Source organism: Haloarchaeobius caseinilyticus (genome assembly GCF_051207395.1).
Lineage (GTDB): Archaea > Halobacteriota > Halobacteria > Halobacteriales > Natrialbaceae > Haloarchaeobius.
Window position 1 is genome coordinate 1270703 of sequence record NZ_JBPJZC010000001.1, and the last position, 55323, is coordinate 1326025.

A 55323-nucleotide genomic window follows, 5' to 3' on the forward strand; every position below is an offset into this window, starting at 1 on the left:
GCCGACCGACGAGGACGGCACCGCGACGTTCAGCTACAAACCGGGCGACATCGACCAGACCATCGCAATCACGTTCTGGTTCGGCGAGGACGAGACTGACCCGGTGAAGTCTACGACGTTCTCGCTGGTGGTGGGCGACACCGCCAGCGCAGCGGCTGGTGACCTACTCGACCAGGGCCGCGATTCGGGCGTGTTCCTCGCGAGCGTCGACGCACCAGTCGACGGTACCGCAACCGTGCGGTTCACTCCTGCCGCGGGCGAGGAGACGAAACGCGTGGTCGCGGCCAGCTTCGACGCGTTCTACACCGACCGCGAGGGCGACGAGCCGACTGGACTGGTCGTCGGCGACGCTGGGAATCCGACGCTCGCACTCGGAGACGCGAGTTCCGACCTCGCGACGCCGGTGACTGTCGACGGCGAAACGGCCGTCTCGTTCCGGTTCGAGGGGACCGTCGAATCCGGGGACTCGGCACTCGTGACGCTCACCTTCGACGACGGGACGACCTCGACGTATCTGGTCCAACTCTCGGACTGGGTCTGAACAGACGAACAGCAACCGACTCCGATGCGCTCGCTGACGAGTCTCGTTTCGAGGCGCGATTCGGCCGACGATTTCCTCGGGAGTTTTAGGCGAGTTCCAGCCGGAGCTACTGATGCTGAACGGTTGTCGACGAGACGCGGTTCGTCGCTGGTGGGGCAGCGACGCGCCGTGTCGACAGCCCCGAAATGCGGCCTGTCATGGACAGCAGGAATGCAGACGCGAGCGGTTTTACGTATTTTTGGGACTGCTGCCCGACGCAACAGCCTGTTCACTGTAACGCGTCAACGAGGCGCGACCCGACTGACCGGCCGTTCTCGAACGCGAGATGTACTCGGCCCTCACCGACCACCCAGTCGCCGGCGACGAACAGGCCAGCATCCTCCGCACAGCGAGCAGCCTCGATGTCGACTGCCTCGTCTGGCAGCGCGTAGCGCCACCCTTGCGAGTCGACCCAGTCCGGTTCGCGAAGTCGGTCGTCGCCGAGGAGCGTGGCTACGAGGTCGGCGGCCTCGGCAGCCGCATCCTCGGTCTCGTCGTCGTAGTGGTCGACCGACCAGTCGGGACTCATCTGGGCGACGAGTAGGCTCTGGCCGTCTGGGACGTGCCCCGGTTTGCACGCTTCCCGCGAGAGCCAGCCGACCGGATGCTCTCGGTCTGGGTTCACCAGTGCGTACCACGGCCGGTCGACTTCGAACGGGTAGTGCAGCACGAGGGTACGAACCGTCCGATACGGCACCGCGTCGACGGCCCGGTGCAGCCGCTCGCGGCGGTCGTCGTCCCAATCTGTGGCGGCGAGCAGGTCGGCAGTCTGCGGGGCTGGCGGCGTCAGCACGAGCGCGTCGAACGGGCCGTACTCGTCGCCGTCGGTGTCGGTCAGGTGCCAGCCGTCGGCCGTCCTCGAAACCTCCTCGATTCTGGTCTCGGTCTCGACGGTGGCGTCCGAGCGGGCGACGATGCGCTTGGCGAACTGCGTGATTCCCTCGGTGTAGGTCCACTTCGGCGAGTCGTCGTCGCGGCCTTCCGCAATGGTTCCATCCGCATCGTGGGTCCAGACCGGTTCCTCGATGTCGACGAGGCCGTCACTGTCGAGGTCGTCGAGGAGGGAAGAGAGCCAGGCGTCGTCGCCCGGTTTCAGGTAGTTCGCGCCGTGGTCGTAGCGACAACCGTGTTTGCGGCGGGTCGCGGCGCGACCGGAGATACCTCTGGCCTTGTCGAACAGCGTGACCGTGGTGTCGTCTTCGGCTCGGAGGGCGTCTGCGACGCCGACGCCTGCGGCACCGGCTCCGACGACTGCGACCGTTCGTGTCATTGACGATGTGTAGGGTCTGCACCAGTATAGGGAGAAACCCGAACGAGAGCGGAAGACTTGTTCCCCATCGGCTGATCGTCGGTTCCGTGTCCGAACAGGAGACCCTCCACGTCCGACCCTTCGGCTACGTCGAGCCGTATCCGGTCGTCTGCGAAGTCGACGACGCCAGTGTCTTCATCGGGAACGTCCACGCGACGACTGCCCGTTCGTTCGATGCAGTGCTGTCGCTGACGGAGAAACGACAGCCGGAGACGACGCACTACCATCCGCTCGTCGACGGTCCAGAGACGGACTGGCCCGAGTTCGCGGCGGCAGTCGACGAGACACGGGCGTTTCTGGCCGAGGCTGGCTCGTTGCTCGTCCACTGCAAAGCGGGCGTGTCACGGAGTGCAGCAGTGCTGGCGACGGCGCTCGCTGTCGAGCAGGAAGAGCCGTTTCTGGCGGGACTCGACCGCGTGCAGGCAGCGCGGCCAGTCGCCGTTCCGCACCCGGCACTGCACGAACTCGGCGTCGTCTATCTGGCTGCGAGAAGCTGAGAAAGTGTTGCGAACAGGCGACACGGGCGGCCGAACCGTCGGTCACGAAAGTCGCATGACGGGGCGTCGCGCACCCGCAAGACCGTCACGCGGCGATGGTCAGAACACACCAGCCGTGGCCGCCTGTTCGTACTTGAACCCTCGTCGGACCTGTTCAGCTCGTCGTGACGAGTTCGACGACTTCGCGGTGGTCGAGTTCGGTGTCACCACCCATCTGGCGCTTCGTCCGGCAGTTGAGGCCGTGGAGCAGGCCGTCGCCGATGTCGGAGTGGAGGTGGTAGGCGAAGTCGGAGGTCGTCGCGCCTTCGGGCAGGAGGAAGCAGTCACGCATGACGCGGCCCTGCTCGTCGCCCATCGCCTCGGCCCCGCCGGGGAAGACGGCGATGACGCCCAGTTCGTCGAACAGTGCGGTCTCGATGGCCTGCTGGACGCCGGTGCCGCCGAACTCGGTGACGAACTCGCGAATCTGTTCGAGGCCCTCTTCCTGTTCGTCAGAGATGTCGCCGGTGATTTCGAAGTCCTCGTCGCCGGCGTCGTAGTCGACGATGTCCTGCTCGGCCGCGTTCTTCAGCGCCTTCTCGGCGTGCGCGCTGGCCGGGACGAACGTGAGGTGGTCGTAGTCGGAGTCCTCGGTAATCTCGTCCCAGTTCTCCTGTGCTGCGGGCGTGTCCATCTTGTTCGCCGCGATGACCATCGGCTTCGTGTACTTGCGAATCTCTTCAGCGAGGGCCTCACGGTCGTCTGCCTCCCACGTGCCGGGGTCGAGTTCGAGGTCCAGTCGCAGGATGAGCTTCTTGATTTCGTCTTTGTTCACACCGAAGGCGGACATCTGCTCGGCGAGTTCGACCTCGATGGCGAGTTCGTCCTGTCCCTGATAGCGGTTCTCGAACTTCTCGATGCCCTTCTCCAGAATCCCGACGTACCACTGGTCGAGTTCGTTCTCGAGGAAGTCGATGTCCTCGCGGGGGTCGTGACCCTCGGTGTTCTCGCCCTCGATGTCGGTCGTGCCGGAGAAGTCGACGACGTGGACCAGCACGTCGGCCTCGTTCAGGTCGGTGAGGAACTGATTGCCGAGGCCGCGGCCCTCGTGTGCCCCGGGAACCAGTCCGGCCACGTCGACGAGTTTCGTCGGGACGTAGCGTGTCCCCTCGGCGCAGTAGCCGGTGTCCGGTGTACACGTCTCTTCGAACTCCGGGGCTGCACAGTCGACGCGGACGTACGCCTCGCCGACGGAGGGGTCGATGGTCGTGAACGGGTACGCGCCCTCCGGCACGTCGTTCATCGTCGCCGCGTTGAAGAACGTGGACTTGCCGACCGATGGCTTGCCCACGAGACCGATTTTGTAACTCATTGGAACGAGAAAGCGCGTCGGGTGGCTTAAGGCTTGAAATCCGTTTCTACAGTGGTGTATGGTGCCATACCGAACGATTCGGTCGGTCCGTTCCGACGTGTGCGCTCAGGCGACTGGCCGCCGTTCTACACCTGCTTCGCGGGCGACGAACCGGATGGGGAACGACTGGACGCCGTAGATGAACGCGCTCGGGACCGGTTCGAGGTCGGCCGAGTCGGTGGCCGCCTCGATGTCGCCGACGCGGGAGAGCAGAACAGAGAGGGCGATGCGCGTCTCCAGTCGGGCCAGCGGCGCACCCAGACAGTAGTGGACGCCCCGCCCGAAGCCGAAGTGCTGGTTCGGTGTCCGGTCGGCCACGAACTGGTCTACCTGCGGGAACGCCTTCGGGTCGCGGTTCGCCGACCCTATCCATGGGATGATGACGTCGCCCTTCTGTATCGTCTGCCCGGCGAGCGCCACGTCGTGCGTCGCCACGCGGGCCAGTGCCTGCACGGGCGACCGATACCGCAGCGTCTCCTCGACGACCCGAGTCAGTGCCCCGGTGCTGCCGTCGAGTTCTCGCAGGGCACCCGGGTTCTCGGTCAGGGTCCAGACGGCGTTCGTCAGCAGGTTGGTCGTCGTGATGTTCCCGGCGACGAGCAAGAGCGTACAGAAGCCGAGCAGTTCGCCTCTGGTCAGCGGCCGGTGGTCGACCTCGGCCTGGACGATGTCCGAAATGAGGTCGTCCTCGGGGTGTGCTCGGCGCTGCTCGATGAGGTCGTCGAAGTAATCACGCAGTTCGTCGAGCGTCTCCTCGCGACGTTCTGCGACCTCCTTGGCGGCTTCCTCGGTCTGCTCCGTCGGCGTCTCGACCAGCGTGTCGGACCAGCGTTTGAACGTGTCGCGGTCCTCGCTCGGGACGCCCAACAACTCGGCGATGACGATGACCGGGAGCGGGTACGCGAGGTCGTCGACGAGGTCCATCTCGCCGCTGTCGACCACGTCGTCCAGACAGTCATTGGCGATTTCCTCGATACGGGGCGCGAGGTCGGCGACCGCCCGTGGACGGAAGAACTCCTCGACCACGCCGCGTAACTGGTCGTGTTTCGGCGGGTCGTTCCCGAGCATCGTGTCGAGTTCGACGTCTTCGCTCGCCTCGCGAAGCGCCGGATTGCTAGCCTTACGCGGGTCCGAGGAGAACGTCTCGTGGTCGGTGAGTATCGCCCGCACGTCGTCGTACCGGAACACGTCCCAGCACTCGCGCTCTGCGTCCCAGTGGACCGGTTCGGTCTCTCGCATCTCGGCGTACCAGTCGAACGGGTCGAGCCACGATTCCGGCGTCGAGAGCGCGTCGGGGACGGCCAAGACGCCTTCCGGTAGCTGTGTGTCCTCGCCAGTGTCACCAGTATCCCCGGTATCGGGTGCCAGTGGCTCCTCTGGCGGCGTGTGCGCGTCCTTGTTGACCATGCGTCCGATACGGCCTGTGGGCGCAAGTTGGCGCGCTTACCCCGGAGTTACGAGTCGGTCTGAGGAATCGCCCGCGGCCTGCCCCGGTACGAACGCTTTTCTCGGTGGCACAGACTCGACCTACTATGTCGAATCCACTCTTGCTGATTCCCCACCGTGTCGGTCCCGACCGGGCGAGCGCCCTCCGTGACGAACTGCTCGAAGTCCTGCCCGAGGCCGACGTTCGCGTGACGACGACACCGGCCGAGACCGACGAGTTGCTCCCGAAAGCCGACGGCTACGTCGGTTACCACCTCGACGCCGAAGCCCGCGAGCGTGCCGCGAACCTGCGCTGGATTCACGTCCTGAGCGCGGGCGTCGACCGATACGACCTCGATGCGGTCGCCGACGAAGGAATCGTCCTGACGAACTCGTCGGGCATCCACGCCGAACCCATCGCCGAACAGGTGCTCTGGTACATGCTCACCTTCGAGCGCAAGATGCACGTCGGCCAGCGCCAGCAAGCCGACTCCCACTGGGAACGCTTCGAAGGCGGCGAACTGCGGGGCAAAACTGTCGGTATCGTCGGCGTCGGCGCAATCGGTGGCCGCATCGCCGAACTCAGCAGTGCGCTCGGGATGACCGTCATCGGAACGAAGCGTGACACCAGCGAAACCCCCGACGGCGTCGACGAACTGTTCGGTCCCGACGACCTCCGCGAAGTCTGCCACCGCGCCGACTACCTCGTGCTCGCCTGCCCGCTCACCGACGAAACCGAGGACCTCATCGGCTGGGACGAACTCCAGTTGCTCGGTGGCGACGGCGTTCTCGTCAACATCGCCCGCGGCGGCGTGGTCGACGAGGATGCCCTCGTGCGCGCCCTGACGTACCACGTCGTCGGCGGGGCCGCCCTCGACGTGTTCGAGACCGAGCCCCTCCCCAAGGAGTCGACCCTCTGGGACCTCTCGAACGTCGTCATCACGCCGCACATGGCCGGGTCGAACCCGAACAAGGTCGAACGCTGGACCGAGATTCTGGCCGAGAACTACGAAGTACTGGCCAGTGGCGACGGCGAGTTCCGGAACCGCATCGTGTGAGGTGAGTCGTGGGAAGAATCGGCGACGACAGTTTTGACAGACACTCTGGCGCGCGCTTGCGAGCGTGGCTGAACGAAGTGAAGCCCGCGAGGTGTAGTCGCGCGAGGGATGACGAACGAGTCGGAGCGAAGCGACGACGAGTGAGGAATCGGATGGGGAGGTTGTGGATGCGGTGCTGTGCGGTTGCGGTCATATACCGTCGGCATTCGTGACCTGCTTCTCGACACTAGCCACCCCGACAACAGCGACGTGACTCGTGGCCCGCTTCTCGAAACCGACAGGAGGAGCGACGACGAACAGAACGACGAAATCTACGACAAGAGCGACGACGACCGAGAACACGACTAGGCGGGAACCGTTCCGGGTTCGTCGCGTTGCCCCGGCCAGTTTCTCGTCTCACTGGTCGCTTCGCTCCCAGTTCGAGTAGAAACATGGCCGGGGCGGGCTCCGAACCCGCGATCTCCGCATAACCCAGGTATCGAGACTTGGCGAAGTCCCGTGGGGGCATGCGTGAGCCTTCCCAGGCGTTACCGCACCGAATCTCAGAAACCCTATGAGTGCGGCGCTATGTCCAGCTAAGCCACCCGGCCTCACTCCCTCATTTTCCGGTCTGAAACTTAAGCCTTCTCAACTGCCCCGGCCCTGTCTGGCAGTCTCATACGGCGACGGCGGCGACGGGTCAACCCAGCCCCACGGTTTTATAGCATGGGATGGTAAACCAGAGGTCATGGACGTTCCGGGTATCGTGGAGGCGACACTTGGCGGCGAGGACGTCGCGGCAGAGGTCTCTCTCGGTGGGGAAAACGTACTGTACGTCACCCCGACTCGTACTCTCATCTACCAGTCAGAAGGCTTCCTGAGCGACGAATCCGTCGACGAGTACCCGCACGACGCAGAACGAATGACGATCAAAGAGGGTCGACGAAAGACCCGTATCACACTGGAGTACTCGCTCGAAGGCGAGAAGGACTTCACCGTGCCCGCGAACGTGACCGAGCGCGTCGTACATCCGGTCCTCGCGGGCGTGTTGAACGCCAGTGGGGTCACGGACGCAGGCGAGACGGTGAGCCGGACGTTCCGGTTCTCGGAACTCACGCTCATCATCACCTCCGAACGCCTCGTCAAACACGTCGGCAGCGCCGTGTGGGACGAGGACTACGAGGAGTACCACTACGCGGACCTGACCAGCCTCGACTTCGAGCCGGGCAGTGTGGCGACGCAGGTCGTCATGCGCGTCGACGGCCGACCGGAGCGCATCAAAATCGCAAACGACCGTGCCGCCGAGGTCGAGGAGTACCTCAAGCAGGCGTTGTTCGCCTACTACGACGTGTCCTCGCTGGCCGCACTGAACGAGGCAGTCAAGCCGGACGAGGAAGAGGCAGACGAACGGCCGAATCCGGTCGACTTCGGCGAGGGCGTCGACCCGCTCGACGCGGGTAACACCGTCCAGCCAGAGTCAGAACTGCCGGAGAATAGTCAGCGTGACTCGCCGGCGCAGGCACGCGAACCGGCCCAGGGCGAACAGGCCGCCAGCGACCAGCCACAAGCACGACAGCGGGACACCGAACCAGCGCAAGCACCGAAGTCGGGGCGCACACCGGAACCGGAGACAGAACAGACGCCCGAATCTGGGCGCGTTGCCGGCACCGAACAGACGACGGACGCGCCACAGCGACCGGACGGACGGGACCCACAATCGCGAGACCAGTCCGACTCACAGGCTCGGGACCGGCTGTCGAACCAGCCCGCTGCCGGCCAGACGCAGCCGCGGCAGTCGACTGGTGACCAGCAGGGCCGACCACGTGACGACCGCAGTCAGGAACGACAGCCTGCACACGAGTCCGCGACTCGTGAGGCTGCACCGCAGACCGACGAGTACGCGGCGTCTGGGGAGGCACACAGCGACCAGCAACCGACTTCGGCTTCGCACGAGACTGCTCCCGAACCTGCGTCCGCGGCGGCCGAGTCGACGGAAACCGAACCACGGCGCGAGACAGCGCGAGAACAGCAGCCGGAACCGGAAGCCGAGCAAGCGTCGGCCCCATCGTCCGAGCGGCCGACTGCGACCGAGGCGGGACATGCGAGCGGTGCGGCGGCCGAACTGGACGCCGACGACGAGGGGTTCGAGACGGTCGACGAGGCAGTCACAGAAGCCCCCGAGGGAGACGACGAGACCGTCTCTGTCGCGGACGAACGCTTCGCCAAGGCTGGCTTCGAGCCGGCGATGGACACCGACGACGAGATTCTCGAACGACTCGACGACCTAGAGTCGACGGTCGAACGGCAGAACGACCTGCTGAAACGCCAGCAGCGGCTCATTCAGCAACTCGTCGACGGTCTCAAGAATCAGTAACCGGTCTTCCCGGCCGAGTCAGTTTTTCCAGCCGAGTCAGTCTTCCCGGCCGGTCACTTTTCGCACACACGACGACCCGAACGGGCCGAGTTCTCCTGCATCCAACTTGATGAAGTGTCCCGTCGAGATTCCCGTTCCGCAGCGACGGCACTCGAAGTCGCCATCCCGCGTGACGACGCCGCTCGTCTGGCTGACGTAGCCACTGCCGGTCGTGTGGACGACACCGTCTTCGCGTTCGATGACGCCGCGCATGACCGCCGTGTCGAGAATCTCGCGGACCGCAGCGGGGTCGGTCGTCACTACCTCGATGCGGTCCATCGCCTCCGCGAGCGATAGCTCCGGGTCTTCGAGCTTCGAGAGCAGTTCGACACCGAGTTCGACCCGGTCGTCGTCTCCTCGGTCGGTCGTATCCCCGTCCATCGGTGCTGACTCCCGCTGCCAGGCGATTAAGCCTTGCGCGCGACGTCCGGCGACCGGTCGACCGCGACTGCCACCGGCCGACCGTGACCGCCACCGAACGACCGAAAGGGCGTTAGGGCCACGAGGCGGAAGTCGTCACGATGCGCTGGGACGCCCACCACCGCGCCGCCGTCGGCGGCCTCGCCGTGCTCACCGTCGTGGTCGTGAGCCTGCTCGTCTCGCCCGAGACGGTGTTCGGGTGGGTCGAATCGGTCGCGGACGACCCGTGGCTGTTCGCCGGTGCCCTGCTGGTCTGTTACGTCCTCCGCCCGTTCGTCGCGTGGCCGACGACGTTGCTCTCCATCGCCGTCGGCTACGGCTATGGCGTCGCACTCGGGTTCCCGATAGCCCTCGTCGGAACCGCGTTCACCTCGCTGCCGGTGTTCTTCGGGGCGCGCTGGGTCGACGGTGACGGCGTCCTCGACAGCTTCGCGCCCGTCGGCCGTATCCGCACGAAGGCGAAGCGATACTTCGAGACGACCGGCGACTTCCGCGGCGTGACGGCCGGACGGCTCGCCCCGATTCCGGCCGACGCCGTGACCGCGACGGCCGCTGTCAGCGGTGTCTCGCTGCCCGCGTTCGTCGCGGCGACCATGGTCGGAGAACTCCCGTGGACCGTCGCGGCCGTCGTCGTGGGCAGTTCGGCGGACACCATCTCGACGGACGGCCTCGGTGCGGTCGGGCTGCCACTCGCCGTCGCTATGGTCGTCTCTGCGGGCGTGTTACTGGCTGGCCCGGCGTACGAAACGCTCGTCCAGTCGGCGGAGAATCAGTCCTCGGAATAGCGCTCGGAGAATCAGTCCTCGGAGTAGAGTTCGGAGAGCTTCTGTTCGGCTTCTGCCGTCTCCTGCGCCAGGTCGTCGCTCAGGTGTTTGAGACGGGTTTCCAGTTCGCGATACTCGTCGGTGTTCGTCAGGTCGTCGAGGTCCAAGTCGTCTTCGAGGGTCTCCATCTTGTTCGACACTTCGTCGTGTTCGCGGCGGTCAGTGTCGAAGCGATTTTTCACCCGAAGCGACTCGATGAGCCGTGTGAGTTGCGAGCGCGACACCGGCTTCGTGAGGTAGTCGTGGATGTCCATCTCGATGATGTCCAGTCCTGGGTCGACTGCGGTCACCATCACGACCCAGCAATCGTACTCCTGCTCGTGAATCCTGGCGAGGACCTCGTCGCCGGACATGTCCGGCATGTGGCGGTCGAGGAGGACGATGTCCACCGAGTCGTCCATCTCGTTCAGGGCTGCTTCGCCACCGTATGCGGCCCGTGTCTCGTACTCCTCGCCCACCCACGTCGCATAGAGGTCGGCGAGGCTGCGTTCGTCGTCGACTACGAGTATCGTCGGATTCTCCATGTGTCTCCGGTCGCTCGGAGAACAGGCGACGAGCCATCCTATGGTTTTCGGCCATCCGGCCACAGCCTTTTTACAACTCAGTTGAACGGGTCGCTGCAGTCGTAGACGACACCGTGTCGCTCGCAGACGTACTTGCAGTGACGCTTGTACAGCGGGTCGCCGCACATCGGACAGGGTCGTCCCCCGTGTGCGGGCGTCTCGTCACCAGCCACCGTCGACTCGTCACCAGTGTCGGCCATACCGCGGCTTCCGTGGCGAGCGAGTTGAAGCTGTCGAGAGAGCAATTATTACCGCGCCGACCTAACAGCCGGACATGAAGGACACCGACCTCGACGACCGGATGCTCGCCGTCCTCCGACAGAGCAACCAGAAGGCGTACCACGCCCTTCGACTGTTCTGTATCGCGTTGCTCGTCCGCCGGCTCGTCCGTGACCGCGAACTCGACCGCGGCATCCTCGGCGTGTTGCTCGCCGCCACGGCCGTCGACGCCGCCTTCCAGCTGTACTACCAGCTCGGCGCACTGGACAACGATACGTACGTCTGGGAACGCGAGGCCGTCGAAGTCGAGGTCGAGTAATTACGCGTCCGCACAGCGCAGCGGCACGATGTCGATGGACCAGTCACGGTCACACGGACCGGCCCAGACCAGTTGCCCTTCGACGTACTGTCGCGAGGGAACCTCGAACGACTCCCCGGACTCCAGTTCCTCACCGACACCTTCGACTTCGAACTTCTCGGCTCCTGCCCACAGCTTGACGTGCGTCAGTGGCACTGGCTCGCCTCGTTCGTGCGTGATGGTCACCGTCTCACCTGCGTCGTCACACGACGCCGACAGCGTCGCGTCCGCGGGTGGGTCTATCGGTGGGTCACAGGTACGCTCGTCGCCATCGTCGCCGCCGAGACAGCCAGCCAGTGCGGCGAGTGGCGTCGAGAGAGAACTACGGAGAATCGTTCGTCGGTCGACCATCTCGATGTGTCTGCAAGGAGTGTAAAGCGACGAAAGAAGATTGCGGTCCCGACGACCGTCGTTTCAGCCTGTTAGTCTCTCAACGACGACTCAGCACTCAGACCAGCCACAGGACTCGCAGGTCTTGCAGCCTTCGGAGTAGTACAGCGAGAGCGCGCCACAGTCGGGACACTCGGGACTCTCACCGGCCGCGATGAGGTCGTCGATAGCGTCACTGGTCGACGTGGCGTCCTCGTCCGGCGTCTGGGCCGCCGCGGTACCACCGTCGGGCTCGTGGGCGGCTGCCTCACGCTCTGCGGCCTCCTCGGCCGTCTCGTCGAGCGTCTTCTGCTGCGGGTAGGTCCGGTCGATTTCGTCGTCGAGGTAGCGCCGCAGCGCCGTCCCGAACGCGTCCGGGATGGAGTTGATCTGTTCGCCCTTGTCCCAGGCGACCTTCGGCGAGCGGATGCCCTGCAGTTTGTCCACGACTTCGTTCGGGTCGACGCCCGAGCGGAGTGCGATGGAGATGGTCTTCGCCAGCGCGTCGGTGAACGAGTTCGTGAAGCCACCCGAGTGCCCGGTGTTGGCGAACAGCTCGAACGGTTCGGCCGTCTGCGGGTCCTCGTTGATGGTGACGTAGAGCTTGCCGTAGCCCGTGTCGATGCGCTGGGTGACGCCGTGAAGCTGGTCCGGGCGCTCCTTCTTTTCGGCGTAGGTGCGGGCCGTGCCGCCGACGATGTCGGCCACGTCGGCTTCCAGCTTCGCGCGGACCTCCTCGTTGTCGAGGAAGCCCTCGATGCCGCCGAATGCGGCCTCGATCTGGTCGACGATGACTTCTGCGGCCTCGCCCTCGTCGGCGAAGTCCGCGTTGTCGGCGCGCGTCGTGAGGACCTGCTTCGAGCGAGTGCCGTCGCGGTAGACGGTGACGCCCTTTCCGCCGTGGTCGTAGATGTAGCGGTACACCTCGTCCATGTCCTCCATCGAGGCGTCGTTCGGGAAGTTACACGTCTTCGAGATGGCGGAGTCGACGCCCTGCTGGCAGGCACACTGGACCGCCGCGTGCTGCTTGCCAGCGAGGTCCTGCGTGACGACGAACAGTTCGCCGATGGCGTCCGGGACCGTATCGAGGCCCTCGACGCCGTCGAACTCGTTCGTGGCCATCTGCTCCTGTGCCTCCTGCTTGACGTGCTCGACGTCGATGTCGTTCGCCTCCAGCACGCGCAGGAAGTAGTCGTCGAACTCGACGAGCATCTCGTCGCCCTGCACGTCGTCGGAGACGTTCTTGTAGTAGGCGACGTTGTAGATGGGTTCACAGCCACCCGTCGTGTTGCCGACCATCGAAGTCGTCCCGGTCGGGGCGATGGTCGTCGTGTTGTGGTTGCGGATGTGGAAGCCGTCTTCCCACTCGGTGGGGTCGAGACCGGTGTGGTGCTCGAACCAGTCGGGGTACTGCGTCGGGTTCGCGAACTTGGAGTCGTCCCAGTCCGAGAACGAACCGCGTTCCTCGGCGAGTTCGTGGGAGGCCCACTTCGACTCGTGGTTGATGTGGCGCATCAGCTGACGGGCGACTTCGTTGCCCTCCTCAGAGCCGTACTTGATGCCCAGTTGGATGTAGAGTTGGGCGAGGCCCATGACACCGAGACCGATTTTTCGCATCTCGCGGACCTTCTGTTCGATCTTCTTCACCGGGAAGTCCGACATCGTGACGACGTTTTCGAGGAAGCGCGTCCCGTACGCGATGCGGTGGTCGAACTCTTCGTAGTCGATGGCTTCGTCGAGGAACACCGCGATGGCGTCTTCGTGCGAGTCGTACTCGTCGGCGTGCTCCGCGGACCAGACGCGCCAGTCGGGCGCGTCGAAGTCAGCGAGCGTCGAGAGGTTGATGTGGCCGAGGTTACAGGCCTCGTACTCTTCGAGCGGCTGCTCGCCACAGGGGTTCGTGGCCAGAATCCGGTGGTCCGGGTGCTCCTCCACGTCGAAGGAGTGCTGCTTGTTGACGCGCTCGAGGTAGATGACGCCGGGTTCGCCGTTCTCGTGGGCACCAGAGACGATGTGCTCCCAGATGGCGGCGGCCGGAATCGACAGCACTTCGCCGACTTCGACGTGGTCACCGAGGCCGTACATCTCGTACAGTTCCTTCGTCTCGGGCGTGGCGACGTGGGGTTCCTCGGTGCGCGGGTTCGTGAAGACGAACTCCTCCTCGGCCTTCAGCGCCGCCATGAAGTCGTCCGTGACGCCCACGGAGATGTTGAAGTTCGAGAGGTGACCCTCGACGGCGTTACGGAGGTGTTTCGGTACTTTGCCGTCGCCGTCGATGAGTTCGCGGGCCTCCTCCAGCGCGTCCGCGAACGAGGTATGTGTGTAGTCGTCCGGGTCGTTCAGGCGCAGCGTCTGCGCCAGCGAGACGTCCTTGTTCTTCGCGTGAATGAACTGGATGACGTCGGGGTGCGAGATGCGCATGACACCCATCTGCGCGCCGCGCCGGGCACCACCCTGCGCGATGGTCTCACACATCTGGTCGAACGTCCGCATGAAGGTGATGGGGCCGGAGGCGATACCGCCGGTACTCCCGACTGCGTCACCGTAGGGGCGGAGCTTCCAGAAGGCGTAGCCCATCCCACCGCCGGACTGGAACACCTGTGCCGCCTCCTTGGCGGTCTGGTGGATGTCGTCGATGTCGTCACCGGGCGAGTCGACGAAACACGCCGAGAGCTGCTGGAGTTCGTCGCCCGCGTTCATCAGCGTGGGCGAGTTCGGCATGAAGTCGAGGTGGTCCATCATCGACTGGAACTCTTCGGCGGTGTCCTCGACGTGTGCACGGATGTCTTCCGGCAGTTCCGGGACGACGGTGTCGTAGGCGAACTTGTTGACGTTGTACACCGAAAGCTCGGTCTCGGTGTCGTCCTCGACGCTCGTACCCATCCCGAACACTTCTTCGGCGAGTTCGTCGCGGCGCGGGTGGTCCGGCTTCAACTGGTCCGGCGTGACCGTGATCGTCACGTCGTGCTTGCGCGCCTCGTAGACGGCCTCGGCGAGCGCGATGTTCTTCCCGACGCGGACGAACAGGTCCTCCTGCGACTCGACGAGTTCCCCATCGGCGTCCTTGCGCAGGTAGCGCGCGGGGAGGATGTTGTCGTAGGCGTTCGCGGTGAGCCTGTCCGCGAGCGTCTCTCCCGTGGTGCGCTTGATCGGTAGTTCGAGGTCGTCGGCGGTAAGCCCCTGTTCGCTCATGCGGTCCCCTCCCCGGCCGCGTCGAGCCCTGTGCGGCCGTATCCGTCGTCAGCGTGGTGGTTCGCTGTCATCGTTCGTAGCTGGAAATTGGTTACTCGATACCCCGCCATAAATGGACGGGTTACGGTTTGATTGTCCTAGTGCAACCGCACTTGTCCCCTACAGCGTCGCCACTGTGCTAACGTATCACAGTTCTGTAGGGTCGCGTAACTGCGGCCGTTTCCTAGGGAATGGACGGGTCGCCTTAACTCCGGCCAAAGCGGAGTGAAAGTGTTGGTCGAGCGAAGTCACTGCCGGGTACGGGTTCTCTACAGATTCAGTTTCACCGTCGTTTTCAGTCACACAGCTGTCGCCTGTCCCACAGGCTTATACTGTCACCGCTCCCCAATTTCTGTATGTCGGTACTTCCGTCGCTACTCCCGTTACAGGTCGAGGCCGTTGGTGGAGTCCTCCTGCTCGTCCTCGCGCTCGTGCTGGTGTACAAGGCCATCCAGCTCGCGTTCGGTATCGCCATCAAGATCGTCGTCATCGCTGTCGCGTTCCTCATCGTGATGTACGGCCTGGCACTCGTCGGGTTCAACCCGCTGGACCTGCCCGCGTCGACGCTCGGGTCGTCGCTGGCGCTGCTCGGGTAACGACTCGGAAAATGGACCGCGCAGACGGCGACTGAACGGATTCAGACGCCGTCGAGGAAATTTTCGATTATCTCGTGGCCACAGGCCGTGAGCACGCTCTCCGGGTGGAACTGCACGCACTCGATGGGGTACTCACGATGGCGAACGCCCATCACGAGCGTCTCTGACTGACCGTCTCCAGCCAGCAACTGCGCAGCTTCGTCACCCTCGCGTTCGCCGCCGTCGGTCACGACGCTCGCCGCACTGGCCGCACCGGCCGCGTGGTCCGCGGTTGCCGAGACCTCGAAGCACTCGGGCACCGCAGTTGCCACGAGCGAGTGGTACCGGCCCGCGGAGAAGCCCTGTTCTATCCCGGCGAAGACGCCGCGGCCGTCGTGCTGGACGGGCCACGCCTTCCCGTGGACTGGGTCGGGCGCACGCCCGATTTCACCGCCGTAGGCGTACACCGCGGCTTCGAGGCCGAGACAGACGCCGAGGGTCGGAATCTCGGGCGATAGCTCGCGGAACACGTCGAGCGTGACGCCCACGTCGCGCTCGTTCTCGGGGTGGCCGGGACCGGGCGAGACGACTATGGCGTCCGGGTCGAACGCACGAATCTCGTCGAGGGTCGCGGTGTTCCGGACGACTTCGACGGTCGGGTCGTCGCCGCGAGCCAAGAGCGACGATTCGACGTACTCGACGAGGTTGTACGTGAACGAGTCGAAGTTGTCGACGAACAGGACCCGCATCAGCGCACCTCCGGTTCGACCGTGGCTCCCTCGTCCGCCGGCTCACGCTCGATGCGCCGGAGCGCGTCGATGACGCCACCCATCTTCTTCTCGGTCTCTTCGTACTCGCTGGTCGGGTCGCTGTCGGCGACGATTCCTGCGCCAGCGCGGACAGTCACTCTGTCCAGTGCGCCCGTCGTCGCGTCGTCGGCCGGGACCGCGCCGCGTTCGACCGTCGCCGTGCGAATGACGATTGCCACGTCGGCGTCGCCGGTCCACGAGTAGTAGCCGACGCCGCCGCCGTAGAGGCCACGCGGTTCGGTCTCCAGTTTGTCGATAATCTCCATCGCGCGAATCTTCGGCGCACCAGTCAGCGTCCCTGCGGGGAACGACGCGCGGGTTGCATCGAACGCGTCGAACTCGTCGGCGAGTTCGCCCGTCACCGTGGACTCGATGTGCTGGACGTGGCTGTACTTGAGGACGTTCATGAACTCCTCGACCTGCACGGTTCCGGGCTTCGACACCCGGCGCACGTCGTTGCGGGCCAAATCGACCAACATCGTGTGCTCGGCGCGTTCCTTCTCGTCGGCGAGCATCTCGCCGGCGAGGCGGCGGTCCTCCACGGGGCTGTCCCCGCGTGGACAGGTGCCCGCGATGGGGTTCGAGACGACGCGGCCGCCACCGACCGAAACCAGCGTCTCGGGACTCGCACCCACGACGTGTAGGTCGTCGTGCGCGAGCAGATACATGTACGGTGACGGGTTGACGGCGCGCAGCGAGGCGTATAGGCCGAGCGGGTCGCACTCGCCGACGAGTTCACGAGTCCGCGAGACGACGCCCTGGTAGATGTCGCCGTCTAAGACGTGTTCTTTCGTCCGTGCGACCGCGTCCTCGTAATCGGCTTTCGAGCCGGCGGTCTCCGAGTGTCGGACGAAGCCGCCCGGCGTCGGTTCGTCGGCCGCGTCGAGCAGGTCGGCTACGCGGGCCGCTTCGGCCACCAGTTCGTCGTACACCGCGCCAGCGTCCTCGTCGTGGCGGACGACGGGCGTGCACACGAGCGAGAGTTCGTCTGCGGCGTGGTCGAAGACGAGCGTGTTCGTCGTCAGGACGAACTCGGCGTCGGGGAAGCGCGAGTCAGGTCGCGTGAGCCCCACTTCGTCGAGGAACAGGTCGTACACCGCATCGTAGCCGAGGAAGCCGACGAGACCGCCGTCGAGTTGCTGGCGGTCGTGCGGCGGGAAGTTTACTGGTTCTGCGTCGGGCAGCGCCGACCGAAGCGTGTCGAGCGTGTCGCCCTCACCGGGGTCGACCAGTCCGTCGTAGCGCGGGTCACACACGTCGACGGCCGGGCCGTCGGGACCGACCGTCACGACGGCCGCGGGGTCGTAGCCGACGAAGGAGTACCGTGCGTGGCGATCGCCAGCGGTCGCGCCAGCAGCACTGAGGCCGCCGCGTGGGCTGGCACTGAAGGCTCCGGCAGGGTCGCTGGAGGCGGTCTTCTCGGCACTTTCGAGCAGGAACGAGTGCGACGAGTCCGACGCCTCGGCGAGCGCGGCATACGCGCCCAGTGGCGACACCTCGCAGTCGAGGGTCGCTTCGACGCGCACGACAGCAGGCGTTCCTGGTGTCGCAGCCTCGTCGACGAGTTCGACGAATTTCTCGCGGTCGATGTCGAGCGTGTTCGCGCCGGTCATGCGTGGAGCGGCCTCCGTTCGCGGGTCGCGGCGTCGACGAAGCGCCGAATCGCGTCGTGGTCTTTTACACCCGGCGAGGCCTCGACACCCGAGGCAACGTCGACGGCGAACGGGTCGACCGTCGCCACCGCGTCCGCGACGTTGTCGGGCGTGAGCCCACCGGCGAGGACGACGGGAACGTCGAGGTCGGTGGTGGCGCGACGAGTCCGGTCCCAGTCGTGGGTTTCGCCGGTCCCGCCCGCACCGTCCTCGCCGACCGAGTCGACGAGCAGCGCGTCGGCCACGTCGGCGTATCGCCGGGCGACTTCGGGCGTCGCCGCGTCAACGTGTTTCATCACGGCCGCGTCGACTGCCCCACCGAGGAAGGCCACGTCACCGGGCGAGAGGTCGCTGTGAATCTGGACCACGTCGGGGTCGACCTGTTCGACGAGGGAGACGGTGTCGCGCGGGTCGGTCGGCATCGTCACGAGGACCGTCGTCACGAACGGTGGGACGCGCGCAATCAGGTCGGCGGCGCGGGCCGCGGAGATTTCGCGTGGGGTGTCCACCGGCACGTCCACGACGAAGCCGACGGCGTCGGCCCCGGCGTCGACAGCCGCAGCCACGTCGTCTTCGCGGGTGAGGCCGCAGATTTTCACGCGCGTCATCGTGCCGGTACCGAAGTGAGGTCGGTCAGTTTCTGGGCCGCCGCACCGGACTCGATGGCTTCGCGGGCCTGGTCGACGCCGTCCTGCAGTGTGTCGGCCAGTCCGGCCACGTAGATTGCTGCGCCGGCGTTGACGAGGATGATGTCGCGCTTCGGGCCGGTCACCTCGCCCGTGAGGATGCCGCGCATGTCCTGTGCGTTCTCTTCGGGGGTGCCCCCGCCGACGGCCTCGACCGGTGCGCGCTCGATGCCGAGGTCTTCCGGTGTGAGGGTGTACTCCTCGATTTCGTCGCCCGTGACCTCCGCGACGACCGTCTCGCCGTGGATGCAGATTTCGTCCATCCCGTCGCCGTGGACGACCAGCGCACGTTCCACGTCCATGCGTGCGAGGGCACGTGCGAGCACTGGAACGAGCTCAGAGTCGTACACGCCGACGACCTGTGCGTCCGCACCTGCTGGGTTCGTCAGCGGACCGAGGACGTTGAACAGTGTCCGCATGCCGAGTTCCTTGCGCGGGCCGATGACGGCCTTCATCGCGGGGTGGAACACCGGCGCGAGCATGAAGCCGATGCCGTCGTCTTCGATTCGTGCCTCGACGGCGGCCGGTTCCGCCTCGACGTCGACGCCCGCGACTTCGAGCACGTCGGCGCTTCCGGAGGAGGAAGAGACCGAGTAGTTGCCGTGCTTAGCGACGGCGACTCCTGCGCCAGCCGCGACGATGGCGCTCGTCGTCGAGACGTTGATCGTGTCGTAGTCGTCGCCACCGGTCCCGCAGGTGTCGACGAGCGGACTGCGGTTCGGTCGAATGGTTCGCGCCGCGTCGCGCATGCCCTGTGCGAAGCCGGCGATTTCGGCCTCCGTCTCGCCTTTGGCCCGGAGTGCGGTGAGCAGTGCGCCCATCTGTGCCTCCGTCGCCTCCTCGAATACCAGTCGTGCTGCCTCTCTCGCTTCCGTCTGTGAGAGATCGCCCCCGTCCGTGACCCGTTCGATGAATTCCTGCATAGTGGACACCAATGTAGTATTCCGTCTTACAATGTACAAATTCGTACATCGACTTAAGATTGACGCCGATTCGACGGTTCGTGCTAGCACGGGGCATCCAGCTTTTTCCGCTCCGCCGTCGTAGCCCGGAGCGATGAGCCACTGGACCGAGGACGCGTTCGTCGACCGCCCAGAGACCTTCGCGGTGAGCCTGCACCAGCGCGTCGGGGAGGCCGACGACGAAGTCGAGGATTTACTGTCGCTCGTCGCCGAGCACGGCGTCGTCCCGGAGACAGCCCTCGACGTGGCGTGCGGCATCGGCCGCCACGCGGTCGAATTCGCAGACAGAGGTATCGCGGTTCGTGGCCTGGACATCTCTCCCGCGTACGTGGAGACGGCACGCGACCGCGCTGCGGACGCGGGCGTCCCCAGCCAAACCGACTTCGTGGTCGGCGATATGCGCGAACTCGACGCCGTCGGCGGCGAGTACGACCTCGTCACCAACCTATGGACCGCCTTCGGCTACTTCGACGACGCGACCAACGAAGCGGTCGCTCGCGGCTTCCGACGGTGCGTCGCCGACGACGGCATCCTCGTGATGGAACTGGCGAACAAGGAAGCCACGATGGCGAACTACCAGAACTCCGCCGCCCTGCTCGCCGACGGGGTTCTACACACCGAGCGCCGCGAGTACACGCCAGAGACCGGGCGCATGGAGAGCGAGGTCGTCCTCTTCCGCGAGACCGAGGACGACTACGAGACCATCGGGGAACTCTCGTGGGACCTTCGCCTGTACGCGCCCGCGGAACTGCGCCGACTGCTCGAACGCGCCGGGTTCTCGTCTGTGTCGTGTTACGGGGGACTCGACGGGTCGGTGCTAGAGCGCGAGTCCAGTCGCCTCGTCGTCGTCGCCGAGCCGTAATCGGGGCAAAAACCGTGTCCCGGCGGCGTGTGGGCGCACACGTCACACGGCAGTCGATTCGAAACCCTTTTTTATACCAGCGGCAAACGAGGGAATGCAGGCAAGCAGCAGACCAGTACACCACTGGGTTGGTGGTCTAGTCTGGTTATGACACCTCCTTGACATGGAGGAGGCCGGCAGTTCAAATCTGCCCCAACCCATTTTCTGATTCCTCACACGACGAGCAGTTGCGAGGTCGCTCTGCGACCTCGGGCGCGAACGGCGAAGCCGTGAGCAAAGCGAGGAGTCTGAGGAATCGAAAATTGTAACGGGAAGATTTGAACCAGCGAGCAGCGCATCGCGCTGCGAGTGAGGTTCAAATCTGCCCCAACCCGCTTCTACCGAAGTCACGACGACGAGCGGAGCGCCTCACCATCTCGCCGTCCTTTTACGAGTCACTCCCCAATCACCGGCCAACAATGCCCAAGAGAGTCGAGTGCGTCATCACCGGTTGCGACGCGGTCTTCGAAGCGCCGACGGAGCCAGCGGTGCTGGCACAGGTCGAAACGCACGTCTCACGCGACCACCCCGAACTGAGTGCCGACTCGCAACTGCTGGACTCGATTCGGGCGCGGGTCGAGGACAGCTAACCGGAGTGGTTCAGGGTCGGTACGAGTGTTACTCGTCGAAGACAGCGACGCTGAGCCTGCGCGACGGCCCGTCGCGACAGACACCTGGTCGTGCTACTCGTATCCCCTGCGGAGAACATATCATCACTCGAACCCTCTTTCTGGCATGGCACTCAGTGCACGAAACCGTATCCACGGCACCGTGAAATCCGTCGAAACGTCCGGTCTGATGGCCGAAGTCGTCGTCGAAACACCAGACGGACAACAGGTCACCGCCATCATCACCAGTGGTTCGGTCACCCGACTCGGCATCGAGGTGGGCGACGAGGTCGACGCCGTCGTGAAGGCGACCGAAATCATGGTCGAGAAGGACTGAGACGGTTACAGGGCCCACAGTGTCGGTAATTCGTAGAATACCGTTAATATGTTCGCCGTCCTGTGAGATATGTGTATGACTAGCGTGACGACGGCTGGACGGACAGCGAAGGGTATCTGGAAGGGGTATAAAGACCTCGTCGAAGCGGCACAAGCGAGTGTGACGGTGTGTTCGGTCGAGGAAGCCCGTTCCCGGTACGGGACGCCGGAACTCATCTTCGTCGACGTTCGAGACGAGGCGGAGCTGTGGCGAGACGGCCGAATCCCGGGGTCGATACACGCCTCACGAGGGATGCTGGAGTTCCACATCGACCCAGAGAGCCCCTACTTCCTCCCAGGCTTCGGGGCCGAGGCGGAGTTCGTCTTCGTCTCTGCGGTCGGGGACCGCGCGACGCTCGCAGCACAGCGGGCGGCAGAGATGGGCGTCGGTCCGGTTTCGACACTCGAAGGCGGGTTCCGGGCGTGGGAAGCTGCCGGTGGGCCCGTGAAAGACGCGGTCCCGACGACGGTCTGACTGCTGGACAGACAGCGATGAACGTCGTCTGAGACGCGTCACCGCGATTTCGACTCCCCCTCGTACTGCTGCTCTAGCGTGTCGCCACCGCCGACGAGTCCACTCAGTCGTCGCGTCGACACGTCGAACACGACCACGACCGGAAGGAGTGCGAGTTCGACGAAGTACAACGGTCTGGCGACCCGGCGTGCCCACCGGCGCGCGTTGCCCAGTCCGTACGACTTCGGGACGATTTCACCGAAGACGAGGACTGCTGAACTGGCGACGAGCGTCGCCGCAGTGACGGCGACCCCGGCCGAGACGGTCTCGACCAGTACGACCGTGATGACGCTGGAGATAGCCATGTTCACGAGGTTGTTCCCGACGAGCAGCGTGACGAGCAGTCGATGCGGGTCGCCGCGGAGTTCTGCGAGGCGGGCCGAACGCGAGTCGCCCGAAGCGGCGTCTGCTTCGACGGTCGACAGCGGGAGCGAGAAGATGGCAGTCTCGCTGCTGGAGAAGAAGGCGCTGCACGCGAGTAGGAGGGTGACGGCGGCGACACTGGCCCAGAGGAGCGTAGTCGTGACCATACCGTGTGGTTGCGTTCTGGGCGGATGAAGGTCTGTGTCGAGGCGAGTGTTCGTGTGATTCGGGTGGGTTTCCTGGTTCGATTCTGGCTGTTGAAGCGGCGATATAGTTCATGAGCAGTTCACGAATCACGACGGTACACGACCGCACCGCCGCCTCCCACGCACCCCGCGCCACATCCACCCCATCCGACTGCGTCCCCAGAAATCAGAGATTTCTGGTGGGCACACGAGACGCGGGCGTCTCGTGAACGCTTCTCGGCCTCCGGCCTGCGATGCTCAAACCTCGCGCGGCTACGCCTCGCGACCTTCGCTTGCTCGCGGCTCCTTCTCGCGGGCCGCAGGCCCGCTCGAATGGTTCGCGGAACGAAGTTCCGCGCTATCGCCGTTCGCGTCGAGGCGACTTCGTCGCCTCGCTACCGCTCAGGTACGCTCGCCAGCGTGAGAGCAAGCTCTCACTGGCCATCAGGATCGCAAAGCGATTCTGAGACAGCGCGCGCCAGACCGGTTGTGGAGACGACAGTCGCCACTTCCTGTCCGGGTAGCAACGTCGGCGAAAAGACGGGCCTGTGACGAATTGACTCAGTCGACGATTTCGACGCCGTCGTCGGTCACGCGCACGTCGACGAGGCTCTTCACGTCGTAGTCCATTTCGACCTGTTCGGCTTCGACGCGGCGGATGACGGTGACCACGTCGGCCACGTTCGCACCCACGTCCTCCAACGCCTCGGTGATGGCGGCGACGGAGACGCCCGTGTTGAGCAGGTCGTCGAGGACGAGCACGTTGTCGCCCGACTCCACGTCGTTCAGGTAGTAGTCCTCACCATCGAGGTCGAACGGAACCTCGGTCTCGAAGCCGTACTCGCGGTTGCGAATGACGACGAGCGGGATGTCGGCGACGAGCGAGACGGCGGTGGAGACGTGGACACCCATCGTCACGGGCGTCACGATGAGGTCGACGTCGGCGAGGTCGGCGACGCGGCAGATGCCGTTGACGACCTCACGCATGAGTTTCGGGTCGAGTGTCGGGATGCCGTTACTGATGGGGTGGACGAGGTAGCGGTAGCCGTCCTCGTCGATGATGGGAGCCTCGTGAATCGAGCGTCGAAGCGCGTCCATACAGGTGCCTGCGTGAGCGAGGCGAAAAGCGGCCCGGTTTCTACGCGATGTCCCGACTGGTGTCGATGCGCACACCGTCCGTGAGCTGGAGTTTGATGGGCTCTCTGAGGGCGGTGCCGCCACGGAACTTCGTGACGGCGAGACGGTTCTCGATGGCGTAGGTCGTGACACGCAGGTCGAGCTGCCAGACGAGGTCGGCCGAGGCGAGGGTCGTCCCGCGCCGGGGCGTCGTGTCGCCGTCGCCGGTGCAGTGCAGCAACGCGATAGACCCGGCTTCGCGCAGTCGGGTACGGAAGGCGTTGAGGAGGCCGACGTACTCCTTCCGACTCGACGCTTCGAGCGGGTTCGGCTGGTCGAGGACGACCAGTCCGCCCTTGGGCACGTGCGGGAGTGCCTTCGAGAGGTCTTCTGGGCTCGGGTCGGGGCCGAGGAAGACGGTCTCAGTGTTCGAGGCCGCGGCTCCGAGACCCGCTGAGACGGCTGACGGCGTCCGGTTCGTCGAGAGGTAGAGCGTCTCGTGGTTCTCCACGAGCATGTTCACGAGCAGTTCGCTCTGGCTCTCCGGCGGCGCGAGGAGTGCGACGAGATTCCCCGGCGGGATACCCCCGCTCAGCAGTCGGTCGAGCGTCTCCAACCCCGTCGTGAACCGCGTGGTCATGCTGTGGGATTGTCGACATGGTGGATTACGTCTTTGGGTCCGTCGCGTCGTCGTCGCCCCGGCCAGAACTCGTCGGTTCCGCGGCTTCGCGAGCGTGCAACGTCTCGTGGACACCGAGGACGAACGAGGGAACGACGAGGATGAACAGGTGCTCTTCGATGGGGATGCCCAGCAGGTCGACGCCGGTCCGTAACTCGATGGCGAACACGCCGACGGAGAGCGTGTACCAGTCCCAGACGAACCCGAGCGGGTAGCACGTGATGACGGTGCGGCCCGCTCGCCGGAGCGCGTCGGCGCGCACGAGCAGCGCGAGCGCGATTGTACCGAAGACCGCCTCCGTGACGAGGTAGGTCCACGGCCCGAAAATCGTGATATCTGGCAGCATACCCCATGAAGAACCCCGAATCGGAAAAATTCCACGGACGGCGACGGGATTGGGAAGCTGTCTTGGCGGTATCTTGAAGAGCGATGCCAGTCAACTCATACGGTGTACTATGGATATTTCTGATATCGCGACCCGGGAGTTCATCGATGTCGACGTGCAGGAACGATTGGGGAAGGTTCGTTCGCTGTTCGAGAACGAGAACCCCAAGGGTATCATCGTCACCCGGGACGGCGAGTACGAGGGGGTGGTTTCAGAGCGTGAGATTCTCCAGTCGCACGTGGAGGACGACGCGAAGGTCGCGGCGCTGATCAAACCGAGCCGGAACGCACCGGCGCCGAAGGTCGACCGGCACGAGGACGTGCGCGAGACGGCGCGCGTCCTCGTCGAGGGTGGCGTGAAGGTCGCACCCGTCTTCGAAGACGACGAACTGTGGGGCATCGTCACCGCCGACGACATCCTCGACGCCGTCCTCGACAACCTTGACGCACTCATCGTCGAGCAGATCTATTCCGACGAGCCGGTGACTGTCCACGAGGAGGACAGTCTAGGGAAGGTCATCAACCTCCTCCGTGAACACGGTATCTCGCGCATCCCGGTCGTCAACGACGAGGGGTACCTGACCGGCGTCGTGACGCGCCACGACATCGCCGACGTAGTCATCCGGAACATGTCGAAGATGACGACGGGCGAGCGAGCAGGTGACTCCGACCGCGTCCTCGACATGTCCGTCTACGACATGATGTCGAGTCCCGTCGAAACCACGACGACCGGCGAATCGGTCGAAGACGCCGTCTCACGGATGCTCGAACGCGACCTCGGTGGGCTCGTCGTCGTCCATAGCGACGACGACCGACTCGTCCGGGGCGTCGTAACCAAGACCGACGTCCTCCGCGCGCTCACCTTCACCGAGGAAGAGCGCATGGACGTCCAGATTACGAACATCAGCCTGCTCGACACCATCACCCGCGACAACATCCACGACTCGCTGGAGGAAGTCCTGAGCAAGTACCAGAAGATGGACGTGCTGCACGTCCACGTCCGCTTCCAAGAGCACAAGGAGAAGCTCCGCGGCACGCCGCTCATCTACTGCCAGATTCGAGTCCGCACGACGAACGGACAGGTCGCCGGCTCCGGTGAGGGCTACGGTGCCGAATCCGCGTTCCGCGTCGCACTCGACAAGCTCGAACGGAACGTCCTGGAGATGAAGAACTACCGGTCTGACGAACAGTACCGCGGCCAGCTCCTGCGGAAGCTGGACGAACTGTAGACGGTCGTTCGCGGCGTCACGATTTTTTCGTCCCGAAACTACCGATTTAGGGTGCCTCGCCAGCGACGATGCCCCCGTCGGTGATGCGGAACTGGACCGTCTCACCGGCGGGCTTTGCACGGTGTTTTTCGAGCGTCGCGCGTCGGTTCCCACCCCGGAACCGGTCGATGCGGACGACGCTGCCCATCCAGTGTTCGAGGGTGTTCCCACCGAGCGCCCGCGTGCGGTCGCTGTCGATGTCGGCGAACACCTGATTCGTGAGGAGGACGGCGAAGTCGTGACGGCGGGCGAGCGACAGCAGGTGGGTCACCTGTCGACCGACCTTTCGCAGGGCTTGGCCACCTTCGGAGCCTTCGCCACGTTCGAGCCGGTAGAACCCCGTCGCGGAGTCGAGGACCACGAAGTCGGCGCGTTCTGCGAATCCGTCGACGTCGCGGACTGCTTCCTCCTGCTCCTGGAAGTCGAGTGCTTCCTCGACGACGATGCGGCCCGTGATGTCCTCGACCGTCTCGTCCTCGGACTGGTTCGCCCGGGCGTCGGCGACCTGCTGGAAGCGGTCGAGCGACAACCCTTCGGTGTCGACGTAGACGACAGTGCCGCCGCGGGCCGCGGTCTCGACGGCGGTCGACAGCGCGACGTTCGTCTTCCCGGCGGCAGGTGCGCCGTACACCTGTGTGACCGTCCCACGCTCGAACCCGTCCCCGAGGAGGTCGTCCAGCGGTTGACAGCCCGTAGAGATACTCCCTTGCACAGTGGGCCTTCTGTCGTCTCTGGGTAAAAGGTCTCTGACCGTCGTCTGGGTAGGCTGTGTCAGCCGTGTTTGCTGTGTCGTTCGTGGTCTTCGTCGTTGCTGTTCGTCGTCGTGTATGTCGCAGTTGCGGCGTTCAGGAAGCAGTTCACGAATCACGACGGTACATGACCGCGACCGCACAGCCCTGCGTCCACACCCTCCCCATCCGACTGCGCGCTTCCCTCCGTTCCGCTTCGCTCCACTCCGGTCCAGTGCTCATCCCTCGCGCGATGCTGACTCGCGGCTTTCAGCACGCTCGCCAGCGCGCGCCATGCCGGTCGTGACGGCTCGAATCGCACACCGGCCCGATGGTGGGCACGGGGGTGGATATTTATCACGGCCCCCGACGAATGCTGGAGAGTGATAGTCGTCGCCACCGAGGACTTCGAAGTCTACCACGGCGTCGTCAACGAGTTGCGAGACCGTGGCGTGACGTTCACCACCATCGAACCGGACGACGAGTTGCCCGAGCGGACGAACGTCGTCATCACCGGCCCGGACGAGGAGGTCGAGGGTCCGCACGTCGTCAACGCGGACCCGGACGACCCCCGGCGGGCGGTCGACGCCGCACTTGTCCACCTCCGCGGTGAGGGCGGCCAGACCATCGTCGGCGTCGACCCCGGTCGCAGACCGGGCATCGCCGTCCTCTCCGGTGAGATGGTCGTCGCCGCGTTTCAGGTGCCACTAGACGACACGGTCGCCGTGGTCAAGCGCGAGGTCGAGGACGCGGTCGACCCCATCGTCAGAGTTGGCGACGGCGCACGGCTGGAGGGGTCGAACATCGTGAACGCACTGGAAGACGTGCGCGTCGAACTCGTCGACGAGACGGGGACGACGCCGTATTTGGGGACCGGCGCGCGCGGCATGGGCGATGTGCTCGCGGCGGTGAACATCGCCCGTATCGAGGGCGAGGTCATCGACAACCGGGACATCGAGCCGACTTCGGGCGAGTTACAGGTGATTCAGAATCGCTCACGCGAGCAGTCCGAGGAGAACCGGGCCATCGACGCCGACCTCGCTCGGCTGGTCGCCTCGGGTGAGTTGACCATCGAAGAGGCACTGGAGAGACACCGCGCGACGAAGCGGGCCGGGAAGGGCGAAGACGAGGAGTAGCGAACGACCGAGCAGTGACGAGACGACACAGTTGACGCTAGCGACGGTGAAAAAGAGAGCAAGTAGTGTCGTGGCCGACGGGCGCACCGAGAGGCGACCCCAGCGCCTCGCCTCGTTTCGTCCGGTGTTACTGCGCTGTCCAGTCGCAGTCGGAGCAGGCCGGAACGCCCTGCACGTTGACCAGCGAGCCGTCACAGGACGGGCACGCCATCGCGACGGCGACGCCCCCGTCTGCGACGAGCGGCTTCTTCTCGGGTTCTGCCTCTTCGGTCTCGGCTTCGTCTGCCTCGTTCGCCTCGTTCGCGTCGACGACGGGTTCGGCGTTGCGCCAGATGCCGAACGTGAACGGGTGGTCGTCGTAGAACGATTCGCGCGTGTCTTCCACTGTCTCGCTCTCGTCTCCGGTGGTGGTGTCGGATGCCGTCATTGCCTTACCCCAATCAACGGAGGCATACCATATAAGGCTAGGTCCAGATGCATATAGCCGACTAAGGCCAATATAAAGTATACAAGGAGAACTAACTTTGTGGGGTACTCCATTGGTTTGAGAATAGTGCAATGCAGTTCTTCATGTGTATGTGGCACACGTTCACCCGGCTACAATCGCAGCGCTGGGGCCTCACCGCCGACAACAGTGGGGAAGCCGGTAGGATTAGTAGCCTTCAGCACCAACTTGAACTGTTAGCACGAAACACGAACTGACGGTGTGTCGACTGACACCCCCCGGTACCAAAAACCATATCGGGGCACGAAGCGCATTTCAACCATCCCCGCAGCTTTAAAATCATGAACGAAGTTCAACTGGAGGTCGCCAAGGCGTACCCGAACGACTCGGGTCGTGGAATCGCCAGGCTCGACCCGGACACGCTCTTACATCTCAAGCTCAGTCCGGGCGACATTATCGAAATCGAAGGTGGAGACACTACCGCCGCGAAGGTGTGGCGTGCGGACCGGCAGGACTGGAACACCGATACGGTCCGCATCGACGGGTTCACGCGCCAGAACGCCGACGTGGGTATCGGCGAACGCGTCACAATCCGGAAAGCGGAGGCCACGAAGGCCAACAAGCTCGTCCTCGCTCCCCCCGAGGAAGCGTCGGTCCAGTTCGGCTCCGACGCCGCCGGCATGGTCAAGCGCCAGATTCTGAAGCGCCCCGTCGTCGAGCGTGACATCGTGCCGGTGATGTCCAGCACGAACCACCCGTTCATGCGTTCGCCCGGCCAGGCCATCCCCCTCATCGCGGTCGAGACCCAGCCCGAAGGCGTCGTCCTCATCACGGAGGATACAGAGGTGGAACTCCGTGAAGAGCCGATTTCGGGCTTCGAGAAGACCGGCGGCGGCATAACGTACGAAGACATCGGTGGCCTCCAGGGCGAGATTCAGCGCGTCCGTGAGATGGTCGAGTTGCCGATGAAGCACCCGCAGATCTTCAAGAAACTCGGCATCGAGCCACCACAGGGTGTCTTGCTTCACGGCCCGCCCGGGACCGGGAAGACCCTCCTCGCCAAAGCGGTCGCCAACGAGACCTCTGCGAGTTTCTTCTCTATCGCCGGCCCGGAGATCATCTCCAAGTACTACGGTGAGTCCGAACAGCAGTTACGCGAAATCTTCGAGGACGCGAGCGAAGAGTCGCCCTCCATCATCTTCATCGACGAACTCGACTCCATCGCGCCCAAGCGAGAGGACGTGACCGGCGAGGTGGAGCGCCGCGTCGTCGCCCAGTTGCTGACCATGATGGACGGCCTCGAAGCCCGCGGTCAGGTCATCGTCATCGCGGCGACCAACCGCGTCGACTCCGTCGACCCCGCCCTCCGCCGTCCCGGCCGCTTCGACCGCGAAATCGAGATCGGCGTTCCGGACGAGGAAGGCCGCGAGGAGATACTCCAGATTCACACGCGCGGGATGCCGCTTTCCGACGACGTGAGCCTGGACCACCTCGCACACGAGACCCACGGCTTCGTCGGTGCCGACATCGAGAGCCTCACCAAAGAGGCCGCGATGAAAGCACTGCGCCGGTACCTGCCCGAAATCGACCTCGACGAGGAGGACATCCCGCCGAGCCTCATCGACCGGATGATCGTCAAGCGCGACGACTTCAGCGGCGCGCTCAACGAGGTCGAACCGAGCGCGATGCGCGAAGTCCTCGTCGAACTCCCGAAGATATCGTGGGACGACGTCGGTGGCCTCGACATGGCCAAGCAGAACATCCAGGAGTCCATCGAGTGGCCCCTGAACAACCCCGAGAAGTTCACCCGGATGGGCATCGACCCGCCGTCGGGCGTCCTGCTCTACGGCCCGCCCGGGACCGGGAAGACGCTGATGGCGAAAGCCGTCGCCAACGAGACGAACGCGAACTTCATCTCGGTGCGTGGCCCGCAGCTGCTGTCGAAGTGGGTCGGTGAGTCCGAGAAGGCCATCCGGCAGACGTTCCGGAAGGCGCGACAGGTGGCCCCGACGGTCATCTTCTTCGACGAACTCGACTCGCTCGCGCCCGGCCGCGGTGGCGAGATGGGGTCGAACGTCTCCGAGCGCGTCGTCAACCAACTCCTCACGGAACTCGACGGGCTCGAAGAGATGGGCGACGTGATGGTCATCGGCGCGACCAACCGCCCGGACATGATCGACCCGGCGCTCATCCGCTCGGGTCGCTTCGACCGCCTCGTGATGATCGGCCAGCCCGACACCGAGGGCCGCGAACAGATTCTCCGTATCCACACGGAGAACATCCCGATGGCCGCCGACGTGAGCCTGCGCGAACTCGCAGAGCTGACCGACGGTTACGTCGGCTCCGACCTCGAGTCCATCGCGCGCGAGGCCGCCATCGAGGCCCTGCGCGAGGACGAGGACGCAGACGTCGTCGAGATGCGCCACTTCCGCGCCGCGATGGAGTCGGTCCGGCCGACCATCACGGAAGACATCCTCGACTACTACGAGCAGATGAAAGAGGAGTTCAAGGGCGGCACGGCCGACGTCGGCCACGACCGGCAGTCGAGCCGTATCGGCTTCCAGTAACTCGGTCTGGGTTTCTGGTTTTTCGTTCTGGCTGTGATTTTCTCGCGTGTGTCGCTGTTTCTGTGACTGGAATGTTCGTCGAGTGTGTCGGAAGCGTCGACGAGCACGTCACGAATGCTGGTGCACACGACCGCCGCCACAGCCTCCCCAACCGACTCGACGGCCGCCTTCGGCGGACCGTCTCGTCCCTCGCGCGATGTTGGCTCGCGGGCTTCGGCTCACGGGTCGCTTCGCTCCCCGTTCGCTTCGAGGCGGCAAAGCCGCCTCGCACGCCACGCTCACCAGCGCGCGCCAGAGCGGTTGTTCGGTAGCATCGACCACGCTATCGTATCGCCCGACGGCGAACGCATTTAAGTCGGTCCCAGATACAGTTGAACCGAACAGCAGATGCAGGTGGCGTCTCACGGCTCGTCGTCGGCCCCAAGCCCTGCGGCTACTCGCAAGGATGGGCCGTACAAGCCACATCGCGACCCGCAAATCCTTCTCCTCGTCGTCATCGTCCTCGGGACGTTCGCCGTCATGGCGGGCGGACTCAACACCGGCCCGCCGTTCGGCGACGACAACGAGACTAACGGCCCGGTGTTCCCGGTCTGGGACTACGACGGCGAGAAGCGACCGGACGCGGAGGCACTCGAGTTGTCGGCGAATCGGACGACGGTCGACCCGGGTGGTGCAGTGCAGTTCACCGTGACGGCGAAGGACAAACCGGTGGCGAACGCAACGGTCGCCGTCGCTGGCGAGCAGGTCACGACGGACCGAAACGGAACCGTCGTCAGGACGTTCGCAGACCCCGGCTCGTACGAGGTGACGGTCGCACAGACCGAGCAGACCGCGGCATCGGTCGAGCGTGTCACCGTCAGGGTTCGGAAGTATCGCGTCGAACTCGCCGTGTCGGCCGACACGTCGACGCCAGTGACCGGGCAGGCCGTTCCCGTCACGGTGACTCGGGCAGACACCGGTGAACCGGTAGCTGGGACGGTCGCAGTCGGGCCGAAAACCTACGAGGCGAACGAGACCGGTGTGGCCACGGTGCGCTTCGAGACGGCCGGGTCGCACACAGTCGGCGCGACGAAGGAGGCGACCGAGACGGAGCGGTTCGAGCGAGCAACCACGGCCGTCTCGGTCGACCGACGGACGGTCCCGCTGTCGGTCGAACTCGACAGTAACCGCACCAGAGTCGGTGAATCGGTCACTGTCACGGTCGTCAGAAGCGACACGGGCGACGCGGTGAACGCCACGGTCACCGCCGGAAACGAGACGCTCGTGACCGGCCCGGACGGAACTGCGAACCTCAGCCTCCCGCTGTCGGGGACCTACGACGTTCGTGCGACTGCGGCCCAGACACCCGCAGTCGAGTTCACCGCAGCGACCGCGACTCTCGACGTGCGCCCACGGCTGGTCGGTCTCGAACTGTCGGTGACGCCAGACCCAGCCCCAGAGGGCGAGCGCGTCACGTTCGTCCTGCGCCGGGCGGACACCGGTGACCCGGTCAGTGGCACGGTCGTCCTCTACGGAACGCCGTACGTGACCGATGCAGAGGGACGACTCCGCGTCGCGTTCCAGACGCCGGCGACGGTCTCGGCAGTCGGCCAGAAGGCAGAGAACCGGACGACTCGCTACCGCTCGACGACGCGGGAGTTCACCGTCGAGGGCGCGGAGTACACCGTCTCAGCGCTCGACGCCCCGGAATTCGCGCAGGCTGGCGAGAACGTCACTATGAACGCGACCGTCACCAACGACGGAAACGTTCGCGAGTCGACGACCGTGCGGTACTCGGTCGGAAATCACTCCCTCGCGACCACGTCGGTCTCGCTCGCGCCCGGCGAGTCGGCCCGGGTCACGCTCACCGGCGAACTGCCGTCGCTCGCACCCGGCACCTACGACCAGCGCGTCACTGCCGAGGAAGGCGAGGCGAGTTCGACCATCGAGGTGGGAGAAAACGAGTCGTTGGCGAACGGAAAGCGTCGCTTAATCGACGGATTGCACGGTCTGTCGGTTGTGTCGACGGCTTCCGATTTCGCCGTGTTGTTCGGGGGCGGCACTCCACCGGTGACTGTCTCTTCCCGAACCGAACGTTCGTTCTGACCGGTCGAACGCGACGTGACGTGAATCGAGACGAACTATCTGTCGGATATATACTCGCACACCGCGTATGTGCGTGTAGGTTATGGGGAGTGCATCGTTCGATGGGGGAGCGAGTGGAACCGGCGGGGGAAATCTGCGGTCGGTCCTGCGACCGATTCAGCGAGCGGGGTTCTGGACAGCCATCTCGCTGCCGCTCGCACACGTCGGCCTGCTCACGTACGGCATCGAGACACCGGGACATTGGGGGCTGTTTCTCGCACTGCTCGCGGTCAACTTGGTCGCGCTATTGGTCGGCCACGCCTACGAACCTTAGTCGCCCGAGACACCCGAGAGGACGCCGTCGAGTTCGGTCGAGATGGAGCGGTGTTTCACTACGACGAAGCCGGCGAAGATGACGAGGAACCCGGCGACGGTGTAGAGCGTGATGGGTTCGTCGAGGACGAGGAGACCCGCGAGCGCGGCGAACACCGGCGCGACGTACGAGACCATGTTTATCTCGACGGGACCGAGTCGCTCCAGCAGGTCGAAGTAGATGAGGAAGCCGACCGCGCTGGCCGCGAGCGCGAGGTAGGCGAGTGAGGCGATGGCAGTGCCAGTCCACTCGATGGCGGCGAAGGACTCCGATGGCATCGCAAAGCTCACCGCGTGCATGAGGAGCGCGCCGAGGAGCATCGACCACGCTTCCATCGTCTCGATGGGGAGGCCGGATTGGATGCGGCGGGTGAAGACGCTCCCGAACGCGAACGCTGCCGCGGCGGCGAACACGAGGAGTTTCGAGACGACCGCGTCGGTCAGCAGGTTCGAGGGGTCGGGGTTGACGAGGATGCCGACGCCGACCAGCGCGAGGACCATGCCGAGCCACGTCGCGGGCGTGACCGGTTCGTCGGGCAGCAACAGTCGGGCGAACGCAGTCGTCAGGACCGGTGAAAGCGCGATGAGGACGGCCGCGGCCGCGCTACTGACTGGACCGGCTTCGCCGACGAACAGGAAGGCGTGGTAGGCGGCGATCATGAACACGCCACCGATACCGACTTCGAGCCAACCTTCTCGCGTCGTCGGGACCCAGTCGTCGACGACGAAAATCGCGTACAGCAGCATGAGGATGCCCGCGATGTCGTACCGGAGCGCGGCGAACAGGACGGGTGGGATGTGTTCGACACCCGCCTTGATGGCCATGAACGCGCTGCCCCAGACCGCGGCGAGGACGAGAAAGAGCACGGTGTTCCGGTATCTGGTCACGAAGAATGTGTGACCGCGCCGCTCCCTGAACGTTTCGAATCGAGACACCACCACCAGTGTGTCAAATATAGACAATGTGTCAACCACTTCCAGTGTGGGCGTATACTTTAAGAAGAACTGTGGCCAAATCGAAAACATGGCCTCTCATGGCCGGTCCGCACTGCGGGACCTGTTCGACGAGTCGCCGACGCCGCACATCGCCCACCCACCAACTACCCATCATAGGGACTTCTACGTCGCCACAGACGGTTCGTTCAGAGCCGCCGGTGTCGGCGGACTAGGTGCGGTCATCGAAGCGCGAGACGGCACCCGCGTCGCTCGCGTCTCCGTCAGTGACTCGTCCCCCGACAACAACGTCGCCGAGTACCGAGCCCTGCACCTGGGGCTCGACGTACTCGCCGCCCGCGCGCCGCCCGACGCTCGCGTCGGTATCCTCGTCGACCACGACGACCTCGCGGCGAACGTGAACAACGCGGTCCTCGCGGCACGCCACCCGGACTGGAAGCCGACGAAGGCGTTCACAATCCCGCAAAACAGCGCGAACCACTGGCGGGGCATCCGTGCCCGACTAAGCCGGTTCGGCGAAGTCCGCGCTGCGCGAATCTACTCGGACCAGAATCCAGCGCATCCGCTGGCGAACGCGCCCGAGCAGTACGCGCACGTCAACGACGAGCCCGCTCGCTGTGTGCTGCCCGAACCGCTCGCCCCAGCAGAGCCGAGCGGGCCACAGTACCCGCCGCCGTCGCGCGCTGACCGGCACGCCTCGGACTGACCCGAGGCACTGGCCGCTCGCCTCGCGGAAGCAGGGGTAACTCTCACGTTCTCGAAACAGAATTCGCGTCTCGTCGGCCAGTCTCCTACCCGTCGGCCGATCTCTACTCGTCGTCTAACTGCTCCCACTCGACCAGCATGACGTTCTGCGGACTCCGCACGTCGAAGACGAGTCGTTCACCGGCGCGGATAGTGCGGTGGTACTCGTGTGTGCCCTCGATGGTGAGGTCGAGTCGGTAGTCGGTGTCGGGCAGGAGCTGGCCGCTGAGAAACGCGCGCTCACCGTAACTGAGCGTCCGCTTTCGGTTGTAGACGGTCTGCAGGTCTTCGAGTCTCGTGAGTCGGAGCTGGACGTGTGTCTCGCCTGACGTCGTCGACAGGACTTCGAGTTGGGCTGGTTGCTGGCTGTCGGCCGCCGGCTCACTGGTGGTGGCGGTCGAGTCGAACCGGTCCTCGTTCGGACTCGACGTGGAACCGGCGTCGAGCGACTCGCGGGGGGCCGCGTCGCCAGAGGAACCGTGGAGGGAGACACCGAGGCAGCCAGCGCCAGCGACCGAACTGGCGAGTGCGAGGAACCGTCGGCGGTGCATACCTGTTCATCCGTTCGAACCAGTAAAAGGATACAGAAAGCACAAAGAATCGTTTGAGATACGCTGTGACGGACTGGCCTCGGTGTGTCGTCAGTCGGGTAGGCCAGCCGCCGCGTACGATACGGCAATAATCGACGATTCGTCACGGGCACCGACGACGTGCCCGCCAGCGGGTAAGTCGGCTGAACAGCCGCGACAGGCTGCTTACTCGTTCTGCTGGGCGTCGACGACCGCGACACCAGCGAGGTTCACGATGTCCTTGACCTCGTCGCCGCGCTGGAGCACGTGGACCGGCTTGTCCATGCCGACGAGCATCGGCCCGATGGCCTCCGCACCACCGAGGCGCTGGAGCAGTTTGTAGCCGATGTTACCTGCTTCGAGGTTCGGGAACACGAGGACGTTCGCCGGTTCGTCGAACTCGGCGAAGTCGTAGGTGCCTTCCAGAATCTCCTCGACGACGGCCGTGTCGGCCTGCATCTCGCCGTCGACCGCGAAGTCGACCGCGGGGTTCTCGCGGAGCATCTGTGCGGCCCGGCGAGGTTTCCGGGTGCCGGGGTTGTCGACCGAGCCGAAGTTCGAGTACGACAGCATGGCGACGCGCGGTTCGACGTTGAACCGGCGTGCCAGCGCGGCGGTGTGCTCTGCGACCTCTGCCAGCACCTTCGAGTCGGGGTCCTGATTGACCGTGGTGTCGGCACAGAAGATGACGCGGTTCTTGAACGTCAGCATGTACACACCGGCCGCGTAGTTGGCGTCTTCACGGGTCCCGATGACCTGCAGTGGCGGGCGTAGCGCAGACGGGTAGTGGTGGGTCAGGCCGGTCAGCATCGCGTCGGCGTCGCCGCACTCGACCATCACGCTGCCGAAGTAGTTCGTGTCGCGGCGAATCATGTCGACCGCCTCGTTCTTCGTCAGGCCCTTGCGCTGGCGAATCTCGTACAGGCGGTCGGCGTAGTCCTCGTACTCGCCGTCGGCCTCGCGCGGGTTGGCGATTTCGGGCGTGAACTCCAGTCCGAGACGCTTTCGTGTCTTCTCGATGCGCTCGGGATTCCCGATGAGGATGGGGTCTGCAATGCCCTGTTCCTGCAACTGGTAGGCCGCACGAATCATCTTCTCGTCGGTGCCTTCCGCGAGTGCGATGCGCTTCGGGTCCGTCTTCGCCTTGTTGAGGACGACGCGCATCATCTCGCGGGACTTGCCGAGGCGGGCTTCGAGCCGTTCCTCGTACTCGTTCACGTCGAGCGTCTTGCGGGCGCAACCGGAGTCCATCGCGGCCTGGGCGACCGAGGGTGCGACCTCGAACAGCACGCGCGGGTCGAGCGGCTTCGGGATGATGTAGTCCGCGCCGAACTGGAGCGGCTGGTCGCCGTAGGCCTTGACGACGGCGTCCGGTACGTCCTGCTTGGCGAGGTCGGCCAGCGCCTCGGCGGCGGCGACCTTCATCGCCTCGTTGATTTCGGTGGCGCGGACGTCGAGCGCGCCACGGAAGATGAACGGGAAGCCGAGCACGTTGTTCACCTGATTCGGGTAGTCCGAGCGTCCGGTCGCCATGATGACGGTGTCGTCGCGGGCTTCCTTCGCTGCCTCGTAGCCGATTTCCGGGTCCGGGTTTGCCATGGCGAAGACGATGGGGTTCTCGGCCATCGACGCGACCATCTCCTGGCTCACGAGGCCACCGATGGAGAGGCCGACGAACACGTCGGCGTCTGCCATGGCGTCGTCGAGGCCGCCACCCTCGATGTCGCGGGCGAACTCGCGTTTGTACTTGTTCACGTCGCCGGAGTCGGCGCGCTCCTGTGTGATGATGCCCGAGGAGTCACACATCGTGATGTTCTCTCTGGTGGCACCGAGCGAGACGTAGAAGCGAGCGGTCGCCAGCGCGGACGCGCCAGCACCCGAGAAGACGATGTCGAGGTCGGCGATGTCCTTCCCAGCGATTTCACACGCGTTGAGCAGGGCCGCACCGGAGATGATGGCGGTGCCGTGCTGGTCGTCGTGGAAGACGGGGATATCCATCTCCTCTCGGAGCGTCTCCTCGATGGTGAAACACTCCGGCGCGGAGATATCTTCGAGATTGATGCCCCCGAAGGTCGGTTCCATCGCGCGTACTGCCTCGATGATCTTCTCGGGGTCCTTCTGGTCGAGTTCGACGTCGAACACGTCGATGTCGGCGAAGCGCTTGAACAGGACGCCTTTGCCCTCCATGACCGGTTTCGAGGCCTGCGCACCGATGTCACCGAGCCCGAGGACGGCCGACCCGTTCGAGATGACGCCGACGAGGTTCCCCTTCGCCGTGTACTTGTACGCGTCGTCGGGATTGTCCGCGATTCGTCGGCACGGTTCTGCGACGCCGGGCGAGTACGCGAGCGAGAGGTCTCGCTGTGTGTTCGTCGGTTTGGTCGTGGAGATTTCGAGTTTCCCCGGCGGTTCCTGTTCGTGATAGTCGAGTGAGTCCTCGTCGAGTCCCATACTCGGACCCACCACCGGGGGCGACAAAAAGCTAATCGAAAGAACAGTTCGACGTTCGTCGAACACATCGGTTCGAATATGTGTTTCGGCACGACTGTCAGTCCGATTCCCATCGATTGAGAACCGCGGCGAGTTCCGTACAGTTGATATGGCGCGATTCCCGAACTGCGTGTATGCAAGCGCTCAGCAGGCGCGGCGTGCGCGTCCTCGCCGCCATCACGACCGGCCTGACGTTCCTGCTCATCCTGCTCGGGGTGTACACCGCCGCGACCGGGACGGGACTCACCTGTCAGGGTCGCTGGCCACTGTGTGGCGGCCCGCTGTTCGGGCTGCTTCCGCCGAACGTGGCCTCGATTCCGGAGTGGACGCACCGCCTCGTCGCCTCGATAACCGGCTTCTTCATCCTCGGCACTGCCTACGGTGCCTGGACCGCCTTCGACCAGCGTCGTATCCACGCCGCGGTCGCACTGTCCATCGTGACGCTGCCGGTCCAGATTTTCCTCGGCCGGGAGACCGTCGTCACCTACACCGCACTGGTCCAGACCATCCACCACGGCGCAGCACTGGTCATCTTCGGTGGCCTGCTCGTGGCGACGGCCTGGATGTTCGAGAGCGGCCCGAGTAACTCGGGCGTGTCTCGCGCTCGAGGGTTCGAAGCCGACGACTGACCGCACTGCGACATCGAACTGAACTGCGACGACCGGGCCCACTACCGATTTCCGAACTGTTCGGGACGCGAACACCGATTTGACTGGGTTTTCTTATCGCTCGCGTACGCACTGGGCGCATGGCTCTCGAACAGATAAGTGCCGGTGCGTGGTCCGTCGTCCCAGCCCTCGTCGCCATCGCCGTCGCGTGGTACACACGAGAGGCCCTCATCGGCCTCTTTCTGGGCGTCCTCGTCACCGGGTCCATCTACGGCGCGTTCCAGCCTGCCGCAGTCGGCGTGCCGGCGAATCTGACAGGCGGAGCGACTGGACACGTATATGGAGCCGTCTTCGGCTTGAAGACGGTGCCAGTCCTCATCGCCACCGCACCGCTGTTCGCCGACTCGTGGTACGTCGAAAACGTCCTGCTCGCACTGTTCGCCATCGGCGGCGTCATCGGACTCATGATTCGGGCCGGGGCGATTCAGGGCGTCCTCGAAGTGTTCACGAAACGCGTCGAGAACGCCGCAGACGCCGAAAAGGCCGCGTTCCTCTCCGGTATCGCCGTCCACATCGACGACTACTTCAACTGTCTCGTGGTCGGCTCGATGATGCGCCCGCTGACGGACAAGTACGACGTGTCCCGGGCGAAGTTAGCGTACTACGTCGACAGCGCCGGGTCGCCCGCGGCCCGCCTCGCGTTCTACTCGACGTGGGGCGTCGCGCTCATCGGCTTCCTCGGGAAAGGACTGGTGCAAGCGAAGAGCGACGGCAACCTCCCGAACCACTTGAGCAGCACCGTCTCCGGTTCGGGCCAGGAGACGTCCGCCGTCGTCAACGAAGTGTGGCCGCTGTTTCTGAACACCATCTTCTTCGGCTTCTACTCGTGGGTCGCGCTCGCCATCGCCGCGGGCGTCGCCTGGCAGGTCGTCCCGAACTTCGGCCCGATGAAGCGCGAGGAGAAACGGGCTCGTGAGGAAGGGAAAGTGCTCGGCGAGGACCACGACCCGATGATTTCCGAGGAGATGGACCAGTACAGCATGGCCGAGACGGCCACGCCGCGCTGGCAGAACTTCGCCATCCCCATCGGCGTGATGGTCGTCGTCGCCCTCGGCTCGATGTTCTGGACCGCCGCGCCAGTCATCACGGCAGACTCGTACTCGACGCTGTTCTTGGTCGGTGGCTACGAACTCCTCGTGCCGGCGGGCGGGACGTGGGGCTTCGCGCCGGGGTCGTTCCGCCTCGGACTCGCGGCGATGACCGCCCTCGTCGTCGCCTTCGCCCTGTTCCGTCTGCGCGGTGACATCCCCTCGAACGACGACGCGACCGACGCGATGCTCCACGGGTTCAAGGGCATCTTCCTCGCCGCAGTCATCCTCATGATGGCGTCCAGCATCCAGAACTCGGTGTCGACGCTCGGCATCTCGAACTTCGTCACGCAGTGGTTCCAGAACGTGCCCGCGTTCATCATCCCGCTGGCGGTGTTCCTCGTCACCGCGTTCGTCAGCTTCTCCGATGGCTCCTCGTGGTCGACCTACGGCATCATGTTCCCCATCGCCATCCCCGTCGCGTTCACCACGGGTGCGAACCTCCCGCTCGTCATCGGTGCGGTGTTCTCGGGCGGTATCTTCGGGGACCACACCTCGCCCATCTCCGATACGACGGTGCTGGCGTCGTCGACCAGTGGCTCGGACCACATGGTCCACGTCAAGAGTCAGATACCGTATGCGCTGTTGACGGCCGGCATCACGGCACTCCTGTTACTCGTCGCCGGCATGGTTCTGCCCCAGGGGTTCGAGATAATTCCGTACTGACGCAGTACTGCGCTTTTCGGCCCCTGTTCTCCCTCACTCGACGCACACGGATTCACCCACAGCGAAGGAAACGGTCGAGCAGTGGTTCGCAGATTCGGTGTAAACGGAGTTTCAGAATTTCTGGACTTCTGTTCGGTGACTGGTCAGAATTGAAGACAAATACGCCGTAAACTGGCCCGCTCCGTCGATTTCCGTTGGTAAATTCCTCCGCTATCGAGGAACCGTTTTATATCGCGGCTACAAGGTGGCTGGTATGGACAGACGTGACTATCTGAAAGGCAGTGGTGCAGCACTCGCAGGATTGACACTGGCTGGCTGTCTCGACTCGTCGGGCGGTGGCGGCGGTGAGGGTGACGGCGACACCGAAGGCGAGGACGGCGACAACGAAGAGAACGAGACCGGAACCGACGGTGGCAGCGAACAGCAGTCGATCATCGCCGGGACGGCCTCTGGCTTCCCCCCGTTCGAACTGAAGAAAGACGGCGAGCTGCAGGGCTTCGACATCGACCTGCTCGAAGCCGTCGTCGAGGCCTCTGAGGGCTACACGCTGGAGAAGTGGAGCGACCTCGACTCGTTCGACTCGCTCATCCCGTCACTGACGACGAACAAGATCGACGTCATCGCCGCGGCGATGACCATTACGGACAAGCGCGACAACACCATCGACTTCTCTGACCCGTACTACAGCGCGAACCAGTCCGTCCTCGTCAAAGCTGGCAGTGACTTCCAGCCGGGGTCGCTCGAAGACCTGCCGGGCAACGTCGTCGGCTCCCAGAAGGGGACGACCGGTGAGGGCGTCATCAAGGGCCTCATCGAGGACGGGACGATGAAGGAGTCGAACTACAAGGCGTACGACACCTACGTCCTCGCGGTCACCGACCTCGAAAACGGCAACGTCGACGCGGTCATCCTCGACGAACCGGTCGCCGCTTCGTTCGCCGGCGAGCGCGACGTGGAAGTCTCGTTCACCCACGAGACGGGCGAGCAGTACGGCTTCGGCGTCCGGACCGACGACGACGACCTGCAGGAGGCCCTCAACGGCGGACTCCAGACGGTCAAGGACGACGGCACGTACGAAGAACTGACCAAGAAGTGGTTCCAGTAGTCGAGCGATGAGCCTCGAACTCGTCCCGTCGACCGCCCCGCTGCAGAGTAGCGACTGGGCCTACGTCTTCGACAACTGGGACGTGTTGCTCGACGGGGCGGTACTGACGGTGAAACTGACGGCCTTCTCCATCCTCCTCGGCTTCGCCGTGGGCCTGCCCGCGGGCATCGTCGAGGTGTACGGGAACCCGTGGCTGAAGCGACCGGTGGCAGCCGCCGGCGTCGTCCTCCGGGCGGTGCCGATACTGGTCATCCTCATCTTCATGTACTACGTGTTCTCGGTGTCGAACGACGCCGTCCTCGCAGCCATCATCGCACTCGGCCTGCGAAGCGGCGCGTATCAGGCCCAGATTTTCCGCGGGGCGCTCAGAAACGTGAGCGAGGGCCAGATGGAGGCCGCCCGCGCGGTCGGCATGTCGAAGTTCCAGGCGATTCGCCACGTCATCGTGCCACAGGCACTCAGGCGGTCGATTCCGGGCTTCCAGAACGAGTTCACCATCGTCTTGAAGGACACGAGTATCGCCATCATCCTCGGCGTCACCGAACTGCTCGGCGTCACCGAGGACCTGTTCTTACAGAGCGGGCGAACCGACGCGGCGCTGGAACTCATCATCGCGGCCAGTGCCATCTACTTCGTGTTGACCTTCGTGACGAACCGCGGACTGGACTACGCTGGCGACCACTTCGGCATCCCCACGGGTGAGAACGCATGAGTGACCCACTACTGCGCGTCGAAGACGTGCACAAGAGCTACGGCGAGGAGGAGGTACTGAACGGCATCAGCTTCGAACTGGACAAAGGCGACGTGGAGGTGCTGGCCGGGCCGAGTGGCTCTGGCAAGTCCACCCTGCTTCGCTGCGTGAACCGGCTGACCGAAATCGACTCCGGCACCATCTATCTCGACGGCGAGCAGGTGTCGGGACCGGGCACCGACGTGAACGAGTTACGGAAACAGGTCGGGATGGTGTTTCAGGACTTCAACCTGTTCGCCCACCTGACCGCGGCCCAGAACATCACACTCGGCCTGCGCCGGGTCAAGGGCGTCGAGAAGGCCACCGCCCGTGAACAGGCGATGGAACACCTCGAACGGGTCGGCCTCGCCGACCAGGCTGGGTCGTACCCGGCAGAACTCTCCGGAGGACAGAAGCAGCGCGTCGGCATCGCCCGCGCGCTGGCGATGGACCCGAAACTCCTACTGTTCGACGAGCCGACCAGTGCGCTCGACCCCGAACTCGTCGGGGAGGTCACCGCGGTCATGCGTGACCTCGCCGAGGAAGGCATGACGATGCTCGTCGTCACCCACGAGATGGGCTTCGCCCGCGAGGCAGCCTCGCGGATGATGTTCCTCGCGGACGGGAAACTGGTCGAGCGCGGCCCGCCGAAGCAACTGTTCGAGTCGCCGGAGCAGCCGAGAACCCGGCAGTTCCTCGAACGCATCACGAGCATGCACGGTGGTGGCGTCCCGTGAGCACCACGGAAGCGACCCGAAACCGCTTCGACGACGTGTCCGTCGGCTCGGGCATACTGGTCGCCGCCGGGGTCGTGTTCTGGGGCTACCTCGTGCTTCGCTGGCTCATCCAGTGGGGTTGGCTCCCCATCGGCGAACCGGGCGAACCGCTCGTCGACCCGGCGAGTCTCGGCCTCACCGAGGGCTGGGCCGTCGCGGCCGGCGCGCTCCCGAGTCTGGCCGAGGGTGCGTACATCACCATCGTCATCACGGTGGTCAGCATGGCACTCGGCCTCGTCATCGCAGTGCCACTGGCGGTGACGCGGGTGTACGGTCGCGGGAGCAAGTACGTCTCGCTCGGGTTCACCGAGTTGATCCGCGGGACGCCGCTCATCGCCCAGCTGTACGTGCTGTACTACGGGCTGAACATGTCGCAGTACTTCCGCGGCGTCGCCTCGCTCGGTCCTATCCAATTGGACCCCGCGCTCTGGGTCGCCATCGTCGGCTTCACGATTTCGAGTGCGGCGTATCAGGCGGAGTACATTCGGGCCGCCATCGAGAGCGTCGACCCCAACCAGTTGACCGCGGCTCGGTCGGTGGGGCTGACCCAGCGACAGGGTATCCGCCACGTCGTCCTGCCACAGACGCTTCGCTACGGGATTCCCGGCTGGACGAACGAACTCGTCTACCTCATCAAGTACTCGTCGCTGGCGACATTCATCACCGTCACCGAACTGTTTCAGGAGGCGGACGCCATCGCCTCGGACACGTTCCGCTACACGGCGATGTTCACCGTCGTCGCCATCATGTACATCGGCCTCGTGCTGACGGCGACGAAACTGATGAGCTACTACGAAAGAAGCGTCGCGATTCCGGGTCTGGGGCAGGTCGAAGGCCGATAACCGGCCGCCACCGATTCCTGTTCCAGATTACTTCACGTCTTCGACCGCCGCAACGGGGTCGAGGAAGCCCGCGCCGTGATACTCCTTTTCACCCACGTCGACCGCAGTGCGACGGAGCGTGTTCCGGACCTTGTTCGCGTGCTGACTGTCCATCAGGCTGGCGACGAGTGCGGCTGCACCGGCGACCTGCGGTGCGGCCATCGAGGTGCCAGCGACCCAGCTGTAGGTGTACTGGGCACCCAAGTACTCGCCACTCGGGGGCTCCTCCTCGGGCATGTTCTCGAACACCGGGAGTGCGACGGTGTTGAGGACGAGGTCGTAGTACCAGAGGGGGTCTTCACCCGGTTCGAGTACTTCGTCGTCGTCGGGGATGATGGTGGGGTCGTAGTTGCCGCCGGGCGCACTCACGTCGATGGCGTTGGTGCCGTAGTTCGTGTAGATGGCGGGCGTCGTCGTGGGCTCTTCCATCCCGTCCCCGCCTCGGCCGAAGCCAACGGGCCCGGTCGCGGAGATGCTCATCACGTTCGACGCCTCGTTCGGCACGCTGATAGCCGGGAAGCACTCGACTTCGCCGGTCTCCTCGTCCTCGACGCAGATGCGGCCGTCGTGCTGGAGGTCGGCGGCGTCGTTGCCGGCGGAGACGACGACGAGCGTTCCCTGTCGGCGGGCGTAGCTCATGATGGAGTTCATAACCTTGCCGTAGAACGAGCCGAAGCCCTTGCGCGAGACGGGGTACGCCCCGATACTCATGTTGGCGACGTCGCAGTTGATCTCGGCTGCGTAGACGACCGCGGCGAAGATGTCGGCGAAACTCGCACCGGGACCCTGCGAGAAGACGCGGCAGTCGACGAGTTCGGAACCAGGCGCCGTGCCGGCGACCCCAACCTCGTTCTGGTCGTTCGCGGCGACGATGCCCGCGACGTGGGTACCGTGGTAGCCGCCCGCGGGAACACCCGCACCGTAGCCGTCACCGGTGAAGTTCTGCGAAAGGTCGGTGTTCACCGCGTGCTGGAGGTCTGGGTGGCCCGCCGCGACACCGCTGTCGATGATTGCGACACGTGCACCCTCACCACGTGTCGTCTCGTGGCACGTGCTCACGTCCTGTACCTGTTTGTCCCACTGGAGTCCGTACAGTGGCTCGTCGGCCATCGACGGCTCCACGTCCTGGCGCTCGCCGGGGAGTTCGAGCTGCATCGACATGTCCGGCGCGTAGTCGACGCCGAGGTCCTGTACCGCGGACTCCGTTCCTTCGACGACGACGAAGTCGACGGGGTCCATCTCGTGCACGATGGAGAGGCCGTCGAGGTCCCCTCGTTTGAGCTTCTTCTCGCTGACGATGAAGCGTTCTGTCGACGCCGCAACCGTCACCGTAGCGCCAACTGCAATGCCGCCGAGTAGTCCACCACTGAGCTTGAGAACGTCACGTCTGCTGTGTCGCACCATGGCACCATCCGAGGGTCGGGATGACTTAATATTTTCTTTTTTCACGCTGAATTTCTTCGGAACGTCGAAAACGTAGGCGGAATCGGTACAGTAGTGAAACCGTAATCGTCGATTAGTGGCGCTGTAACAGCGAAGTAAGCAGCAGTTATAACCGTTTCTTGCCGCTACTGGACAACATGACGTTTTCTTTATGTTATTTTGGGCGCGGCGTCCCGAGCGACTGCGACGAGACAGTCGTCGTCGCGGTCAGGCGCGCGCCCACTCACCGACTCGAAAACCTGCGCTGACGGACTGACACGGAGACCCAAATTTGCCGGGTCGGTTCTGACCGGTGCAGTGGTATCGTCAGGCCGCCCGGACGAAGAGAGACATCGCTCGTCTACGTGTGGAAATCTTCGCAGCAGACGCGTCGGCCGCCGTCGTCACCCACCGCTGACCGGCGGGAACAGCGCCAGTTCGTCGCCTTCTGTGACGGGTTCGTCGAGACCGGCCCCGTCGACCAGCACGGTCTCGCCGTTGACGAGCAGGTTGAACTGCGGTTCGAGGTCGCCGTCGTCGTCCAGCACGCGGTCTCTGAGCGCGGGGTGGGCGTCGAACAGGGCGAAGAGCGCGTCGCCGACGGTCGGGTCGGCGGCGTCGACCGTGACCGAGACCTCTTTCGAACCGGCGAGTTCGGCGAGGTCGGCGAACAGCTTCCAGTACATACCGAAAGCGCGGGTCTCGGGGAGCAAAGGAGTTGTGCTGTTGTGCTGGTCGTCGGGAGATTTGTGCCCTCTCGCAATTGGGTTCAGTGGTCGCTTCGAGAACAGGTTCACGAATACCGACGGAACACGACCGCAGCCACTACCTCCCCATCCGATTCGTCACTCGTGAGAGCGCACTCTCACTTGCAGTCGTTCGCACGCTTACGACGACCTCGCGCGACAACGCCTCGTGGCCTGCGCCGAGGGCGCAGGCACACTCGAAAGCGCGCGCCAGAGTGTTCGTGTCGTCTTTAGACGTTCTCCGAGGCGATGGCTTCCGTACCGGCCTCGTCTTTGGCGGCCGCTTCGAACGCCCGGAGTTCGTCGGGGCGGGCGATGACGTAGATCGTCGCCCCAGCCTCGACAGTCGTCTGGCGTGGTGGAAGAGCAGTGACGGTCCCATCGGGCGACCGAACTGCAGCCACGGTCACGTCGAGCGCACCGACGGTGAGACCGACGAGCGGCGACCCATCGTCGACGGCGACCGCGCCCATCGTTTCGTCGGCGGCCCGGAGCAGCGAGGCGAACTCGCGGTCGGTGCTGGCTTCGGCCGGGAGCGTGACCAGACGGTACTCGGTCGTGTCCGAGAGCAGTTCCGCGTCGGTCTCGTCGAGCGCGAGCGTCACCACGTCGTCCTTGGTCGCACGGAGTTCGGCCGTCGCGTGACGGGTGAGGCCGTCCTCGGTTCGTTCGACGACTTGCACCGCGTCGCCAGGACTGGCCGCGTCGGCCGGGTCGGCCTGGACCGCGGTGGCGACCGTTCCGGGCGCGAGCGTCGGTCCAAGCCCGGCCGCCCGCGAGCCGACCGCGAGGTACTCCACCGTGCCGTCTTCGGCGATGTCCACGTCGACGTGGCCGACGCCGTAGTCGTCCTTGAGGCGGGTGACGACGCGGTCTCGCAACTCCGCGACGGTGATGCGCCGCGGGAAGACGAACGTTGTCTCGGCGAGGTCGGCCTTCGTTTCGGGGTCGACCGGGTCGTAGCCGTCGATTTCTTCGATGTCCTCGGGGAGCGTGACGGTGACCACGCGGCCCACCGCCTGCACGAGTTGGGACACCTCTCGGTCGAGTTTGGCCGCACCGGTGACGGCGAAGGCGTTCGCCGCGATACTGTCACCGAACCGCCGTCCGAGTCCGGCCCCGATGGCACTGGCGATGATAGAGGCGACCGTCGTGACCGCCGAGGTGAGAGAGACAGTGGCTTCCTCGTTCGCACCGGTGATGCCGTTCTGTAACGCCTGGTCGGCGTTCAACACGAGGGCAACGGCCGCGAGGCCGACGAGGATCGCCACGCCCTCGGGCACCTGCTCGCGGCTGTACCAGCGGTAGACGACGGCGACCGTGGCGGCGGCAGCGGCCGCGAGCAGGGCGTAGCCGAGTACGGTGACGACGGCGGCGACGACCTCGGCGGTCGTGACACCGACGGCGGGCCAGACGACCTGTGCGACGAAGCCAGCCTGTGCGGCGAGTTCAGCCGCGTTCATGCGACAGCCCCCGCGAAGTCGTCGAGTGCCTGTCTGCGGCCGACCGCGAACAGTTCGTCACTAGCACTGAGTTCGGTCGTCCCACTCGGTGCGAACACCCAGCGCCGAGGCGCATCGGCCGAGGCCTCGGTCGGCGGATGTCTGACTGCCAACACCGCTACGTCGTAGGTGTCGCGGACACTCGCCGCGCCCAGTGTCGTGCCGTCGAGTGGTCCTTCGGCCCGAACCGACACCTTCCGGAAGCGTTTCCCAGACCGCCGGAGCAGCGAGACGAGTTCGAACTCACGGCGGGTTCCGCGCGACCGAACCGTGACTCGTGCCCGGTCGGCCCCGAGCAACGTGTCGGCGGCTGTCCGCGGAACGGCGACGGTGACGCGGCCGTCGCCACCGGTCGTCGTCGGTGCAGTCGGCACCGCTGGCGGGGGGCTTTCGTCGGTTCCACCGTCAGTTTCTGCCGCTTTCGCCTCGGCCACCTCGGTGGCTTTGGCTGGCGTATCCCCGCTGGAATCGGCGCTGAGGAGTGTCCCCTCGATGGTCCGGTCGGACGTCCGGAGCGTGAGGTCGTCGCCCCGAGCGCAGCCGGTCGGGACGAGCGCCTGCACCGAGACGGCGCGCTGGCCGGTCGGGATCCGCCGTGAGAGACCACTGGCAGGTGGTGCGGCAGTGATGCTCGCACGCCCCTGTGAGTCCAGCGAGACGGCCGCGTCGGCGAGGTCGTACTCCGTCTTGAGTCGCTCGACGAGGCGCGTCTCCAGTTCGGAGAGCGGGAGGTCGGCCGGGAGTTGCCACGACCCGGTGGCGATTGTCGTCCGGAGGTCGGCCGGAAGCGGCGGGTAGCCCTCCATGTCCCGGACCGGACCGGTCGGCCGCAGTGTGACCTTGCCGACGCCACCGACGAAGTCGACTACGTCGGCTGAGAGCGTCCGTTTCCTGATGCCCGAAAGCGAGAACCGCCGCGGCATGTTCGCGCCCAATTTGTCGCCCTGATTGTGCGCCCACAGCGCGAGCATCATCACGACGATGGTCGCCATCAGGAGCCGTGGTGAGTGTTTGATGTTCTCTTCGAGCAGCCCCATCAGCCCGCCGTTGACCCCCGCGACTGCCGTCGCCAACACGACGACACCGAGCCCGGGGAGTGTGACCCCGGTGAAGTACTTGAACACGAAGCCCAGTGTCCCAGAGACGAGTGCCGGGATGATACCGGCGAGCAGCCCGAGATAGAGGCCGAGGAGAACTTCGGCCGGTAGTGACGCCATAGTGGTTCATTGGCGACGACCTACAAACCAGTATCCCCACACGTCGCGGACACTCGAGGGTCACGACGGCTTCCTGCGACCCACGACGTCTTCCCCCGGCCCACGACCGCGCTCGATGACACCCGCCACGAGGTAGTGATGCACCGCAGACGTGACGCATAGTTTATCCACGATGGCGCCCGAGTACCGCGATATGGAGTCGCCGCGACGACTCGTCGGTGCGCGTGCCCCGTTCGTCCTGACGACAGCGGTGGCTTTACTCTCCATCGTGACCGGTATCACGGCCATCGGCTCTGCGGAGACGACGACCGGGGTGTTGAGTGCGTACGTCCCGGTTTCGGTCCAACAGACAGCCGGCTTCACCGGTGCGCTGACCGGCTTCGTCATGCTCGTCAGCGCGTACGGTCTCAAACGCGGTCTGCGATTCGCGTGGTATTCGGCACTGGTGTTGTTGCCGGTGACGGCCGCACAGGGACTCGTTCAGGCGAGTCCGTACTCGTACCCACTCGTCGCACTCTCGCTGCTGTCGATGCCGGCGCTCCTGTGGAACCGTCGTCGGTTCGACCGAGAGGTGGCACTTTCGTCGACTCAGAAGGCAGCGGGCCTCTCGCTCATCGGCGTCCAACTGTACGGTACCGTCGGCGGGTATACGCTCCGCGAGGAGTTCCCCAGCATCGCGTCCGACGGTAGCTCGGAGGCACTGCTCGACGCCTTTTACTTCACTATCGTGACGGCGAGTACGGTCGGCTATGGCGACGTGACACCGAGTCCGGACACGGTTTCGGGCCAACTCTTCGCCATTTCGGTCGTCGTCCTCGGCACCGCGAGTTTCGCGGTCGCACTCGCCTCGCTGTTCACCCCACTCATCGAAGCACGCTTCGCCAAAGCACTCGGTAGAATGACAGAATCACAGCTCGAACTCTTAGAAAACCACGTCATCGTCCTCGGCTACGGGGACCTGACCGAACCGATACTGACCGAACTCACCGACAGCGAAGTCCCGTTCGTCGTCATCACGCCCGACCCGAACCGGGCGAGCGAACTCTCCGAACGCGGGATGAGCGTCATCACCGCGGACCCGAGCGACGAAGAACCCTTGAATCGAGCGCAACTCGCCGACGCGACCGCAGTCGTCGTCGCCACGAACAACGACGCCGAAGACGCACTCTCCGTGCTGACGGCGCGACAACTCCGACCGGACATCCGCATCGTCGCTGCTGCGACCGACGCAGAGAACGTCCCCAAACTCAAGCGAGCGGGCGCGGACACCGTCATCTCGCCGGCCAGTATCGGCGGGCACCTGCTCGTCGAGTCCGCACTCAGCGGCGAAGACACGGAGCGGATCGCACAGGAGATTTTAGACGAGAAACAGGACGAATGAGCCGATGGCGGCTCAGGAACCGAGAATCGACCGCAGGGTCTTCGCCACGTCCTCGAAGGCGTCGATGTTCATCTCGTCGGTCGTGACGAACACCCCCGTGTCGCCGACGATGACGCGGCCGAGGTAGCCGTGTTCGAACGCGCGGATGGTCAGGTAGTAGGTGCCGAACGCTGCGGCGATGTCGTCTCGCTTCGCCAGCGACCGGTACGTCCCCTGTGAATCGAAGCCGAGGCGTTCGTTCTCGACCATCCGTGCCTTCCGGGCTTCCAAGGACGCTGGGTCCTCTTCGAGGTCCGCTCTCGTGTACAGGACTTCCCAGTCTGTCGGGGTGAACGAGACGACCGACCGGAGTACGTCACCGAACCCGGTTCGGCAGGCAGCGACAATCTGTTCCTCTCTGGGTGGTGCGATGGAAACCATGTGCTCAGTAGGGGTCGAGACGAGATTAGTTCGTCTCTGGACCTGTCGACCGGCCGACGAGACGACGAGGACGAGGACGACGACAGGCTGGCTCAGGACCCGCGATGGACGATGGCCACATCAGCCTCGACGTCTCGAATCTTTTCGAACGTCGGCGGCGCGATGAAGCGCGAGGCGGCGGTCCGATCCGTACTCGCGCCCACGACGACGAGGTCGTACTGTGGCGCGTTCGCGGTCAGAAAGCGCCGAATCGAGGTGCGCGAGACCCGCGTCTCGAAGGTGGCGTCGAACGGGTCGACCAGCGTGTGCAACATCTGTTCGGCTTGCCAGCGACGACTTTCGGTATCGATGCAGGTGCAGACGCTCAACTCACCCGCGCGGCCGGTGACGCGCTGGGCGAAGTCGAGCATCGCGTGTGCGTTCTCACCTGCCCGCGCCACTGCGACGAGCGCGCGCCGCCAGCGAGTGTTGCCCGAACACGACCGGAACGCGATGACGTCGAGTGGGTCGTCGAACAGTTGTTTGACGAACGGCGAGAGACTGCCGCGAGACTCCTCGTACGGCGTAACGATGAGGTCGCAGTTCGCCTCCTGTGCGGTCTGTAACACGTCGTTCGCCGGGTTCGCCGACTCGGTGGCGACGACGACTTCACAGGGCACACCCAGCTTCGTCCGAATGCGCCCGGCGAGTCGCTCAAGTCGCATCGCAGCCTGTCCCGCGACCTGTTCTTCGGCTTCGGTGGCGGTGTCGGTTTCTTCGCCCGCTGCATCCGTTTCGGCCACGGACTCGCCGGTGCCTGCGGTGACAGTCGCCGCGGCGTCCGCAGCTGCGGCTTCCGAATCCGCCGCTTCGGCGTCGGCGATGGCGCTCTCGGCGGCCTGAATCTCGTCGTCGCTCACCACGTCGAGCAGGACGACTTTTCCGGCGTCGTGGGCGGCCGCGATGCGCCCGGCGAACATCGCCGTCTCCTCGACGTGGTCGCCACGGACCGGCACGAGCACGTGGTCGTCGCCCTTCGTGGTCTGATAGAGGTACCGAGCACGCCGTCGGTAGAAGTTGCGCTTCCAGACGTGAAACACAGCCGCGACGATAGCGCTCGCAGCGAACACCGACCCGGTGTACTGGAACAGGAACGTCACGAAGTCGGTCGTCTCGCTCAGGGCAGGCGCGATGAGCGCCAGCAGTGCCGTCGAGAACGCCGACGGCTGTTCGAGGTGAAACGCCCACGTCACTCCGGCGGTCAGGAAGACGGCGATTGCGGCAGTCGCGGGCGAAATGATGAACTCGGACGACCCGAGTGGACTGTGGAACGGGGTGTGGAGCGCGACCCAGATAGCTGCCGTCCCACAGAACGCACCCGCGGTCAGGCCACCGACGAACGTCGGTGCCGACGCGTACTTCCCCTCCGGGTCGGCGAACAGCGAGTACGTCCCCGACGCTAAGGGTGGAAACAGCACGAAGGGCAGCAGGTCCTCCCTGTTGGCGATGGCAGTGACCACCGCGATGAGGAACGGGACGAGGAGGAGCGCAGACAGGTGGACGAGGTTGTTCGTGTCCTCGACCCAGCGCCGGAAGTCTCTGACTTCACGACGCTCGGCCCGGCGCAACCGGTCGACGGCGGCGTAGTACCAGGTGCGCAACTCGTCGAGCATACCCCCGGCTACCCAGGCCACCCAGTAAAGCAGTTCGTTCGGGACACGTCGACGGGAGTGGGTTTGTGACTCCGGTCTGGGTTACCAACCGGTTGCCTGCGGTTTATCGCACTGTGGTCGTAACTGCCAGCAATGGCGACGCAGCACGCCGACGACCTCGTCGAGACTTCGGTCGAGTTCCTCCGCGCAGTCAAAACCGACGACGACGCCACTGCCGAGGACCTGCGCCGTGCCCTCGCCGCGCTCGACCCCGACCGTCTCGGGCGCGACCTCGCTGACGACCGGGCGAAGACGGCGTTCTGGACCAATCTGTACAACGGCTTCGCCCAGCTGTTGCTCCGCGACGACCCGGACCTCTGGGAGCATCGAACGCTGATTCCGGTGCCGAAGCTGTTCTCGAAACGCCTCGTGACGGTTGCTGGCCACACGATGAGCCTCGACGACATCGAACACGGGCTGTTGCGCCGCTCGAAGAGTGCTGCTGGCCTCGGCTACCTGCCACGGCTGCGTACGGGCGCGTTCGAGCAGGAAAATCGCGTGGCGGTGCCGGACCCGCGGATCCACTTCGCGCTCAACTGCGGCGCGGGTTCGTGTCCGCCTATCGCGGCGTACACTGCTGCGGGGCTGGACGACGGACTCGATACGGCGACGCGGTCGTATCTGGAGACCGAGTGCGAGTACGACTCGACTGCTCGTGGTGTGGTTCGGGTGCCGAAGCTGTTCTCGTGGTACCGCGGCGACTTCCGCGGAAAAGCGGGTACCGTGGACTTTCTGGAGCGGTACGACGTGGTCCCGGTCGGAAAGCGGCCGAAACTCGTCTTCAAGCCGTACGACTGGTCGATGAAGCTCGGCATGTACGCCGACGAACGCTCGTAAGTCTCGTCTGTTTCTGTCGTCTCAGTCGTTTCAGTCGTTTCTGTCGTTTCTGTCGTTTCTGTCGTTTTAGCCGTTTTCAGTCGTCTCTGTCGATGTTTCTGCTACTGGGTTGGTGAAGCAACTACGACTGCTGGTGCAGATGACGGCCGCCACACCCTCCCCAACCGATTCCGGTCCGCACCTCACTCGCTTCGCTTCGTTCGGTTGCGGTCCTCATCCCTCGCGCGATGCCAGTTCGCGACCTTCGCTATCGCTCAGGCACACTCACCAGCGCGCGCCACAGCGGTTGTGAAAACGCAGGAGCAGCGAAAAGAGCCCGAAAATCGCCCGAGGCGACTTACTGCTTCAGTTCGCGGACGGCTTCGAGCGAGATGTCGATGGCGCGGCCGACGTTGTTCTTCGCCTTCTCCGGCAGTTCGTCGTCCTCGGTGTCGGTGCCCTTCTGGGTCCCGAGCACGAGGTTCCCGTCGACGGTACAGATGGCACCGGCGGCGAGGCCCTTCCGGCGCGCGAGGGTGAACACGGTCGCGGCTTCCATCTCGACGCTCAGGATGCCCGCCTTCTCCCAGTTGTTCACGTACTCGTCGGTCTCGGCGTAGTAAGCGTCGTCGGACGCGATGGGGCCGACGTGGATGTCCTCGTCGTTGGCTTCGGCACCGGCGACGAGCGCGTTCATCACGTCGAAGTCCGGGACTGCGGGGTACTCGACGGCCTCGTATCGCTTCGAGGTGCCTTCGTTCTTGGCCGCGCCCGTGGCGACGACCATGTCACCGATTTCGACGTACTCCTGCAGTGCGCCCGTGGTCCCGACGCGGATGAACGTCTCGACGCCGACGCGCGAGAGTTCTTCGACGGCGATGGCCGCCGAGGGGCAGCCGATACCGGTCGAGCAGATGGTCAGGTCGACGCCCTCGTAGGTGGCGTTGACGACCTTGTACTCGCGGTTCTCCGCGACGACTTCGGACTCGTCACAGTGGCCGGCGATGCGGTCGACGCGACCCGGGTCGCCCGGAATCAGCGCGATATCGTGTACGTCGCCCTCGTCGACAAGCAGGTGCGGTTGTGTCATGGTGCGCGCTTCGCGTAAGCGGGAGAAAAAAGGACCGTTCTGGCGCTGCGACCGCGGACGACCCGGTCCCCCGGGGCGACGAGTGACTCGTTCGATACCACCATACCCCAGCGACAATTACGGCGTCGTGGTCCGTGTGACACCGACGACGAACTCAACTTCGCGCGAGCGTGAAAGCGGAGAGAACATCGGCAGCGAGGAACTAACGACGCGTTTCCAGAACGAGTCTCTGGGCAGTATCGTTCCCACGGAAGATTTCTTTTTCAACCACCTAGCATTGGTTTCGGCACAACCACGCGTGCGAAGCGAGGTGAGTTATCGATGAGTTCCAAAGAGAGCACAGGCGTATACGTAGAACCGCTGAAGAAGACGCTCGGTGACGACTGGGAAGGGCTCATGATCGTGGGTGTCTCGACTATCCTCCTGGGGGTGATTGCGGTCTTCGTTCCGGCCCTGACCAGCCTCTTCCTCTCGCTGCTGTTCGGGGCGGCACTGATACTCGGTGGAGTACTTCAAATCGGTCACGCGACCGGACACCGGGACTGGAAAGGCGCTCTCTCACAACTGCTCTTGGGGACGTTCTTCGTCCTCGCCGGGGTGTTTCTCATGGCGAATCCTCAGGTCGGCATCGTCTCGGTCACGTTCGCAGTGGCAGGGGTCCTCTTTTTCAGCGGTGTCTTCGAGCTACTCCTGGCGCTCAGTATTCTCGGCGACGACAACTGGCTGCTGTTCGCGGTGAGTGGTATCGTCTCCGTCGTCCTCTCCGTGTTCGCGTTCCTCCAATTCCCGAGCAGCGCGGCTTGGGCGCTCGGTCTCCTGTTCGGGCTGGGGCTCATCTCGTCGGGCGTCGCCGCCGTCCTCGTCGCCAACGGCGCACGAAAGACCGCGAAGTCGAAGGTCGAACCGCCGGTCGCTGGTCCTCGCGGCGCCTGAGCGACGGGCGAAGCAGCGACGGGCGAGACGAGAATCGTTCGCCGAGGTTCTGTTTCAGCGCGGTTCGAGCGCGACGAAGTCGCCCACGCCGACGAAGAGGCGACCGTCGACGACTGCTGGCGGGAACACCGGGCGATTGCTCCCGGCTTCAGCCGTGAACAGCGTGCTCCCGCCATCGACTTCGACGGCAGTGACGTTCCCGTTCGCGTCGGCGAGGTAGACCACGCCGTCGACGACGACCGGGGCGACGGTCACGGCCGCGTCCGTCTCGGCGGTCCACTGCACCTCGCCAGTCGCGGCATCCAGTGCATGGACACCGTCGAGTCGGTGTGTGAGATAGAGCGTTTCATCGGCGACGGCGAGCGAGGACGTGCCTTCGCGCTGCGAGCCGTCGCTGTAGGTGAATCGGT

56 protein-coding genes and 2 tRNA genes (2 of these 58 only partly in view) are annotated in these 55323 nt (G+C 64.7%); 28 read left to right on the forward strand and 30 right to left on the reverse strand.

What is annotated here, in order from left to right; genetic code table 11:
- On the forward strand, positions 1-541 hold the 3' portion of the coding sequence (locus ACSC1P_RS06740) for a hypothetical protein (RefSeq protein ID WP_435359370.1). Its footprint begins 1034 nt before the window's first position; only the last 541 of its 1575 coding nucleotides appear in the window; the start codon falls outside the window, past its left edge; the stop codon is at positions 539-541.
- Positions 542-809: 268 nt separating this feature from the next.
- Here ACSC1P_RS06740 and ACSC1P_RS06745 read toward each other — a convergent pair whose 3' ends face one another.
- Positions 810-1850 (reverse strand): NAD(P)/FAD-dependent oxidoreductase, encoded by a 1041-nt coding sequence (locus ACSC1P_RS06745; RefSeq protein ID WP_435359371.1) that lies wholly within the window; start codon positions 1848-1850, stop codon positions 810-812.
- Positions 1851-1936: 86 nt separating this feature from the next.
- On the opposite strand from ACSC1P_RS06745, the gene ACSC1P_RS06750 reads away from it, so the two are divergent.
- Positions 1937-2386, forward strand: coding sequence for a phosphatase (locus ACSC1P_RS06750; protein WP_435359372.1), 450 nt, complete (start codon positions 1937-1939; stop codon positions 2384-2386).
- 154 nt (positions 2387-2540) lie between these two features.
- Here ACSC1P_RS06750 and ACSC1P_RS06755 read toward each other — a convergent pair whose 3' ends face one another.
- A complete protein-coding gene (locus ACSC1P_RS06755) occupies positions 2541-3737 on the reverse strand; it encodes a redox-regulated ATPase YchF (protein ID WP_435359373.1) in 1197 nt (398 codons plus the stop codon).
- 105 nt (positions 3738-3842) lie between these two features.
- Positions 3843-5183 carry a cytochrome P450 gene (locus ACSC1P_RS06760; protein ID WP_435359374.1) on the reverse strand — a complete coding sequence of 447 codons (1341 nt, stop codon included), beginning with the start codon at positions 5181-5183 and terminating at the stop codon, positions 3843-3845.
- A 125-nt stretch (positions 5184-5308) separates the two neighbouring features.
- Between ACSC1P_RS06760 and ACSC1P_RS06765 the strand changes: the two genes are divergently transcribed.
- Positions 5309-6259 carry a D-2-hydroxyacid dehydrogenase gene (locus ACSC1P_RS06765; protein WP_435359375.1) on the forward strand — a complete coding sequence of 317 codons (951 nt, stop codon included), beginning with the start codon at positions 5309-5311 and terminating at the stop codon, positions 6257-6259.
- Between the two features lie 177 nt (positions 6260-6436).
- Positions 6437-6607 carry a hypothetical protein gene (locus ACSC1P_RS06770; RefSeq protein WP_435359376.1) on the forward strand — a complete coding sequence of 57 codons (171 nt, stop codon included), beginning with the start codon at positions 6437-6439 and terminating at the stop codon, positions 6605-6607.
- 84 nt (positions 6608-6691) lie between these two features.
- Here ACSC1P_RS06770 and ACSC1P_RS06775 read toward each other — a convergent pair.
- Positions 6692-6849: transfer RNA gene (locus ACSC1P_RS06775), tRNA-Met, on the reverse strand.
- A 137-nt stretch (positions 6850-6986) separates the two neighbouring features.
- Between ACSC1P_RS06775 and ACSC1P_RS06780 the strand changes: the two genes are divergently transcribed.
- Entirely contained in the window at positions 6987-8612 is a 1626-nt protein-coding gene (locus ACSC1P_RS06780; protein ID WP_435359377.1) for a DUF7115 domain-containing protein, read from the forward strand.
- 36 nt (positions 8613-8648) lie between these two features.
- On the opposite strand, the gene ACSC1P_RS06785 is transcribed toward ACSC1P_RS06780, so the two are convergent.
- Positions 8649-9032 carry a DUF5830 family protein gene (locus ACSC1P_RS06785; protein ID WP_435359378.1) on the reverse strand — a complete coding sequence of 128 codons (384 nt, stop codon included), beginning with the start codon at positions 9030-9032 and terminating at the stop codon, positions 8649-8651.
- Between the two features lie 140 nt (positions 9033-9172).
- Here ACSC1P_RS06785 and ACSC1P_RS06790 point away from each other — a divergent pair, with 140 nt between their 5' ends.
- The gene (locus ACSC1P_RS06790; protein WP_435359379.1) at positions 9173-9856 is read left to right on the forward strand and encodes a TVP38/TMEM64 family protein; all 684 of its coding nucleotides are present in this window, start codon (positions 9173-9175) and stop codon (positions 9854-9856) included.
- Between the two features lie 11 nt (positions 9857-9867).
- Here ACSC1P_RS06790 and ACSC1P_RS06795 read toward each other — a convergent pair whose 3' ends face one another.
- Both ACSC1P_RS06795 and ACSC1P_RS06800 read right to left on the reverse strand, forming a co-directional pair.
- Positions 9868-10419 (reverse strand): response regulator transcription factor, encoded by a 552-nt coding sequence (locus ACSC1P_RS06795; protein ID WP_435359380.1) that lies wholly within the window; start codon positions 10417-10419, stop codon positions 9868-9870.
- A gap of 77 nt (positions 10420-10496) precedes the next feature.
- Entirely contained in the window at positions 10497-10658 is a 162-nt protein-coding gene (locus tag ACSC1P_RS06800; protein WP_435359381.1) for an HVO_2523 family zinc finger protein, read from the reverse strand.
- A 74-nt stretch (positions 10659-10732) separates the two neighbouring features.
- Between ACSC1P_RS06800 and ACSC1P_RS06805 the strand changes: the two genes are divergently transcribed.
- On the forward strand, positions 10733-10996 hold the full coding sequence (locus ACSC1P_RS06805) for a hypothetical protein (protein ID WP_435359382.1): 264 nt from the start codon (positions 10733-10735) through the stop codon (positions 10994-10996).
- On the opposite strand, the gene ACSC1P_RS06810 is transcribed toward ACSC1P_RS06805, so the two are convergent.
- The gene (locus ACSC1P_RS06810) at positions 10997-11386 is read right to left on the reverse strand and encodes a hypothetical protein (protein WP_435359383.1); all 390 of its coding nucleotides are present in this window, start codon (positions 11384-11386) and stop codon (positions 10997-10999) included.
- Between the two features lie 90 nt (positions 11387-11476).
- Positions 11477-14596 (reverse strand): adenosylcobalamin-dependent ribonucleoside-diphosphate reductase, encoded by a 3120-nt coding sequence (locus ACSC1P_RS06815; protein WP_435359384.1) that lies wholly within the window; start codon positions 14594-14596, stop codon positions 11477-11479.
- 395 nt (positions 14597-14991) lie between these two features.
- Here ACSC1P_RS06815 and ACSC1P_RS06820 point away from each other — a divergent pair, with 395 nt between their 5' ends.
- Positions 14992-15231, forward strand: a complete 240-nt coding sequence (locus tag ACSC1P_RS06820) for a hypothetical protein (RefSeq protein WP_435359385.1) — start codon at positions 14992-14994, stop codon at positions 15229-15231.
- Positions 15232-15272: 41 nt separating this feature from the next.
- On the opposite strand, the gene ACSC1P_RS06825 is transcribed toward ACSC1P_RS06820, so the two are convergent.
- From ACSC1P_RS06825 to trpD, 4 genes are read right to left on the reverse strand one after another with little or no spacing between them, the layout of a single operon-like run.
- Positions 15273-15962, reverse strand: a complete 690-nt coding sequence (locus ACSC1P_RS06825; protein WP_435360262.1) for a glutamine amidotransferase-related protein — start codon at positions 15960-15962, stop codon at positions 15273-15275.
- On the reverse strand, positions 15959-17632 hold the full coding sequence (gene trpE / locus ACSC1P_RS06830) for an anthranilate synthase component I (protein ID WP_435359386.1): 1674 nt from the start codon (positions 17630-17632) through the stop codon (positions 15959-15961). Before trpE ends, ACSC1P_RS06825 begins: the two co-directional genes overlap by 4 nt.
- A complete protein-coding gene (locus ACSC1P_RS06835; RefSeq protein WP_435359387.1) occupies positions 17629-18279 on the reverse strand; it encodes a phosphoribosylanthranilate isomerase in 651 nt (216 codons plus the stop codon). The genes trpE and ACSC1P_RS06835 overlap by 4 nt, the downstream gene beginning before the upstream one ends.
- Positions 18276-19280 (reverse strand): anthranilate phosphoribosyltransferase, encoded by a 1005-nt coding sequence (gene trpD / locus ACSC1P_RS06840; protein ID WP_435359388.1) that lies wholly within the window; start codon positions 19278-19280, stop codon positions 18276-18278. The genes ACSC1P_RS06835 and trpD overlap by 4 nt, the downstream gene beginning before the upstream one ends.
- Positions 19281-19413: 133 nt before the next feature.
- On the opposite strand from trpD, the gene ACSC1P_RS06845 reads away from it, so the two are divergent.
- From ACSC1P_RS06845 to ACSC1P_RS06865, 5 genes are all read left to right on the forward strand, one after another.
- Positions 19414-20181: a class I SAM-dependent methyltransferase gene (locus tag ACSC1P_RS06845; protein WP_435359389.1), complete on the forward strand. Its 768-nt coding sequence runs from the start codon at positions 19414-19416 to the stop codon at positions 20179-20181.
- Between the two features lie 125 nt (positions 20182-20306).
- Positions 20307-20381: transfer RNA gene (locus tag ACSC1P_RS06850), tRNA-Val, on the forward strand.
- Between the two features lie 258 nt (positions 20382-20639).
- A complete protein-coding gene (locus ACSC1P_RS06855) occupies positions 20640-20810 on the forward strand; it encodes a DUF1059 domain-containing protein (RefSeq protein ID WP_435359390.1) in 171 nt (56 codons plus the stop codon).
- Positions 20811-20955: 145 nt separating this feature from the next.
- Complete coding sequence (locus tag ACSC1P_RS06860) at positions 20956-21165, forward strand: TOBE domain-containing protein (RefSeq protein ID WP_435359391.1); 210 nt, start codon at positions 20956-20958, stop codon at positions 21163-21165.
- 75 nt (positions 21166-21240) lie between these two features.
- Positions 21241-21678, forward strand: coding sequence for a rhodanese-like domain-containing protein (locus ACSC1P_RS06865; RefSeq protein ID WP_435359392.1), 438 nt, complete (start codon positions 21241-21243; stop codon positions 21676-21678).
- Positions 21679-21716: 38 nt separating this feature from the next.
- Here ACSC1P_RS06865 and ACSC1P_RS06870 read toward each other — a convergent pair whose 3' ends face one another.
- From ACSC1P_RS06870 to ACSC1P_RS06885, 4 genes are all read right to left on the reverse strand, one after another.
- Positions 21717-22247, reverse strand: a complete 531-nt coding sequence (locus ACSC1P_RS06870) for a CNNM domain-containing protein (protein ID WP_435359393.1) — start codon at positions 22245-22247, stop codon at positions 21717-21719.
- A gap of 579 nt (positions 22248-22826) precedes the next feature.
- Positions 22827-23363: an adenine phosphoribosyltransferase gene (locus tag ACSC1P_RS06875; RefSeq protein WP_435359394.1), complete on the reverse strand. Its 537-nt coding sequence runs from the start codon at positions 23361-23363 to the stop codon at positions 22827-22829.
- 40 nt (positions 23364-23403) lie between these two features.
- Positions 23404-24021 carry an RAD55 family ATPase gene (locus ACSC1P_RS06880; RefSeq protein ID WP_435359395.1) on the reverse strand — a complete coding sequence of 206 codons (618 nt, stop codon included), beginning with the start codon at positions 24019-24021 and terminating at the stop codon, positions 23404-23406.
- A gap of 25 nt (positions 24022-24046) precedes the next feature.
- The gene (locus tag ACSC1P_RS06885) at positions 24047-24406 is read right to left on the reverse strand and encodes a lycopene cyclase domain-containing protein (protein WP_435359396.1); all 360 of its coding nucleotides are present in this window, start codon (positions 24404-24406) and stop codon (positions 24047-24049) included.
- 109 nt (positions 24407-24515) lie between these two features.
- On the opposite strand from ACSC1P_RS06885, the gene ACSC1P_RS06890 reads away from it, so the two are divergent.
- A complete protein-coding gene (locus tag ACSC1P_RS06890) occupies positions 24516-25673 on the forward strand; it encodes a CBS domain-containing protein (RefSeq protein ID WP_435359397.1) in 1158 nt (385 codons plus the stop codon).
- Between the two features lie 46 nt (positions 25674-25719).
- Here the strand turns inward: ACSC1P_RS06890 and radB are convergent, their stop codons facing one another.
- Positions 25720-26424 carry a DNA repair and recombination protein RadB gene (radB, locus tag ACSC1P_RS06895; protein WP_435359398.1) on the reverse strand — a complete coding sequence of 235 codons (705 nt, stop codon included), beginning with the start codon at positions 26422-26424 and terminating at the stop codon, positions 25720-25722.
- 399 nt (positions 26425-26823) lie between these two features.
- Between radB and ACSC1P_RS06900 the strand changes: the two genes are divergently transcribed.
- Entirely contained in the window at positions 26824-27576 is a 753-nt protein-coding gene (locus ACSC1P_RS06900) for a hypothetical protein (protein WP_435359399.1), read from the forward strand.
- A 127-nt stretch (positions 27577-27703) separates the two neighbouring features.
- Here the strand turns inward: ACSC1P_RS06900 and ACSC1P_RS06905 are convergent, their stop codons facing one another.
- A complete protein-coding gene (locus ACSC1P_RS06905) occupies positions 27704-28003 on the reverse strand; it encodes a hypothetical protein (protein WP_435359400.1) in 300 nt (99 codons plus the stop codon).
- Between the two features lie 359 nt (positions 28004-28362).
- On the opposite strand from ACSC1P_RS06905, the gene ACSC1P_RS06910 reads away from it, so the two are divergent.
- From ACSC1P_RS06910 to ACSC1P_RS06920, 3 genes are all read left to right on the forward strand, one after another.
- On the forward strand, positions 28363-30588 hold the full coding sequence (locus ACSC1P_RS06910) for a CDC48 family AAA ATPase (RefSeq protein WP_435359401.1): 2226 nt from the start codon (positions 28363-28365) through the stop codon (positions 30586-30588).
- Between the two features lie 387 nt (positions 30589-30975).
- A complete protein-coding gene (locus ACSC1P_RS06915) occupies positions 30976-32673 on the forward strand; it encodes a CARDB domain-containing protein (RefSeq protein WP_435359402.1) in 1698 nt (565 codons plus the stop codon).
- An 82-nt stretch (positions 32674-32755) separates the two neighbouring features.
- Positions 32756-32986: a DUF8028 family protein gene (locus ACSC1P_RS06920; RefSeq protein ID WP_435359403.1), complete on the forward strand. Its 231-nt coding sequence runs from the start codon at positions 32756-32758 to the stop codon at positions 32984-32986.
- On the opposite strand, the gene ACSC1P_RS06925 is transcribed toward ACSC1P_RS06920, so the two are convergent.
- Positions 32983-33912, reverse strand: a complete 930-nt coding sequence (locus ACSC1P_RS06925) for a DMT family transporter (protein WP_435359404.1) — start codon at positions 33910-33912, stop codon at positions 32983-32985. The genes ACSC1P_RS06920 and ACSC1P_RS06925 overlap by 4 nt on opposite strands.
- A gap of 136 nt (positions 33913-34048) precedes the next feature.
- On the opposite strand from ACSC1P_RS06925, the gene ACSC1P_RS06930 reads away from it, so the two are divergent.
- A complete protein-coding gene (locus ACSC1P_RS06930; protein WP_435359405.1) occupies positions 34049-34684 on the forward strand; it encodes a ribonuclease H family protein in 636 nt (211 codons plus the stop codon).
- 103 nt (positions 34685-34787) lie between these two features.
- Here ACSC1P_RS06930 and ACSC1P_RS06935 read toward each other — a convergent pair whose 3' ends face one another.
- Both ACSC1P_RS06935 and ACSC1P_RS06940 read right to left on the reverse strand, forming a co-directional pair.
- Positions 34788-35273: a hypothetical protein gene (locus ACSC1P_RS06935; RefSeq protein WP_435359406.1), complete on the reverse strand. Its 486-nt coding sequence runs from the start codon at positions 35271-35273 to the stop codon at positions 34788-34790.
- A gap of 204 nt (positions 35274-35477) precedes the next feature.
- A complete protein-coding gene (locus tag ACSC1P_RS06940; protein ID WP_435359407.1) occupies positions 35478-37742 on the reverse strand; it encodes an NADP-dependent malic enzyme in 2265 nt (754 codons plus the stop codon).
- A 173-nt stretch (positions 37743-37915) separates the two neighbouring features.
- Here ACSC1P_RS06940 and ACSC1P_RS06945 point away from each other — a divergent pair, with 173 nt between their 5' ends.
- The 6 genes from ACSC1P_RS06945 (at position 37916) to ACSC1P_RS06970 (ending at position 43656) form a co-directional block, all read left to right on the forward strand.
- Positions 37916-38410, forward strand: a complete 495-nt coding sequence (locus ACSC1P_RS06945; RefSeq protein ID WP_435359408.1) for a COX15/CtaA family protein — start codon at positions 37916-37918, stop codon at positions 38408-38410.
- Positions 38411-38529: 119 nt separating this feature from the next.
- Positions 38530-40203, forward strand: coding sequence for a Na+/H+ antiporter NhaC family protein (locus ACSC1P_RS06950; protein ID WP_435359409.1), 1674 nt, complete (start codon positions 38530-38532; stop codon positions 40201-40203).
- A gap of 253 nt (positions 40204-40456) precedes the next feature.
- Positions 40457-41308 (forward strand): transporter substrate-binding domain-containing protein, encoded by an 852-nt coding sequence (locus ACSC1P_RS06955; RefSeq protein ID WP_435359410.1) that lies wholly within the window; start codon positions 40457-40459, stop codon positions 41306-41308.
- Positions 41309-41315: 7 nt separating this feature from the next.
- Positions 41316-42020, forward strand: a complete 705-nt coding sequence (locus ACSC1P_RS06960) for an amino acid ABC transporter permease (RefSeq protein ID WP_435359411.1) — start codon at positions 41316-41318, stop codon at positions 42018-42020.
- Positions 42017-42775, forward strand: a complete 759-nt coding sequence (locus ACSC1P_RS06965) for an amino acid ABC transporter ATP-binding protein (RefSeq protein ID WP_435359412.1) — start codon at positions 42017-42019, stop codon at positions 42773-42775. Before ACSC1P_RS06960 ends, ACSC1P_RS06965 begins: the two co-directional genes overlap by 4 nt.
- On the forward strand, positions 42772-43656 hold the full coding sequence (locus ACSC1P_RS06970; RefSeq protein ID WP_435359413.1) for an amino acid ABC transporter permease: 885 nt from the start codon (positions 42772-42774) through the stop codon (positions 43654-43656). The genes ACSC1P_RS06965 and ACSC1P_RS06970 overlap by 4 nt, the downstream gene beginning before the upstream one ends.
- Before the next feature lie 27 nt (positions 43657-43683).
- Here the strand turns inward: ACSC1P_RS06970 and ACSC1P_RS06975 are convergent, their stop codons facing one another.
- The 4 genes from ACSC1P_RS06975 to ACSC1P_RS06990 all read right to left on the reverse strand — a co-directional run bounded on the left by ACSC1P_RS06975 (position 43684) and on the right by ACSC1P_RS06990 (position 48582).
- Complete coding sequence (locus ACSC1P_RS06975; protein ID WP_435359414.1) at positions 43684-45099, reverse strand: S8 family peptidase; 1416 nt, start codon at positions 45097-45099, stop codon at positions 43684-43686.
- A gap of 422 nt (positions 45100-45521) precedes the next feature.
- Positions 45522-45803: a ubiquitin-like small modifier protein 1 gene (locus tag ACSC1P_RS06980; protein WP_435359415.1), complete on the reverse strand. Its 282-nt coding sequence runs from the start codon at positions 45801-45803 to the stop codon at positions 45522-45524.
- A 290-nt stretch (positions 45804-46093) separates the two neighbouring features.
- On the reverse strand, positions 46094-47326 hold the full coding sequence (locus ACSC1P_RS06985) for a DUF8167 domain-containing protein (protein ID WP_435359416.1): 1233 nt from the start codon (positions 47324-47326) through the stop codon (positions 46094-46096).
- On the reverse strand, positions 47323-48582 hold the full coding sequence (locus ACSC1P_RS06990) for a potassium channel family protein (protein WP_435359417.1): 1260 nt from the start codon (positions 48580-48582) through the stop codon (positions 47323-47325). Before ACSC1P_RS06990 ends, ACSC1P_RS06985 begins: the two co-directional genes overlap by 4 nt.
- 193 nt (positions 48583-48775) lie before the next feature.
- Between ACSC1P_RS06990 and ACSC1P_RS06995 the strand changes: the two genes are divergently transcribed.
- A complete protein-coding gene (locus ACSC1P_RS06995) occupies positions 48776-49963 on the forward strand; it encodes an NAD-binding protein (RefSeq protein ID WP_435359418.1) in 1188 nt (395 codons plus the stop codon).
- Between the two features lie 12 nt (positions 49964-49975).
- Here ACSC1P_RS06995 and ACSC1P_RS07000 read toward each other — a convergent pair whose 3' ends face one another.
- Together ACSC1P_RS07000 and ACSC1P_RS07005 are read right to left on the reverse strand one after the other, a co-directional pair.
- A complete protein-coding gene (locus ACSC1P_RS07000; RefSeq protein ID WP_435359419.1) occupies positions 49976-50383 on the reverse strand; it encodes a DUF7522 family protein in 408 nt (135 codons plus the stop codon).
- 92 nt (positions 50384-50475) lie between these two features.
- On the reverse strand, positions 50476-52035 hold the full coding sequence (locus tag ACSC1P_RS07005) for an HPP family protein (protein WP_435359420.1): 1560 nt from the start codon (positions 52033-52035) through the stop codon (positions 50476-50478).
- Between the two features lie 132 nt (positions 52036-52167).
- On the opposite strand from ACSC1P_RS07005, the gene ACSC1P_RS07010 reads away from it, so the two are divergent.
- Positions 52168-52911, forward strand: coding sequence for a DUF547 domain-containing protein (locus ACSC1P_RS07010; protein ID WP_435359421.1), 744 nt, complete (start codon positions 52168-52170; stop codon positions 52909-52911).
- 337 nt (positions 52912-53248) lie between these two features.
- On the opposite strand, the gene ACSC1P_RS07015 is transcribed toward ACSC1P_RS07010, so the two are convergent.
- Positions 53249-53980, reverse strand: coding sequence for a guanosine phosphorylase (locus ACSC1P_RS07015; protein WP_435359422.1), 732 nt, complete (start codon positions 53978-53980; stop codon positions 53249-53251).
- Positions 53981-54301: 321 nt separating this feature from the next.
- On the opposite strand from ACSC1P_RS07015, the gene ACSC1P_RS07020 reads away from it, so the two are divergent.
- Entirely contained in the window at positions 54302-54913 is a 612-nt protein-coding gene (locus tag ACSC1P_RS07020) for an HdeD family acid-resistance protein (protein ID WP_435359423.1), read from the forward strand.
- A gap of 54 nt (positions 54914-54967) precedes the next feature.
- Here the strand turns inward: ACSC1P_RS07020 and ACSC1P_RS07025 are convergent, their stop codons facing one another.
- A protein-coding gene (locus ACSC1P_RS07025; RefSeq protein ID WP_435359424.1) for an outer membrane protein assembly factor BamB family protein crosses the window boundary here: on the reverse strand, positions 54968-55323 show its 3' portion. The gene runs 901 nt beyond the window's last position; the window shows 356 of its 1257 coding nt (coding positions 902-1257); its start codon lies off the right edge, out of view — the gene reads right to left on this strand; its stop codon occupies positions 54968-54970.

Coding starts and splice junctions, on each gene's coding strand:
- ACSC1P_RS06745 (WP_435359371.1), bottom strand. CDS start 1,850: ATGACACGAACGGTCGCAGTCGTCGGAGCCGGTGCCGCAGGCGTCGGC.
- ACSC1P_RS06755 (WP_435359373.1), bottom strand. CDS start 3,737: ATGAGTTACAAAATCGGTCTCGTGGGCAAGCCATCGGTCGGCAAGTCC.
- ACSC1P_RS06760 (WP_435359374.1), bottom strand. CDS start 5,183: ATGGTCAACAAGGACGCGCACACGCCGCCAGAGGAGCCACTGGCACCC.
- ACSC1P_RS06765 (WP_435359375.1), top strand. CDS start 5,309: ATGTCGAATCCACTCTTGCTGATTCCCCACCGTGTCGGTCCCGACCGG.
- ACSC1P_RS06780 (WP_435359377.1), top strand. CDS start 6,987: ATGGACGTTCCGGGTATCGTGGAGGCGACACTTGGCGGCGAGGACGTC.
- ACSC1P_RS06785 (WP_435359378.1), bottom strand. CDS start 9,032: ATGGACGGGGATACGACCGACCGAGGAGACGACGACCGGGTCGAACTC.
- ACSC1P_RS06790 (WP_435359379.1), top strand. CDS start 9,173: ATGCGCTGGGACGCCCACCACCGCGCCGCCGTCGGCGGCCTCGCCGTG.
- ACSC1P_RS06795 (WP_435359380.1), bottom strand. CDS start 10,419: ATGGAGAATCCGACGATACTCGTAGTCGACGACGAACGCAGCCTCGCC.
- ACSC1P_RS06800 (WP_435359381.1), bottom strand. CDS start 10,658: ATGGCCGACACTGGTGACGAGTCGACGGTGGCTGGTGACGAGACGCCC.
- ACSC1P_RS06805 (WP_435359382.1), top strand. CDS start 10,733: ATGAAGGACACCGACCTCGACGACCGGATGCTCGCCGTCCTCCGACAG.
- ACSC1P_RS06810 (WP_435359383.1), bottom strand. CDS start 11,386: ATGGTCGACCGACGAACGATTCTCCGTAGTTCTCTCTCGACGCCACTC.
- ACSC1P_RS06815 (WP_435359384.1), bottom strand. CDS start 14,596: ATGAGCGAACAGGGGCTTACCGCCGACGACCTCGAACTACCGATCAAG.
- ACSC1P_RS06820 (WP_435359385.1), top strand. CDS start 14,992: ATGTCGGTACTTCCGTCGCTACTCCCGTTACAGGTCGAGGCCGTTGGT.
- trpE (WP_435359386.1), bottom strand. CDS start 17,632: ATGACCGGCGCGAACACGCTCGACATCGACCGCGAGAAATTCGTCGAA.
- ACSC1P_RS06835 (WP_435359387.1), bottom strand. CDS start 18,279: ATGACGCGCGTGAAAATCTGCGGCCTCACCCGCGAAGACGACGTGGCT.
- trpD (WP_435359388.1), bottom strand. CDS start 19,280: ATGCAGGAATTCATCGAACGGGTCACGGACGGGGGCGATCTCTCACAG.
- ACSC1P_RS06845 (WP_435359389.1), top strand. CDS start 19,414: ATGAGCCACTGGACCGAGGACGCGTTCGTCGACCGCCCAGAGACCTTC.
- ACSC1P_RS06855 (WP_435359390.1), top strand. CDS start 20,640: ATGCCCAAGAGAGTCGAGTGCGTCATCACCGGTTGCGACGCGGTCTTC.
- ACSC1P_RS06860 (WP_435359391.1), top strand. CDS start 20,956: ATGGCACTCAGTGCACGAAACCGTATCCACGGCACCGTGAAATCCGTC.
- ACSC1P_RS06865 (WP_435359392.1), top strand. CDS start 21,241: ATGACTAGCGTGACGACGGCTGGACGGACAGCGAAGGGTATCTGGAAG.
- ACSC1P_RS06870 (WP_435359393.1), bottom strand. CDS start 22,247: ATGGTCACGACTACGCTCCTCTGGGCCAGTGTCGCCGCCGTCACCCTC.
- ACSC1P_RS06875 (WP_435359394.1), bottom strand. CDS start 23,363: ATGGACGCGCTTCGACGCTCGATTCACGAGGCTCCCATCATCGACGAG.
- ACSC1P_RS06880 (WP_435359395.1), bottom strand. CDS start 24,021: ATGACCACGCGGTTCACGACGGGGTTGGAGACGCTCGACCGACTGCTG.
- ACSC1P_RS06885 (WP_435359396.1), bottom strand. CDS start 24,406: ATGCTGCCAGATATCACGATTTTCGGGCCGTGGACCTACCTCGTCACG.
- ACSC1P_RS06890 (WP_435359397.1), top strand. CDS start 24,516: ATGGATATTTCTGATATCGCGACCCGGGAGTTCATCGATGTCGACGTG.
- ACSC1P_RS06905 (WP_435359400.1), bottom strand. CDS start 28,003: ATGACGGCATCCGACACCACCACCGGAGACGAGAGCGAGACAGTGGAA.
- ACSC1P_RS06910 (WP_435359401.1), top strand. CDS start 28,363: ATGAACGAAGTTCAACTGGAGGTCGCCAAGGCGTACCCGAACGACTCG.
- ACSC1P_RS06915 (WP_435359402.1), top strand. CDS start 30,976: ATGCAGGTGGCGTCTCACGGCTCGTCGTCGGCCCCAAGCCCTGCGGCT.
- ACSC1P_RS06920 (WP_435359403.1), top strand. CDS start 32,756: ATGGGGAGTGCATCGTTCGATGGGGGAGCGAGTGGAACCGGCGGGGGA.
- ACSC1P_RS06930 (WP_435359405.1), top strand. CDS start 34,049: ATGGCCTCTCATGGCCGGTCCGCACTGCGGGACCTGTTCGACGAGTCG.
- ACSC1P_RS06935 (WP_435359406.1), bottom strand. CDS start 35,273: ATGCACCGCCGACGGTTCCTCGCACTCGCCAGTTCGGTCGCTGGCGCT.
- ACSC1P_RS06940 (WP_435359407.1), bottom strand. CDS start 37,742: ATGGGACTCGACGAGGACTCACTCGACTATCACGAACAGGAACCGCCG.
- ACSC1P_RS06945 (WP_435359408.1), top strand. CDS start 37,916: ATGCAAGCGCTCAGCAGGCGCGGCGTGCGCGTCCTCGCCGCCATCACG.
- ACSC1P_RS06950 (WP_435359409.1), top strand. CDS start 38,530: ATGGCTCTCGAACAGATAAGTGCCGGTGCGTGGTCCGTCGTCCCAGCC.
- ACSC1P_RS06955 (WP_435359410.1), top strand. CDS start 40,457: ATGGACAGACGTGACTATCTGAAAGGCAGTGGTGCAGCACTCGCAGGA.
- ACSC1P_RS06960 (WP_435359411.1), top strand. CDS start 41,316: ATGAGCCTCGAACTCGTCCCGTCGACCGCCCCGCTGCAGAGTAGCGAC.
- ACSC1P_RS06965 (WP_435359412.1), top strand. CDS start 42,017: ATGAGTGACCCACTACTGCGCGTCGAAGACGTGCACAAGAGCTACGGC.
- ACSC1P_RS06975 (WP_435359414.1), bottom strand. CDS start 45,099: ATGGTGCGACACAGCAGACGTGACGTTCTCAAGCTCAGTGGTGGACTA.
- ACSC1P_RS06980 (WP_435359415.1), bottom strand. CDS start 45,803: ATGTACTGGAAGCTGTTCGCCGACCTCGCCGAACTCGCCGGTTCGAAA.
- ACSC1P_RS06985 (WP_435359416.1), bottom strand. CDS start 47,326: ATGAACGCGGCTGAACTCGCCGCACAGGCTGGCTTCGTCGCACAGGTC.
- ACSC1P_RS06990 (WP_435359417.1), bottom strand. CDS start 48,582: ATGGCGTCACTACCGGCCGAAGTTCTCCTCGGCCTCTATCTCGGGCTG.
- ACSC1P_RS06995 (WP_435359418.1), top strand. CDS start 48,776: ATGGAGTCGCCGCGACGACTCGTCGGTGCGCGTGCCCCGTTCGTCCTG.
- ACSC1P_RS07000 (WP_435359419.1), bottom strand. CDS start 50,383: ATGGTTTCCATCGCACCACCCAGAGAGGAACAGATTGTCGCTGCCTGC.
- ACSC1P_RS07005 (WP_435359420.1), bottom strand. CDS start 52,035: ATGCTCGACGAGTTGCGCACCTGGTACTACGCCGCCGTCGACCGGTTG.
- ACSC1P_RS07010 (WP_435359421.1), top strand. CDS start 52,168: ATGGCGACGCAGCACGCCGACGACCTCGTCGAGACTTCGGTCGAGTTC.
- ACSC1P_RS07015 (WP_435359422.1), bottom strand. CDS start 53,980: ATGACACAACCGCACCTGCTTGTCGACGAGGGCGACGTACACGATATC.
- ACSC1P_RS07020 (WP_435359423.1), top strand. CDS start 54,302: ATGAGTTCCAAAGAGAGCACAGGCGTATACGTAGAACCGCTGAAGAAG.